At 62.7% G+C, this 57671-nt stretch carries 41 protein-coding genes and 3 rRNA genes (2 of these 44 cut by a window edge); 30 read left to right on the top strand and 14 right to left on the bottom strand.

The annotated features are described in order from the left end of the window. Positions 1-269 carry the beginning of a 23S rRNA (guanosine(2251)-2'-O)-methyltransferase RlmB gene (gene rlmB, locus BBSC_RS12470; RefSeq protein ID WP_033518335.1) on the bottom strand. 727 nt of this gene lie to the left of the window's left edge, so only the first 269 of its 996 coding nucleotides appear in the window; its start codon is at positions 267-269; its stop codon lies beyond the left edge, outside the window. A gap of 79 nt (positions 270-348) precedes the next feature. Here rlmB and BBSC_RS12465 point away from each other — a divergent pair, with 79 nt between their 5' ends. After that, positions 349-1638 carry an MDR family MFS transporter gene (locus BBSC_RS12465; RefSeq protein WP_033518334.1) on the top strand — a complete coding sequence of 430 codons (1290 nt, stop codon included), beginning with the start codon at positions 349-351 and terminating at the stop codon, positions 1636-1638. A gap of 70 nt (positions 1639-1708) precedes the next feature. Here BBSC_RS12465 and BBSC_RS12460 read toward each other — a convergent pair whose 3' ends face one another. The 4 genes from BBSC_RS12460 to BBSC_RS12445 all read right to left on the bottom strand — a co-directional run bounded on the left by BBSC_RS12460 (position 1709) and on the right by BBSC_RS12445 (position 4114). Continuing rightward, positions 1709-2032, bottom strand: coding sequence for a type II toxin-antitoxin system PemK/MazF family toxin (locus BBSC_RS12460; RefSeq protein WP_051923277.1), 324 nt, complete (start codon positions 2030-2032; stop codon positions 1709-1711). Beyond that, positions 2032-2277 carry an AbrB/MazE/SpoVT family DNA-binding domain-containing protein gene (locus BBSC_RS12455; protein ID WP_033518330.1) on the bottom strand — a complete coding sequence of 82 codons (246 nt, stop codon included), beginning with the start codon at positions 2275-2277 and terminating at the stop codon, positions 2032-2034. The genes BBSC_RS12460 and BBSC_RS12455 overlap by 1 nt, the downstream gene beginning before the upstream one ends. A 146-nt stretch (positions 2278-2423) precedes the next feature. Then, complete coding sequence (locus tag BBSC_RS13520; protein ID WP_231649257.1) at positions 2424-3377, bottom strand: nucleotidyl transferase AbiEii/AbiGii toxin family protein; 954 nt, start codon at positions 3375-3377, stop codon at positions 2424-2426. A 5-nt stretch (positions 3378-3382) separates the two neighbouring features. Beyond that, positions 3383-4114, bottom strand: a complete 732-nt coding sequence (locus BBSC_RS12445; RefSeq protein WP_144414495.1) for a type IV toxin-antitoxin system AbiEi family antitoxin domain-containing protein — start codon at positions 4112-4114, stop codon at positions 3383-3385. Between the two features lie 439 nt (positions 4115-4553). Between BBSC_RS12445 and BBSC_RS12440 the strand changes: the two genes are divergently transcribed. Beyond that, the gene (locus BBSC_RS12440) at positions 4554-7535 is read left to right on the top strand and encodes a cation-translocating P-type ATPase (protein WP_033518328.1); all 2982 of its coding nucleotides are present in this window, start codon (positions 4554-4556) and stop codon (positions 7533-7535) included. 95 nt (positions 7536-7630) lie between these two features. Here the strand turns inward: BBSC_RS12440 and dcd are convergent, their stop codons facing one another. After that, positions 7631-8212 carry a dCTP deaminase gene (dcd, locus tag BBSC_RS12435; protein ID WP_033518326.1) on the bottom strand — a complete coding sequence of 194 codons (582 nt, stop codon included), beginning with the start codon at positions 8210-8212 and terminating at the stop codon, positions 7631-7633. A gap of 616 nt (positions 8213-8828) precedes the next feature. Between dcd and BBSC_RS12430 the strand changes: the two genes are divergently transcribed. The 3 genes from BBSC_RS12430 (at position 8829) to BBSC_RS12420 (ending at position 11441) form a co-directional block, all read left to right on the top strand. After that, entirely contained in the window at positions 8829-9569 is a 741-nt protein-coding gene (locus BBSC_RS12430; RefSeq protein WP_033518324.1) for an alpha/beta hydrolase, read from the top strand. Positions 9570-9747: 178 nt separating this feature from the next. Then, complete coding sequence (locus BBSC_RS12425) at positions 9748-10800, top strand: inorganic phosphate transporter (protein WP_033518323.1); 1053 nt, start codon at positions 9748-9750, stop codon at positions 10798-10800. 17 nt (positions 10801-10817) lie between these two features. Then, complete coding sequence (locus BBSC_RS12420; RefSeq protein ID WP_033518322.1) at positions 10818-11441, top strand: DUF47 domain-containing protein; 624 nt, start codon at positions 10818-10820, stop codon at positions 11439-11441. 8 nt (positions 11442-11449) lie between these two features. Here BBSC_RS12420 and BBSC_RS12415 read toward each other — a convergent pair whose 3' ends face one another. Beyond that, positions 11450-13525 (bottom strand): cation:proton antiporter, encoded by a 2076-nt coding sequence (locus BBSC_RS12415; protein WP_033518320.1) that lies wholly within the window; start codon positions 13523-13525, stop codon positions 11450-11452. Positions 13526-13645: 120 nt separating this feature from the next. On the opposite strand from BBSC_RS12415, the gene BBSC_RS12410 reads away from it, so the two are divergent. Both BBSC_RS12410 and BBSC_RS12405 read left to right on the top strand, forming a co-directional pair. Then, positions 13646-14119, top strand: coding sequence for a nucleoside deaminase (locus BBSC_RS12410; protein ID WP_046726195.1), 474 nt, complete (start codon positions 13646-13648; stop codon positions 14117-14119). 147 nt (positions 14120-14266) lie between these two features. Further along, positions 14267-16501: an alpha-galactosidase gene (locus tag BBSC_RS12405; RefSeq protein ID WP_034535531.1), complete on the top strand. Its 2235-nt coding sequence runs from the start codon at positions 14267-14269 to the stop codon at positions 16499-16501. A gap of 228 nt (positions 16502-16729) precedes the next feature. Here BBSC_RS12405 and BBSC_RS12400 read toward each other — a convergent pair whose 3' ends face one another. Continuing rightward, on the bottom strand, positions 16730-17887 hold the full coding sequence (locus tag BBSC_RS12400; RefSeq protein WP_046726194.1) for an ROK family protein: 1158 nt from the start codon (positions 17885-17887) through the stop codon (positions 16730-16732). 247 nt (positions 17888-18134) lie between these two features. On the opposite strand from BBSC_RS12400, the gene BBSC_RS12395 reads away from it, so the two are divergent. From BBSC_RS12395 to ilvA, 5 genes are all read left to right on the top strand, one after another. Then, entirely contained in the window at positions 18135-19427 is a 1293-nt protein-coding gene (locus tag BBSC_RS12395; protein ID WP_033519980.1) for an ABC transporter substrate-binding protein, read from the top strand. Between the two features lie 16 nt (positions 19428-19443). Next, on the top strand, positions 19444-20388 hold the full coding sequence (locus BBSC_RS12390) for a carbohydrate ABC transporter permease (RefSeq protein ID WP_033519979.1): 945 nt from the start codon (positions 19444-19446) through the stop codon (positions 20386-20388). A 5-nt stretch (positions 20389-20393) separates the two neighbouring features. After that, complete coding sequence (locus tag BBSC_RS12385) at positions 20394-21329, top strand: carbohydrate ABC transporter permease (RefSeq protein WP_081893089.1); 936 nt, start codon at positions 20394-20396, stop codon at positions 21327-21329. Positions 21330-21510: 181 nt separating this feature from the next. Continuing rightward, on the top strand, positions 21511-23331 hold the full coding sequence (locus BBSC_RS12380) for a glycoside hydrolase family 13 protein (protein ID WP_033519977.1): 1821 nt from the start codon (positions 21511-21513) through the stop codon (positions 23329-23331). Positions 23332-23492: 161 nt separating this feature from the next. Further along, entirely contained in the window at positions 23493-24758 is a 1266-nt protein-coding gene (ilvA, locus tag BBSC_RS12375) for a threonine ammonia-lyase (RefSeq protein WP_033519976.1), read from the top strand. Between the two features lie 110 nt (positions 24759-24868). On the opposite strand, the gene BBSC_RS12370 is transcribed toward ilvA, so the two are convergent. Continuing rightward, positions 24869-25624, bottom strand: coding sequence for a Sir2 family NAD-dependent protein deacetylase (locus BBSC_RS12370; RefSeq protein ID WP_033519981.1), 756 nt, complete (start codon positions 25622-25624; stop codon positions 24869-24871). Between the two features lie 622 nt (positions 25625-26246). On the opposite strand from BBSC_RS12370, the gene BBSC_RS12365 reads away from it, so the two are divergent. The 4 genes from BBSC_RS12365 to BBSC_RS12350 all read left to right on the top strand — a co-directional run bounded on the left by BBSC_RS12365 (position 26247) and on the right by BBSC_RS12350 (position 31953). Beyond that, positions 26247-27771 (top strand): 16S ribosomal RNA (locus tag BBSC_RS12365). Positions 27772-28227: 456 nt separating this feature from the next. After that, positions 28228-31302: ribosomal RNA gene (locus BBSC_RS12360) — 23S ribosomal RNA — on the top strand. A 172-nt stretch (positions 31303-31474) separates the two neighbouring features. Continuing rightward, positions 31475-31591, top strand: a 5S ribosomal RNA gene (gene rrf / locus BBSC_RS12355). The 16S, 23S and 5S rRNA genes sit together here, the layout of an rRNA operon. A gap of 110 nt (positions 31592-31701) precedes the next feature. Beyond that, on the top strand, positions 31702-31953 hold the full coding sequence (locus BBSC_RS12350) for a hypothetical protein (RefSeq protein ID WP_048349663.1): 252 nt from the start codon (positions 31702-31704) through the stop codon (positions 31951-31953). A gap of 281 nt (positions 31954-32234) precedes the next feature. Here the strand turns inward: BBSC_RS12350 and BBSC_RS12345 are convergent, their stop codons facing one another. Both BBSC_RS12345 and BBSC_RS12340 read right to left on the bottom strand, forming a co-directional pair. Beyond that, positions 32235-32999, bottom strand: a complete 765-nt coding sequence (locus BBSC_RS12345) for a nitroreductase family protein (protein WP_033519717.1) — start codon at positions 32997-32999, stop codon at positions 32235-32237. A gap of 71 nt (positions 33000-33070) precedes the next feature. Beyond that, complete coding sequence (locus BBSC_RS12340; RefSeq protein ID WP_033519713.1) at positions 33071-33433, bottom strand: DUF4235 domain-containing protein; 363 nt, start codon at positions 33431-33433, stop codon at positions 33071-33073. A gap of 52 nt (positions 33434-33485) precedes the next feature. Here BBSC_RS12340 and BBSC_RS12335 point away from each other — a divergent pair, with 52 nt between their 5' ends. The 9 genes from BBSC_RS12335 to BBSC_RS12295 all read left to right on the top strand — a co-directional run bounded on the left by BBSC_RS12335 (position 33486) and on the right by BBSC_RS12295 (position 47319). Beyond that, positions 33486-34175: a histidine phosphatase family protein gene (locus BBSC_RS12335; RefSeq protein WP_033519712.1), complete on the top strand. Its 690-nt coding sequence runs from the start codon at positions 33486-33488 to the stop codon at positions 34173-34175. A 102-nt stretch (positions 34176-34277) separates the two neighbouring features. Further along, positions 34278-35309, top strand: a complete 1032-nt coding sequence (locus BBSC_RS12330; protein WP_033519711.1) for a LacI family DNA-binding transcriptional regulator — start codon at positions 34278-34280, stop codon at positions 35307-35309. A 491-nt stretch (positions 35310-35800) separates the two neighbouring features. Continuing rightward, positions 35801-36688, top strand: a complete 888-nt coding sequence (locus BBSC_RS12325; RefSeq protein ID WP_231648987.1) for an alpha/beta hydrolase — start codon at positions 35801-35803, stop codon at positions 36686-36688. A 159-nt stretch (positions 36689-36847) separates the two neighbouring features. Further along, the gene (locus BBSC_RS12320; protein WP_033519710.1) at positions 36848-38218 is read left to right on the top strand and encodes an ABC transporter substrate-binding protein; all 1371 of its coding nucleotides are present in this window, start codon (positions 36848-36850) and stop codon (positions 38216-38218) included. 150 nt (positions 38219-38368) lie between these two features. After that, positions 38369-40210: an alpha-amylase family glycosyl hydrolase gene (locus tag BBSC_RS12315; protein ID WP_033519709.1), complete on the top strand. Its 1842-nt coding sequence runs from the start codon at positions 38369-38371 to the stop codon at positions 40208-40210. Between the two features lie 95 nt (positions 40211-40305). Continuing rightward, positions 40306-42801 carry an alpha-L-arabinofuranosidase C-terminal domain-containing protein gene (locus tag BBSC_RS12310; protein ID WP_051923307.1) on the top strand — a complete coding sequence of 832 codons (2496 nt, stop codon included), beginning with the start codon at positions 40306-40308 and terminating at the stop codon, positions 42799-42801. 248 nt (positions 42802-43049) lie between these two features. Continuing rightward, the gene (locus tag BBSC_RS12305; RefSeq protein ID WP_033519708.1) at positions 43050-44396 is read left to right on the top strand and encodes an ABC transporter substrate-binding protein; all 1347 of its coding nucleotides are present in this window, start codon (positions 43050-43052) and stop codon (positions 44394-44396) included. Positions 44397-44543: 147 nt separating this feature from the next. Continuing rightward, the gene (locus tag BBSC_RS12300; protein ID WP_033519707.1) at positions 44544-45644 is read left to right on the top strand and encodes a glycoside hydrolase family 172 protein; all 1101 of its coding nucleotides are present in this window, start codon (positions 44544-44546) and stop codon (positions 45642-45644) included. A 319-nt stretch (positions 45645-45963) separates the two neighbouring features. After that, on the top strand, positions 45964-47319 hold the full coding sequence (locus BBSC_RS12295) for an ABC transporter substrate-binding protein (RefSeq protein WP_033519714.1): 1356 nt from the start codon (positions 45964-45966) through the stop codon (positions 47317-47319). 140 nt (positions 47320-47459) lie between these two features. On the opposite strand, the gene BBSC_RS12290 is transcribed toward BBSC_RS12295, so the two are convergent. Next, a complete protein-coding gene (locus BBSC_RS12290; protein WP_033519706.1) occupies positions 47460-48482 on the bottom strand; it encodes a LacI family DNA-binding transcriptional regulator in 1023 nt (340 codons plus the stop codon). 328 nt (positions 48483-48810) lie between these two features. Between BBSC_RS12290 and BBSC_RS12285 the strand changes: the two genes are divergently transcribed. Both BBSC_RS12285 and BBSC_RS12280 read left to right on the top strand, forming a co-directional pair. Then, a complete protein-coding gene (locus tag BBSC_RS12285) occupies positions 48811-49665 on the top strand; it encodes a carbohydrate ABC transporter permease (protein WP_033519705.1) in 855 nt (284 codons plus the stop codon). Next, the gene (locus BBSC_RS12280) at positions 49662-50498 is read left to right on the top strand and encodes a carbohydrate ABC transporter permease (protein ID WP_033519704.1); all 837 of its coding nucleotides are present in this window, start codon (positions 49662-49664) and stop codon (positions 50496-50498) included. Before BBSC_RS12285 ends, BBSC_RS12280 begins: the two co-directional genes overlap by 4 nt. 331 nt (positions 50499-50829) lie before the next feature. Here BBSC_RS12280 and BBSC_RS12275 read toward each other — a convergent pair whose 3' ends face one another. Together BBSC_RS12275 and BBSC_RS12270 are read right to left on the bottom strand one after the other, a co-directional pair. Then, positions 50830-52584: a glycoside hydrolase family 13 protein gene (locus BBSC_RS12275; protein ID WP_033519703.1), complete on the bottom strand. Its 1755-nt coding sequence runs from the start codon at positions 52582-52584 to the stop codon at positions 50830-50832. Positions 52585-52826: 242 nt separating this feature from the next. Continuing rightward, on the bottom strand, positions 52827-54191 hold the full coding sequence (locus BBSC_RS12270) for an ABC transporter substrate-binding protein (RefSeq protein WP_034535555.1): 1365 nt from the start codon (positions 54189-54191) through the stop codon (positions 52827-52829). Between the two features lie 344 nt (positions 54192-54535). Between BBSC_RS12270 and BBSC_RS12265 the strand changes: the two genes are divergently transcribed. From BBSC_RS12265 to BBSC_RS12255, 3 genes are all read left to right on the top strand, one after another. Beyond that, positions 54536-55249, top strand: coding sequence for a DUF624 domain-containing protein (locus tag BBSC_RS12265; RefSeq protein WP_081893128.1), 714 nt, complete (start codon positions 54536-54538; stop codon positions 55247-55249). A gap of 6 nt (positions 55250-55255) precedes the next feature. Next, positions 55256-56338, top strand: coding sequence for a LacI family DNA-binding transcriptional regulator (locus tag BBSC_RS12260; RefSeq protein ID WP_033519084.1), 1083 nt, complete (start codon positions 55256-55258; stop codon positions 56336-56338). A gap of 283 nt (positions 56339-56621) precedes the next feature. Beyond that, positions 56622-57671 carry the 5' portion of a GH32 C-terminal domain-containing protein gene (locus BBSC_RS12255; protein ID WP_033519085.1) on the top strand. 348 nt of this gene lie beyond the right edge of the window, so only the first 1050 of its 1398 coding nucleotides appear in the window; its start codon is at positions 56622-56624; the stop codon falls past the right edge of the window.

Genomic DNA, 57671 nt, shown 5'->3' with positions numbered 1-57671 from the left:
TACAGCTGCGAGCTGGGCACATTCACGCGCAGCGCCTCGAGCACCGCGTTGCGGCCGATGACCAGATCGTCCGAATCCGACGTGAACTTGGCCGCGCGGCGGCGGGCCGCCAGACGAGGATCGGCCATCTTGCGCCGATCGGCGACCTTCTTTTCCTTGTATGCCTTGTGGTACACGCGATCCTCGGCCTTGGGAGTCGCCCCCTTGCCGCGAAGCGCGTTGCGATGCTTTCCACCCGACCCCTTGGTCGGTCCTTTCTTGATAACCATAGGTTTCATTGTCCCAGCACCCCGCGCCAAATCGTCGTGCGGACCATTGCGCGGCGACTGTTTTGTTAAGGTATGTCTCGTGGAGAAGCAGCGTAGGATTTTCGGATTGCCCCTGCTGTATTGGGGGCTGTGGCTGGCCATCCTGATCCTGTGGATGGGTCGGTTCGTCATCTCGTTCATGTCGATGTACCTGGTGTCGCAGCTGCATGTCGATGCGGGCGTCGCCGGCATGGTCGTGTCGATGTACGGATTCGGCGGCATTTTCGGGTGCCTGTTCGGAGGGGCGTTGTCCGATCGGTTCGGCAGACAGCCGATGATCGTCATCGGCGAGATCGGCGCGGCGGCCATGCTGGTGATACTGTCCTTCATCGACGATCCGACCGTCATGGGCGCGACGCTGCTCGTCTACGGCGCGATCTCCTCGATCCCGACGCCGGCCGTCGCCGCCTACATCGCGGATGTCGTGCCGATCCGCGACCAGAAGCGCGCCTATACCCTGCAGACGTGGGCGATCAACTTCGGGTTCGCGACCGGGCCGATCATCGCCAACCAGCTGGTCAAGGTGTCGTATGCGCTGATGTTCTACACGGAGGCGGCCGTCCTGGTCGCCGTCACCGTCATGCTGATCGTCTTCTTCCGCACGATGCATGTACCGATCCGGATGGACGGCACGGCATCCGCGGATGCGGATGCGGTCGTTGGTACTGTTGCGGAGACCGATCCAGAGGTTGCGGGAGCTTCCCGCGTGTCCTTGGTCGATAACTATCGCCGCGCGCTTGCCGACTGGCCGCTCATGTCGATGGTGCTGCTCATGTTCGGCTACACGATCGCCTATTTCCAGTCGACGAGCGGTCTGCCGATCGCCATGACCCAGCTGGGACTCGGCACGGACGAATACTCGATGCTGCTCACCATCAACGGAGGCATTCTCTGTGTACTGCAGATTCCGGTCATCGCCGTGTTCAAACGCATGAGCAACACGCGCGTGCTGGTGCTCGGCATGCTCATGACCGCCGTGGGATACGCGTTCCAGATCGGTGCGACCTCGTGGGTCGGTTTTGCGGCCGCGACCGTGCTGTGGTCTCTTGGCGAGCTCGGCACGTTCCCGATCGCCGCCACCACGGTGGCGAACCTTGCGCCGGACGACTGCCGCGGCACCTATCAGGGCGTGTACAACCTTGTCTGGTCGATGTCGCACGGTGTGGCGCCATTGGTCGGAGGTTGGGTCATCAGCAGTTTCGGCAGCCGATTCCTGTGGGAGGCGTGCACCGCGATGTTCGTGCTGGTCGCGTTCGGCCTGTGGGCCACCCGTGGCGCCCGCGAGCGTGCCGTGGTCCGCAATCTGCGCCGGCACGCGGTGGAGCCGTGATGGTGATGATTGGGGCGTCTCCTGATTGCGGAGAGACAAGAGCGCTCCGCCATCGGCATATGCCGTTAGGCTAGAAGAACGTGCGTAAGCAATCCAAGACGCGCGTCAGCTCCGGTTCTCCGAGTCGTTCGATGAATCGGGCATTGCGAATATTGAGATCCATGGCACGAGCTTGTTCGATGACGATCCATCCACTGGTCTGGCATCGGTCAGGAAGCCGGTCATGGAGATGAAAGCCATTGTCCTGACTGGTGATCGGACATACGATGGTCATGCTCGTGGATCGGTTGAACAGGTCATTGCTGACAACTAGCGCCGGCCTGATTTTCTGTGGCTCATGGCCAAGTGTCGGGTCAAAATCGACGCGGACGATGTCTCCCTGGTTGAAATACATCACCACATCTCCTTTCCGACGGGCGGACCCCAATCGATTTCGGGGGAGTGGTAACGTCCGCCCTTCCAGTTCTTGAGCCGATTCTCCAGCGTATATGGGCTGTCCATCGGCTCGATGACGATACGATCCTCCTCAAGGGTGATCCGCACCTCATCGCTGGCATGCAGACTGAGCTGTTCGCAGAATTCCTTGGGGATGCGCACCGCGAGGGCATTCCCCCATTTGTTGATCGTCGCTTTGACCATGTCGCCTCCTTAGCGGGATATACAAAGTATATCACGCCAAGTGGGTCGCGGCGGTGCCGCTGTCGAGTCGCCCATGATGTTCCTTTCTGCGGTTTCGCTGCGGTTTTGCATACCAGTTCCGTAACTGGGATGCGTCGAGTATGCGGTCACTCCCGAACCCCGTGCAACCCGAACCGAGCGATGTGGTCGAAGGGGGCGCTGTAATTGACGCCGGAGGAGCGGATAGGGATTTCGTTATCTCGGCAGCACGCTGTGACAAGCCGATGAATGCGCGCCTCTGCTTGGTCAAAAGTCATTGGCTCTGCGGCGGTCCCTGCAGCCAGACGGCGGTAAGAGGTTTGTGCCCATTGCTTGGGAATGGCAAAGGTAAAAGGGAATGGGATCTTGCGCAGTGCGCATTCTCTCCGCAGGCCCTCGCGGAGAGAGTGCATATCGATCGGCTGTGTTTCCACAAGAATGACGAGATCCACGAGATCCTTCACCCGAGTGGAAGGCTGATTCCCGACGATCTCCATGATTGCGCATATCTTGTCCGCGCATTGCGATTCCACCGGATATAAGCGGTATGGCACTGTTTGCAGCCGGTCAATATGAAGTCGGTTTGCGGGTTCGCGGATCTCACCTTCTTGGGCAAGGCAAGGCGGCGTGGTCATATCGACGTGAATTGGTTCATATTCCTTGACGCCGAGTAGTGTTCGGAAAGATACCCGATATCCGTTCACATACGGTTGATTGTCGCCTTGCCCGATCGTTATGGCGCAACGAAAAATAAAGCGAAAATGATCGTGAAGATCAATGGCGGCCAAGTGTTTGAGTTCCTCGAGCGACTGCTCTTTGTCGAATCCCGACCGTACAAGATCTACGTCAAGCGTGCGCCGTGTGGAGGGTATTCGTGCCAGCATGGCGCTGCCGCCTTTGAGAACCCACTCGTTTGAGACATCGCCGCTGAAAACTCGGCAGAGAAATCTGTCGTAGTGGGTTTGCCGAATCAGATCATTGACGTGGCGAGATGGATTCCGCTGGTGCTCATTGATGGCGGCGGCTTTGATCGCCTGTTCTACCGCACGAGCGTCGGCGTAAGATTTGGCTGAAATGGGCATGATGATCACCGGGACGTATCTTGGGTACGGTCTGGAAGGGTGGAATGATCCGCGTCGGGAGTCTCGAATGCATTGAGCATGCCTTGCAAAGAGGAATGGCCGGTGAGGAGATTCCTCGCTTCGCGAGGGCTGATCAGCCGTTGCCCAAGGGCCGATCGTAGTGCATCGGCGATGAGGGATCGGTCGACCCCAGCGCCTAATAGGTCGGCAAAGGTTTGCTTGACGGAGGTAACGGGAATTCCCTCGCGGATGTCAACATTCCCGAGCGCATACGATTTGCGGTGTATAACGGTATCGGGGTGTTTCGTGCGCTGCCGCCAAGGAACGGCAAAGTGATAAGGTTCCGGTACGAAATCGCCGAATCCGTATAGCCATGCGGCGGTCTCCAGACATACCACGGCGTCGAATTGATTGTTTGTCAGCCGGACTTCGGCGGTCTGTTCCGGTTGCAGGGCCAGCCATGCGGCATGAATGTAATCAAAGCGGTTTGTCGGGACCGCTTCGTCGCGGTACACGCCTTGCATCATGCGGCTAAAAAGTTCGTGTTGTACAAGGCGGGTGAGGGTCATTCTGTTCACTCCGGCATGCTTCGCCTGGGCCGTGGTAACCATGCCCCATTGACTCGAGGTGATCGGTATTAGGCGACGTCGCACTTCATTCATTCGCATACCCCGTTTGTAACATTTAAATGTTACAAACTTGGATTTATTGACGGCCGGAATATCAAGGTTTGTCATGCTATCTATCCCTTAGTGATTGAAGCGTAAATATCGATGGCGCAAGTATGGGTGTGGGATTGCGATCCGCGCAACCCGAACCGGGCGATGTGGTCGAAGGCTGCATGGTTATCCACATCCGGCGTGTCTGTCCACAATATATGTGGATAGACACGGGTGCGGTGGATAACCGGGCGCGGTGGGTAGTCGAAAGCGCCGGATACCCGATTCCGCCGGTGCTCATGCGGCGCATTCACCCCAAAATCCGCAATATTCGAACAAAACGCCGTTACGCTGTACGCACACGCCGAAAAAGAGTTATGGAATAATGGCAAGGTATGTACCGGCAGCAGATGCGTCGGTGCCCATAACCGCGCAGCCTTACCGCGGCGTCCGGAGCCCCCGATGGGCCGGCCGTTGCGAGGGCTGACAACTCCGCGGCTATATCAAGGAGAGCAACATGGTTGATCGTGTTACAGATCAATCCACTGCAACGGACGCGCAGTCCGAAGAAACACGCGCCCAGATGGCGCTGTTGAACAATATGGATCCCAGCCTGACCGATGCGAACGACGTCGCCACAGCGCTTGATGTCGATCCGTCCGTCGGCCTGAGCGAATCCGAGGCCAAGCGGCGACTTGAGAAATTCGGTCCGAACCAGCTGGCCAGCGCGCCTCCGGTGCCCAAGTGGAAGAAGTTCCTGGCCCAGTTCCAAGATCCGCTGGTATACCTGCTGCTGGCGGCCACCGTCATCTCGCTGATCGCGTGGTTCATTGAAAAGGCCAACGCCGCGCCCGGCGCGGAAGGCGGCGAAGTGCTGCCGTTCGATGCGATTGTCATCATCCTGATCCTGATCGTCAACGCGGTACTGGGGTACATTCAGGAAGCCCGCGCCGAGCAGGCGGTCGAGGCGCTCGCCCAGATGACCGCGCCGCAGACTCCGGTGCTGCGCGACGGCAAGCTCATTCACATCAATACGGCCGATGTCGTGCCCGGCGACATCGTCGTGCTCGGCGAGGGCGACACCGTCTCCGCCGATGGACGACTGTTCGCCGCCGCGTCGCTGCGCATCGCCGAGGCGAGCCTGACCGGCGAATCCGTGCCGGTCGGCAAGAAGCCCGATACGCTGGAAAGCGCCAAGGCGCTCGGCGATCGTGCCAACATGATCTTCAACGGCACGTCCGTCACGCAGGGCACCGGCCGTGCGATCATCACCGGCACCGGCATGAACACGCAGGTCGGCAAGATCGCCGACATGCTTGCCCAGACCGACGACGAGGATACGCCGCTGCAGAAGGAGATGACCCATGTCTCCAAGATCCTCGGCATCGCCGTGTGCATCATCGCGGCGTTCGTGCTGGTCGCGCTGTTCTTCACGCAGGGCTTCCAGTCCGTCCACGACATCATCGATTCCCTGCTGCTGGCCGTGTCTCTGGCCGTCGCCGCCGTGCCGGAAGGCCTGGCGACGATCCTGACCGTCGTGCTTGCGCTCGGCGTGCAGCGCATGGCCAAGCACAACGCCATCGTCAAGAAGCTGAGCTCCGTCGAGACGCTGGGCTCCGCTTCCGTGATCTGCTCCGACAAGACCGGTACGCTCACCCGCAACGAGATGACCGTCGAGCGCATCGTCACCCCGAGCGGTGAAGTGCAGCTCACCGGCACCGGCTACGCCCCGAAGGGCCAGATGCTGGGCCTCGACGGCGCCGCTGTCGCCGACGGGTCCCCGGTCGCGCTCGAAGCGGCCCATACCATCGCGGTCGGCGCGTTCGCGAACGACGGCGATCTGCGTGAGGGATCGAACGGGCAGTGGGAGATCGTCGGCGATCCGACCGAGGTCTCGCTGGTCGTCGCCGCGCGCAAGATCAAGGCGGAGCGTTCGCTCGGCAAGCTCACCCGCGTGGCCGAGGTCCCCTTCACTTCCGAGCGCAAGCGCATGTCGGTCGTCGGCAAGGACAGCAGCGACAACGGCAACCTGACCGTGTTCGCGAAGGGCGCCCCCGACGTGCTGCTCGGCTACTGCACGCGCATCGCGGTCGGCGGTGCGGTCCGCCCGCTCACCGAAGGCGACCGTCAGACGATCCTCGCCACCGTCGAGAAGCTGTCCGGCGAGGCGTACCGTACGCTTGGCCAGGCGTATCGTCCGCTCGGCACCGCGTCGCTCGCCGACATCCCCGGCATCAAGACCAACGCCGCCGGCGAGGTGACCGATATCTCCGAGCAGAGCGACGTCATCGAACGCGACCTGATCTGGGACGGCATGGTCGGCATCATCGACCCGCCGCGCACCGAGGTGCGCGACTCCGTCGCCGAGGCGCACCGCGCCGGCATCCGCACGGTGATGATCACCGGCGACCACCCGCTGACCGCGGCCCGCATCGCCTCCGATCTGGGCATCATCGCCAAGGGCGGCAAGGCCCTGACCGGCGACCAGCTCGACGCCCTGCCCGACGAGGCCGCCTTCGACAAGGCCACCTCCGAAGTGTCCGTGTACGCGCGCGTGGCCCCCGAGCACAAGCTCAAGATCGTGGAGTCGCTGCAGCGCCAGGGCAACATCGCCGCCATGACCGGCGACGGCGTGAACGACGCCCCGGCGGTCAAGTCCGCCGACATCGGCGTGGCCATGGGCATCACCGGCACCGAGGTGACCAAGGAATCCGCGAAGATGATCCTCGCGGACGACAACTTCTCCACCATCGTCGCCGCCGTGCGTGAAGGCCGCGTGATCTTCGACAACATCCGCAAGTTCCTGCGCTACCTGCTCAGCTCCAACGTGGGCGAGGTGTTCACCGTGTTCGGCGGCGTCATGCTCGCCGGCGTGATGGGCATCACCCAGCCCGGCTCCGAAGGCGTCACCGTGCCGCTGCTCGCCACGCAGCTGCTGTGGATCAACCTGCTCACCGACGCGGCCCCCGCGCTCGCGATGGGCGTCGACCCGCAGACCGACGACGTGATGGCCCGTAAGCCGCGCAAGCTCACCGATCGCGTGATCGACAGGGACATGTGGATCGACATCGCCTTCATCGGCATCATCATGGCCGCCGTCACGCTGATCGGCATGGACATGCACCTGGAAGGCGGCCTGTTCACCGATCGCTCGATCGGCGGAAGCCACGAATTCCAGATGACCGAGGCCCGCACGATGGGCTTCACGATCCTCGTGTTCGCGCAGCTGTTCAACGCGATCGCCTCGCGCTCGTCCCGTCAGTCCGCATTCGTCGGCCTGTTCTCCAACAAGTGGCTGTGGGGTGCGATCGGCCTGTCCGTCGTGCTGCAGCTCGTGGTGATCTACGTGCCGTTCCTCAACTCCGCGTTCGGCACCACGCCGCTCGGCCCGTGGGCTTGGGTCGAGTGCATCTGCCTTGCCGCGGTGGTGCTCATCGCCTCGGAAATCTACAAGGCGATCATGCGCGCGATCGACAAGAAGAATGGCGTGGTCGCCTAACGGCACGCCATGCGAAATGAATCCGGCTCCCCTCCCTGAGGGGAGCCGGATTGCTATGGGTTCAGTGCTTGCTGTACTTGTTTACCCGGCGTCGATCAGTCGTTGACCTCGGCACGGTAGAAGTTCACGTATGAACGGCTCGGGGTCGGGCCGCGCTGGCCCTGATAATGCGATCCGGTCCCCTTGGACCCGTAGGGGTGCTCGGCGGGGGAGCTGAGCTGGAAGAAGCACATCTGCCCGATCTTCATGCCCGGCCACAGCTTGACCGGCAGCGTCGAGACATTCGACAGCTCCAGCGTGATGTGCCCCTCGAATCCCGGATCGATGAAGCCGGCGGTCGAGTGGGTCAGAATGCCGAGGCGCCCCAGCGAGCTCTTGCCCTCCAGACGGGCGGCCACCGTCGCGTCGAGCTTGACGTACTCCCAGGTCGATCCGAGGGCGAACTCGCCGGGATGCAGGATCCACGGCTCATTCGGGGCCACTTCGAACTGTTCGGTCAGCGCGCCCTGATTCTCGGCCGGATCGACGTACGTGTACGCATGATTGTTGAACAGGCGGAAGAACCGGTCGAGCCTCACATCGATCGAGGCCGGCTGCACCATTTCCGGGGTCCACGGGTCAAGCGAGATATGGCCGTCGCGTTTGGCGGCGAGAATGTCGCGATCAGACAGCAGCATAACGACTCCTTACGTATGCGCGATGTGCGCTTCCATGTATCTGTGCTCCAGTCTACCGATGCATGCCTATTTGCATATGCATCGCACGCGCGGTGGGGTGGCGTATACGTGTGGCGGGGGTGGGTCGTAGGGGCTGCCCCGTACGCGGCGGTGCGGGGATCGGTCGGCCCTGCCGGCCGGAATCGCGGCTCCCTCCGGCGGATGCACACAACAGCGCCATAATTCTCAGGAAGTTCTCAGAGAAAACCAGCATTGCGTCAAGGATGGGATGGTTACATAATAACTGTCAGCAAGAGCTGAACAGGAACCGCAGCAGTTCCCGACAATTGAACCCTTTCTTCTTCTCTCTCCTTTCTCTCCCCGGCGGTGACCCCGCCGGGGTTCTTTTTTGCCCGGCTTCGCTGTGCACGGCTCTGCCGCGTCGGGATTGGCATGCTCCCGCCGGCGGGAGCTGGCTCGCGCAGCGAGACCCGGGACCGAGGGCGGCATGCGGTGACGTTGGCGCCGCCGCCGGCTCCATGGCGTGCGACATGCGTTTCGCAAACCCGGGATGGTGTGACGCACATCATGGTCGATCCGATGCGCGCGGTGCCGTGGCTGACGTATATTGGGCGGTATGAGCGAAGACGCAACGAATGATCTCATCGGCCGCGAGTCCACGGTGGTACCGGGGCGATTCGGCGAGCCACTGACCGTCACCCACGCCGAGTATTCGAGGGGCGGCGGCAAGGCCAATCCCACGCGCCCGATGTTCCTGTGCCTGCACGGCTGGGGCTCCAATGAGGAGGATCTCGGCGGCATGATGCGCTACATCGCGCCGTACAACGACTATGCCGCGTTGCGTGCGCCGTTGGTGCTGCAGGAAGGCGGATTCATGCCGGGAGCCTACTCGTGGTTCCATGATGCGGTGCCCTCCGGCGATGATCTGGATCGCGACGCGTTTGCCGCGGCAAGCGCCATCGACCGCTGGGTCATGGACAATATTCCCGAGGACCGCGATGTGGTGCCGCTGGGGTTCTCCCAAGGCGGCCTGCTGGCCGTGCATCTGCTGCGCGTGCATCCCGAACGGTACCGCGCGGCGGTGTCGCTGTCCGGATTCGTGGCGTCCGGGAACGTAGCTGGGACCGCCCCCGCCGATGACCGGCTCGACGGGCAGATCCCCGTATTCTTCGGCTACGGCCAGAACGATACGGTGATTCCCAAATACGAGCTGTACGCCGCGTCCGCCTGGATGGAGGAGCACACGTGGCTGACCGCGAAGAGCTACCGTGGCCTCGACCATTCGGTGAGTATGGACGAGTTCGCCGATCTGCGCCAGTGGATGCTGGTCAACGATCTGGCGTCCGGCGTGCTCTGACCGTCCGCACCGGCGGCCCAGGCAGCCACACACCCCCGAAAAACATCGCAGGAACCTCCGAACATCCCCGAACGTCCTCGAACACGCGCTATGCCATGATGAAAGCTACGTAGCTATTCATCGGATACAATCGATGTGGCATCCTTTCGCCCCTCGAAGAAGAAGGTGATGATTTCACTTGGACGTGTCCCTAGCGCATTTTATCCAACAGGTGTTGTCGAACCCGGCCTTGGCCGTCACAACGTTATTGACGCTGGGAGTGATCTTCGTCAACGGATGGACCGACGCGCCCAACGCCATCGCCACCTGCGTGACCACGCGATGCATGCGCGTGCGTTCGGCCGTGATCATGGCCGCGATCTTCAACTTCCTGGGCGTGTTTCTCATGACCCAGTTCAACGCGTCCGTCGCGTCCACCATCAGCAACATGGTCGATTTCGGCGGTGACGCGCATGCGGCGCTCATCGCATTGTGCGCGGCGCTGTTCTCCATCGTCGTCTACAGCGTCGGCGCGTCGCTGCTGGGCATCCCGACTTCGGAAAGCCACAGCCTGATCGCCGGTCTGTCCGGCGCCGCGATCGCCATTCAGGGCGGCATCGGCGGCATCAACATGGGGGAGTGGGTCAAGGTGATCTACGGCTTGGTGGCGAGCCTGCTGCTGGGCTTCGGCATCGGCTGGCTGGTCTGCAGGATCGTGACCCTGATCTGCGCCGGCATGGATCGCCGTCGGACCAACGGGGTCTTCACGTATGCGCAGATCGTCGGCGCGGCGGCGATGAGTTTCATGCATGGCGCGCAGGACGGGCAGAAGTTCATCGGCGTGCTGTTTCTCGGCGTGGCCTTCTGCAACGGCCAGTCGAGCGTGGCCGGCGTGGTCATCCCCCTGTGGCTGATGGCGCTGTGCAGCGTCATCATGGGCGTCGGCACCAGCGTCGGCGGGGAGCGGATCATCAAATCCGTGGGGCAGGACATGGTCCGGCTGGAAAAGTACCAGGGATTCTCCGCCGACCTGTCGAGCGCGCTGTGCCTGCTGGTCATGACCGTGCTTGGCATCCCCGTTTCCACGACGCATACCAAGACCAGCGCCATCATGGGCGTCGGCGCGGTGCGGCGCCTCTCCGCGATCAACTTCGGCGTGGTCCGCGACATGATGCTCACCTGGGTGTTCACCTTCCCCGGGTGCGGCATCATCAGCTACGCCATGGCCAAGCTGTTCATGTTCGTGTTCTAGAAAGGAACCTCATTCATATGGCGAGAAAAAACGACGCGTTCTATTTCGACGGTTTCCGCGACAGCGCCGGCAAGGCCCTGGAGGCCGCGCGTCTGCTGAGCGACGTCATGCACGACTACGATCCCGCGCATCTGCGCGAGCGGATGGAGCAGATGCACCGCATCGAGCAGTCGGCCGACGAGATCCGCCACCACATGATGGACGAGCTGGTCACGGCCTTCATCACCCCTTTCGAGCGCGAGGACATCGCCAGTCTCAGCAGCACCCTCGACGACGTGACGGACCGCATCGAGGGCGTGCTGTCCCGCCTCTACTACGACAACGTGCTCGACATGCGCCCCGACGCCCTGCAGATGGTGGACATGATGGTGCATTCGTGCGAGCGGATGGGCGGCCTCATCGAGGAGCTGCCGCGCTTCAAGCGGTCCAAGACCCTGCGCGAGCATGTGTTCTCCATCAACAAGATCGAGGAGGACGCGGATCACCTGTTCGTGAAGGCGATGCGCACCCTGCATACCACCTGCGACGACCCGCTGCAGGTGTTCGCCTGGCATGAGATCTACATGCACCTGGAGCGGTGCACTGACGACTGCGAGCGGGTGGCCGACGTGGTCGACGGCATCGTCATGAAGAACAGCTGACGCCCGGCCTACAGGCTGCTGTCCGCGTCCACGCTCATCACGTACACGTTGCGGCGCAGGGCCTTCGCCTGCGCGCGCGTGATGTCGCCGGACTCGACCATGTCCTGGATCACGCCGAGCTCGATGCCGTAGCTCTCGCGCTTCACGTCCTCGGCCTGCACGATGGTCTGCGCGCTGCCGCCCATGTTCGGGCGGGCGCGCAGGGCGGCCTCGCCCCGTCGGTAGTCGAGCAGCAGCGCCGAGCAGTGCTCGGTGTTGTAGCGGCTCCGCCGCATCTCCTCATACAGCCGGTCGATCACGTGCTCGATGGCGTCCAGCTGCAGTTTCCTGGTCGAGGCGAAGATCTCGTCGTCGCTCATCAGCGGCGTGGTACGGCGGATCCTGCTGCTCAGGCGCCTGGCGAGCGTGACCGTGCGGCGCTGCAGCGCGCGGAAGCGGCCCTTGATCTGCCATGCCACATTGCCGGTCTTGCGATCGGTGTCGATGTGGCGCAGCGAGTTCATGATCTGGTCGAGCAGCCGCTCGCAGGCCTCGATCTCCAGCTCCTGCTGGGACTTGTTCGGCGCGGGATGCTGCTTCGCGTCGGCCAGCCGCTGCTTGACATAGTCCTTCTCCCAGCCGAGCGCGTCGATCTGCAGCTGCGCGTACGCCTGCGGGTCGATTTCGCCGGTGCGCTGCTTCAGCCTGGTGATGCGCTTGGTGTAGGAGTCGATCACCATCATGATGGCCCGGCGGTTCTCCGGGGTGACGCGCCCGGTCAGCTCCTCCACGGTGCGGCGCAGCACGTCGATCGTGACCTCGGTCATCTCCTCGGAGGTGTCATGGCGGCGGTTCGGCGCGATCAGGGGCAGCAGGAAGTTCGCCAGCAGCAGGGTGACGATGATCACGCCGCTCGCCACGAAGATCAGCTCGTCGCGCATGGGGAAGGGGCTTCCGCCGGACACCGTGTACGGCACGGTGAACATCAGCGACAGCGTGATGGTTCCCTTGGCCCCGCCGAAGGTCATGACCGCGGCCGAGCGCAGGCGTTCCGGCGTCATCTTGCGCCGCTTGTGCGTGGACTGGTCGCGGGCGATGCGCAGCATGCCGCACACCCACAGGAACCGCAGCGCGACGACCACGAAGGACACCAGCAGAATGACGCCGATCAGCAGCGGATTGCTCACGCCCGGATCGTCCCAGCTGGTGCGCATCGCGTCGGGCAGCAGCATGCCGAGCAGGATGAACACCGCGCCGTTGAGCGTGAACGACAGCACGCCCCACACGCTGGTGGACACGATGTTGGTCCGCGCCACGTTCGGCCCGACGCCGGTCCGGTCGAATTGGATGAACAGGCCGGACGCCACCACGGCGAGGATGCCGGAGACGTGGCCGATGTCCTCGGCTGCCAGATACAGCAGGAACGGCAGGAACAGCTCCATCAGAATGCGCGACGTGGTGGTCTCCCAGCCGAGCGACCGGATGGATTCGAACACCCAGTTGGCGATGAGGCCGATGACGATGCCGAGCACCGCGCCGCCGATGAACGAGGCGACGAAATCCCCCGCGGCCTCGCCGACCTCGAACTGGCCGGTGATGGCCGCCGCGATCGCAAACTGGAAGCCGACGATGCCGGAGGCGTCGTTGAACAGGGATTCGCCTTTGAGCACGCTCAGCTGGCGTTGGGTCAGCGACGCCTCCTTGCCCAGCGAGCTGACCGCCACCGCGTCGGTCGGGCCGAGCGCCGCGCCGAGCGCCAGCGCCGCAGCCAGCGGCACCACCGGCCATATCGCGTGCAGGATGAAGCCGACCGCGATCATGGTCGCGATGGCCAGCCCTATGGCCAGGGACAGTGACAGGTTCAGAGTTTTCAGCAGTCCGGATTTATCGATCTCATGCGCTTCAAGATAGAGCAGCGGTGCGATGAACAGCACCATGAACAGTTCAGGATCGAGGTCCGTGCTCGGGAAAAACGGCAGTTCGGCCACGATGATGCCCAGCACGATCTGCACGAGAGGCGTGGACACCTTGGGGATGAACCGGCTGATGAACGAGGAGAGCACCACCGCCGCCACCACGCATAGGATGAGCTCAAGTACCGCCACGGTTCCTCCCTTGTGGTGCGTCCTCCCTCGACATGCCCAGACTATCAGCCCCCGTCGCGCCGACATGTAACGTTTCTCGCTCAGCGACCGTTCGGTGGCCCGGCCGCTACACTGAATCGCATGACGATTGGCAGGGTGTTTGACGGTGCGGTCGGCGGCGCTATGGCACGCGCCCTCGCGCTGGCCGGCGAGGCCGCGGCCGAAGGGGAGGTGCCGGTCGGCGCGGTGGTATTCGACCGCGACGGAACGATCATCGGCACCGGGCGCAACGCCCGGGAAATCCACGCCGACCCGCTCGCTCACGCGGAGGTGCTGGCGATGCGTGACGCCGCCGAGCGGCTGGGTACGTGGAACCTCGCCGACTGCACGCTGGTCGTGACGCTGGAACCGTGCCCGATGTGCGCCGGCGCCTGCCTGCAGACCCATGTCGGGCGCATCGCGTTCGGGGCGTGGGACGCGAAACTCGGCGCCTGCGGATCGGTATGGGACATCCCGCGCGACCCGCATGTCGGCCACACGCCCGAAATCGTCGGCGGCGTGCGCGAGGAGGAGTGCGCCGCGATGCTCACGGACTTCTTCGCCTTGCGCCGCTGACGGGTCGACGGCGGGTGGGAACGGGTACCCGATCATGTTTTTTCTTTCCTTGTGCATCGAACACTCCGCACGCTGGCAAGGAAAGCCGTCTGCCGTACCATCGAAATGGAACGCAATATACTTCACCGATCTTGAAGGGATAATGCAATGACGCGTATCGAACAATTCCATGGAGCCGCTGCCGCCGACGGTGCCGAGCTGACCGCGGTATACGCCGAACAGCCCGATGCCGGCGTGGCGTTCGCCCTGCTGTTCCACGCCGACGAACTGCCGCGCTTCGTCCATTGGGGCCGCCCGCTGTCCGACGCGCGGACCGTGGTCAACGCATACGACGCCCTGCGCCCGCAGCGCGTGTCCGGCTCGCTCGATTTCACGCCGTGGCCCAGCATCCTGCCGACCCAGGCCGAATCCTGGATCGGAGCCCCCCGCCTGGCTCTGCGCCGCGACGGCGTGGAGCTGTTCTGCAAGTTCACCGTCACCGGCATTGAGACCGCGGATGCGGGAGCCACCGGAACGACCCCGACCGTCACCGTCGACGCGGCGGACCAGGAGCTGGGCGTCGCCCTGACCTGGGTGTGCGAGCTGGAGCCGTCCGGCCTCATCCGCCAGAACATGACCTTCCGCAACACCGCGGACGGCGATCTGGAGGTCGGCAAGGTCGAGCTCGGCTTCCCGGTGCCGCCCAACGCGGTGGAAGTCCTCACCACCGCCGGCCACCATCTGCGCGAACGCAGCCCCCAGCGCCAGCAGCTGGTCAACGGCCGCATCGAAAAGGACGCGATGGTCGGCCGCCCCGACTTCGACGCCTCGCTGATCGCCGCCGGCATCTCCGGATTCGGCTTCGAACGTGGCGAAGTCTACGCGGCGCACCTCGGCTGGAGCGGCAACAGCGTGCTGTCCGCCGAGCGCCTCTGCTACACGACCGGTCTGATCGGCGGCGGCGAAGCCCTGTTCGGCGGCGAGGTCACGCTGCAGCGCGGAGGGACCTATACCACCCCGTGGCTCTACGGTTCGTATGGCGACGGCCTGAACGAAGTGGCCTCACACTTCCATGCCCATCTGCGCGAGGAGCACCGCGCCTGGCGCGAGGCGCACGGCGTGGCGGCCAAGCCTCGTCCCGTGATCCTCAATACGTGGGAGGCCGTGTACTTCGAGCACGACTACGATACGCTGACCGCGCTCGCCGACAAGGCCGCGGAATCCGGCGTCGAGCGATTCGTGGTCGACGACGGCTGGTTCGGCTCCCGCCGCGACGACACCTCCGGTCTCGGCGACTGGCAGATCTCCCAGGACGTGTGGCCGGACGGCGACAAGAGCCTCAAGGCGCTCGCCGACTACGTGCACGGCAAGGGCATGGAATTCGGCCTGTGGTTCGAGCCGGAGATGATCAACCCGGATTCCGACACGTTCCGCGCCCACCCCGACTGGGTGCTCAAGCCCACGCCGAACCGTCTGCCCATGCAGGGCCGCACGCAGCAGGTGCTTGACCTGACCAATCCGGACGCCTACGCATACATTTACGGCGAGATGGACAAGCGCGTCACCGAGCTTGGCATCGACTACATCAAGTGGGATCACAACAAGCTCGTCACCGAGGCGGTGTCCCCGCGTTCCGGCCGCCCGGCCGTGCATGAGCAGGTGTTGGCCGTGTACCGCATCTTCGCCGGCCTCAAGGCCGCGCATCCCGGCCTGGAGATCGAGAGCTGCGCTTCCGGCGGCGCCCGCGTGGATCTGGGCATCCTCGGGCTTGCTGATCGCATCTGGGGTTCGGATTGCGTCGACCCGGTGGAGCGCGCCGACATTCAGCGCTATACGTCGCTGCTGGTGCCGCCCGAGATGATCGGCGAGCACGTCGGCGCAAGCCCGGCGCATTCGACCCACCGCGCCACCAGCCAGGAATTGCGCATGGCGATGGCGTTCTTCGGGCACATGGGCATCGAGTGGAACCTGCTCAAGGAGTCGCAGGCCGATATCGACAAGCTGGGCGAGTGGGTCACCGAGTTCAAGAAGCACCGTGAATGGTTCGCCGTCGACACGTGCGTGCATGCGGACTCCGCCGACCCGGCCGTGCGTCTGGACGGCATGGTCAAGCCGGACAAGTCCGCCGCGTTCTACCGCTTCACGCAGGTCACGACGTCGGCCACCTATCCGGCCGCGCCGGTGCATCTGCCCGGACTCGACCCGGATGCCACGTACCGCATCGTCCCGCTGTGGCTGGATCTCGATCTCGACGGTCTGGGCATCGGCAACGGCCAGTCGGCGCTTGGCTGGTGGAACGAGAACGGCGTTCTGATGACCGGCCGCGCGCTGCAGACTTACGGTCTGCGCCCGCCGAGCCTGCATCCCGCCCAAGCCGTTCTGTTCACCGCCGTGCGTGAGTAGGGGGTACTGTAGCGGGATGCCTTCGCGGGCGCCTGTGGCGCGCCCGCTCACTTCGCCTACGGGACTCCGCTGGAGTCCCGCTTAACGGCTCAGCCCGTCCAAGCCGTTCTGTTCACCGCCGTGCGTGAGTAAGGGACGGCTGTCATGCCCCCCGATGGCGGGGGCTGTCGACGTAGTCGACTGGGGTGGTCGGAACCGAGGTCATGTGCTTCGGTCCCGACCGTCCCCTTACCCGATATAGCGCACGATCACCCGGGAGGCGGCGGCCTTGGCCCAGAGCTGCCAGTCGTGGTTCATGACGGTGAACTGCACGGGCGAGGCCTGGTTGTGGCGGTACCGGCTGATGCCGTCGCGGATCGAGTCGATGCTCATCTTGGCGAGGAAGGCCGATTCGCCGGCGATCATCACCGTGGACGGCATGGCGATATTCGCCACGGTGGCGATCAGCGATCCCAGACGGAAGCAGGTGCTGTCCACCAGGCGCGAGGCCAGCGGCACGCCGGCCTTGGCGTCGGCCGCGAACTCGTCGAACGTGCATGCCTTGCCGACCATCAGCGAATACTGCTCCGCGATCGAATCGTCGGTCAGGCATTGCGAGCAGCCGATATGCCCGGCGACGCAGCGCGGGCCTTCGGGGTCGACCAGCACATGGCCCAGCAGGCCGTAGCTCTTATCCGGATAGCTCACCGGCTCTCCGCGCATGGCCAGCGAATACCCGATGCCGACGCCGATGGTCACCACGGCGAACGCCTCCAGCCCGACGCCCGGCCCGAACCAGCTCGCATCCACGAGCAGCGAATCGATGTCGTTGTAGATGCCGCACGGCATGTCGCACCGCTCCTCGAGCATGGCGCGCAGGTCCACGCCATGGTCCCACCGCAGGAACGGCGCGAAAGTGACGATGCCGTCCTGCTCGACATGCCCGCCGACCGCCACGCCGACCGCCACGGGGTCGGGCAGCAGGGACAGGGCGATCTCCTCCCGGCACTCGCGTACCAGCTCGGCGATCGTATCCGCCACCAGCTGCGGGGATCGGTCGGGGAAAGACCGTTCATGCCGGCCGGACACCACTTCGCCGTGCGCGTTGACCACGGCGGCGACGGCGGATGTGCCGTGCGCCTTGACGCCGATGAAGGTGCGCGCGTTGGCGCACAGCGCCAGTGCGGTCTGCGGGCGGCCCCGCCGGTCCGAACTCTCCTTGGGCACGAACCCCTGCGGCAGGGGGCCGCGCACGACCGTGTCGGCCGGCAGCTCCTCGATCACGCCGGCGTAGATCAGGTCGCTGGTGATGCGCGACAGCGCGCCCTGCGACAGGCCGAGCATCTGAGCGAGCGTGGTGCGCGCGACGGGACCGTATTTCGCGATCGCCTGCGCCACGCGGTGCATGTACTCCGACCCGCTGAACCAATGAGGAAAGTCGTTCCGCAGAGCACCAGATGATGTTTCGTTCGCCACAACAGCCCCTTTGCCTGAAATTCTTTTCCTGAACAACAAAAATACCTTACTTTTATTTTCCACTGTAGCGAGGCGCGCACACGCTTGGAATGAAAACTGCGGTTCCGTATCGTAAAAGCTACCCGATGATCGTGGTGATGACGCTACGGTCGGGCAGGAGAGGCCAAAGGAGTCGTCAATGAAAGCGGATCCCCATTCACGCCACGGATCGATGCGGCGGACGCTGCGTCGCATCGTGACCGCAGCATGCGCGCTTGCCGTCGGTTTCGGCGTCGCGGGCTGCGGATCGTCCACCGCCGGAACCGTGACCTTGGATTTCTTCCAATTCAAATCCGAAGCCGCCGACCAGTTCAAGAAAATGGCTCAGGAATTCGAGTCGCAGAATCCCAACATCAACATCAACATCAACAACTCCGCCGACGCGCAGACCGATCTGCGCACGCGCTTCGTCAAGAACCGCGTGCCGGACGTGATCACCTTCAACGGAGACATCAGCTTCGGCATGTTCGCCGCTTCCGGCGTGTTCCATGATTTCACCGACGATCCGATCGTCGACACGCTCAACGAGAGCATGGTGGAGAACGCCAAGAATCTGGTGCAGACCACCGACCCGGCGAAGAAGCGCCTGTACGGCCTGCCGTTCGCCGGCAACGCCAGCGGCTACATCTACAACAAGGACCTGTGGAAGCAGGCGGGGGTCGACCCGGACAACCCGCCGAAGACGTGGAGCGAGTTCACGGCGATGCTCGACAAGTTCAAGGCGGCCGGCATCAATCCGGTGCAGGCGACGCTCGCCGACGCGTGGACCATCCAGGCGCCGCTGGCGTCGGTCGCGGGCACGCTGGTGGACGCCAGCAAGTATGACGAGCTGAAGACCGGCGAGACCACATTCGACAAGATCTGGACCGAGGCCGGGCAGCGCGTGATCGACGTGCTCAATTACTCGACCGAGGACAAGGGCGTCACGTACCAGCAGGGCACGCAAAACTTCGCCAACGGCAAGGCGGCGATCATCCCGCTCGGCACGTATGCGATCCCGCAGATCAAACTGGTCAACGCCGACATCAACATCGGATTCGCCCAGCTGCCGGCCAACGACGACGAATCCGCGCAGAAGCTCACCTCCGGCGACGACGTGATGCTCACCATGGGCGCCGACACCAAGCACCCCAAGGAAGCGATGAAGTTCATCGAGTTCCTGATGAGTGAGGAGCAACTCAACGAATACGCCGACGCCCAGGCCGCGTTCACCCCGCTCAAGGAGACGCATGTGGGTGACGAGGCGCTCGAGGGCGTGCTGCCGTTCTTTGAGGAGAACAAGCTCGTCGACTTCTGCGACCACTACATCCCCAGCTCGATCAACATCGGCGGATACCTGCAGACGATGGTGACCAGCGGCAACATCAAGCAGTTCACCACCTCGATGCAGACCGAGTGGGACAAGGTCCAGGCCAGGAACTTCACGGAGTAAAGGAAAGGAGAGCATCATGACCACCGCAACCGCGTCTCGCGCCGCGAGCAAGCCAAGCAAGACCAGCAAGCCGAACAAGAAGAAGGTCTCCGCCTTCTCCGACCGCAAGGTCGACCGCGCCTACTACTGGATGACGGTCCCCGCCGCGCTGATCTTCGCGTTCTTCCTGTACTGGCCGTTCCTGCAGGGCATCATGTATTCGTTCACGAATTCCCAGGGCTACGGCGACTACCAGTTCATCGGGCTGAAGAACTACATCGCCCTGTTCCAGGATGGCCGCGTGGGCCACGCCTACCTGTTCACCTTCCTGATCGCCATCGCCATCACCGTCGGCATCAACCTGATCGCCATGTTCCTGGCCGTGGCCCTGAACGGCAAGATCGCCTTCAAGAACGGCTTCCGCGCCATCTACTTCATCCCCTACACCCTGTCGGTGCTGGTCATCGGCTACGTGTTCAAGTACATCTTCATGACGCCGCTGCCGGCGCTCGGTAAGGCGCTGGGCATCAAGTGGCTGTCCGAGTCGATGCTCACCAGCGACACGCTCGCCTGGTTCCCGATCGTCTTCCTGGCCATCTGGCAGGGCGTGGCCTACTCCACGCTGCTCTATCTGGCAGGCCTGCAGACCATCGACGCCGAAATCTACGAGGCGGCCGCGCTGGACGGCGTGAACGCCTGGCAGAACTTCTGGAAGATCACCTTCCCGATGATCGGCCCGTTCTTCACCATCAACCTGGTGCTGAGCATGAAGAACGCGCTGAGCACCTTCGACCAGGTGGTCGCCCTGACCGGCGGCGGTCCGAACTCGAAGACCGAGACCGTCACCTACCTGATCTTCAAGGGCGGCCTGACCGGCGGCGAATACGCCTACCAGACGGCCAACGCCGTGCTGTTCTTCATCGTCCTCGCGATTATCGCATTCGTTCAGCTGAAGTTCTTCTCCGGTAAGGAAGAGGTGTGACCGATATGACCTCCGCAATCGAAACCCCGTCGCCGCAGACCAGTTCGGTGGTCCGCCAGGCTCGCAACGTCGCCGCCTCCCAGCACGGTGCCGCCGATCGCAAAGCCCGCAAGAACGCGGCGTTCCACAAGGACCATAAGGTCAATTGGTGGCTGACCGCGGTCGTCGCGGTGTTTTCGCTGACGATCCTGATCCCGCTGTACTTCACGATCGTCACCGCGCTGAAGACCCCGGCCGAGGCCGGAACGTTCAGCCTGCCGACCACGTGGGAATGGCACAACTTCGCCGACGCCTCCGCCAAGGTCAACTACCCCAAGGCCGCGCTCAACTCCGCGATCGTCACGGTGCTCGCCGTGGCGCTCACCCTGCTGACCAACACCTTCGTGGCCTACGCCGTGGCCCGCAACATGGACAAGCGGTTCTTCCGCTTCCTGTACTACTTCTTCTTCGCCGCCATGTTCGTGCCGTTCCCGGTCGTCATGCTGCCGCTCGCCAAGCAGATGGGCTCGCTGCATCTCGACAATCAGGTCGGCCTGATCCTGCTGTACGTGATCCTGGGCCTGGGTACGAACCTGTTCATCGCCACCGCGTTCATCCGGTCGATCCCGGTGTCTCTGGAGGAGGCCGCCCGCATGGACGGCGCCGGAACGTGGCGCATCTTCTGGCAGATCATCTTCCCGCTGATGGGACCGATCAACGCCACCATCGCGATCATGACCGCGCTGTGGGCATGGAACGACTTCCTGCTGCCGTTGATCATCCTGACCGATCAGTCGAACCAGACGATCCCGCTCGCCCAGTACGTGTTCAGCTCCCAGTTCGCCACCAACTACCCGATGGCGTTCGCCAGCTACCTCATGGCCATGGCCCCGATCCTCGTCGTCTACATCTTCGCCCAGAAGTGGGTGATCAGCGGAGTGATGAGGGGCGCGGTGAAGTAGCGGGCCGTAGGCCCTGCTTCCATCTTCGCAATGACCCACCGCAGCGGCTCCCCCGATACGTCAGGGGAGCCGCTGCGATTTTCTTTCCGCCACACCCAAGCATCCCCCTGATGGGAATGAAAAAGACGGTTGCGTAAGCTTGGGCATCAAGCGATACGCAGCAAAACCAAAGGAGCCAATGATGACTGCTTTCAACCGCCCGATCATCCCCGATCTCATCCGTACGAACGGCGCCACCCCGAATCCGTGGTGGTCGAACGCGGTGGTCTACCAGATCTACCCGCGTTCCTTCCAGGACACGAACGGCGACGGCTTCGGCGATCTCAAGGGCATCACCTCCCGTCTCGACTATCTGGCCGATCTCGGCGTCGACGTGCTGTGGCTGAGCCCGGTCTATAAGTCCCCGCAGGACGACAACGGCTACGATATCTCCGATTATCAGGACATCGACCCGCTGTTCGGCACGCTCGACGACATGGACGAGCTGCTCGCCGAGGCGCATCAGCGCGGCATCAAAATCGTGATGGATCTGGTCGTCAACCACACCTCCGACGAGCACGCATGGTTCGAGGCCTCGAAGGACAAGACCTCCGACTACGCCGACTGGTACTGGTGGCGCCCGGCCAAGCCCGGCCACGAGCCCGGCACCCCGGGGGCCGAGCCGAACCAGTGGGGGTCCTACTTCGGCGGCTCCGCATGGGAGTACGTGCCGGAACGCGGCGAGTACTACTTCCACCAGTTCTCCAAGAAGCAGCCCGATCTCAACTGGGAGAACCCGGCTGTGCGCAAGGCCGTGTACGCCATGATGAACTGGTGGCTGGATCGCGGCGTCGACGGCTTCCGCATGGACGTGATCACGCTGATCTCCAAGCGCACCGACGCCAACGGCAAGCTGCCCGGCGAAGCCGGCTCCGAACTCGAGGATCTGCCAGTGGGCGAGGAAGGGTATTCCAACCCGAATCCGTTCTGCGCCGACGGTCCGCGCCAGGACGAATTCCTGGCCGAAATGCGCCGTGAAGTGTTCGCCGGCCGCGAGGGCTTCCTCACCGTGGGCGAGGCCCCGGGCATCACCGCCGAGCGCAACGAGTACATCACCGACCCCGCGAACGGCGAGCTGGACATGCTCTTCCTGTTCGAGCACGTCGACTTCGACTGCGACGGCGTCAAGTGGAAGCCGCGCGCATTGGATCTGCCGGGCCTCAAGCGCATCATGGCCAGCTATCAGAACGCGGTGGCCGAGGCCGGCTGGGCCAGCCTGTTCACCGGCAACCACGATCAGCCGCGCGTCGTGTCCCGCTGGGGCGACGACACCTCCGAGGAGAATCGCGTGCTCTCCGCGAAGGCGCTCGGCCTGATGCTGCACCTGCACCGCGGCACCCCGTATGTGTATCAGGGCGAGGAACTGGGTATGACCGACGCGCACTTCACGTCGCTCGACCAGTACCGCGATCTTGAGTCGATCAACGCGTTCCGCCAGCGCGTCGAAGAGGCCAAGGTGCAGGACGCCGAGTCGATGCTGGTCGGTCTGGCCGCCCGCAGCCGCGACAACGCCCGCACGCCGATGCAGTGGGACGCCTCCACGTACGCCGGCTTCACCGCGCCGGATGCCACCACCGAGCCGTGGATCTCGGTCAACCCGAACCATGCCGAAATCAATGCAGCCGGCGAGTTCGACGATCCGGATTCGGTGTACGCCTTCTACAAGAAGCTGATCGCGCTGCGTCACGGGAACGAGGTCGTCGCGGCCGGCGATTGGCAGCTGATCGACGCGCAGGACGAGCACGTCTACGCCTTCACCCGTACGCTGAATGACGATCGTCTGCTGGTGATGGTCAACCTGTCCGGGCGCACCGTCGACGTGCCCGCCGCCTCCGCCGCGTTGCTGCCCGACACGTTGGACGAATCCGCCATCGTGATCGGCACGTATGACGCGGCCCATGCCGTGGCATCGCTCGCCTCCCGCGAGCTCGCCGCATGGGAAGGCGTCGTCGTCAAGCTCTGATCGGGGCAAGTCGCCTGCCGGTTCATCGCAAAAGCTCCCTCCGGCGAGGGGGCTTTTGCCGTATTGCGGCGCGTTATCGTGCGTTGCGGAGCCTGGGGACGCGCTCGCGCCACGATTATCGGGGGGAGCTCTTGGCGCCCCGACGTTTTACAATACCGAGTATGGAACAGAAAGACGTCCTCAAAGCATTGCAGCGTGACCATGCGGCCGAATTGAAGAAGGCCGCCGAGCGGTTGAAGGGGACCGCCCGCCATACGGAGATCATTCCGTCTCCCGCCCTGTCGGAGATGACCGGCCATGAGATTCTGCTCAAGCCGGAGAACCTGCAGGTGACCGGTTCCTTCAAGATTCGCGGCGCCTACAACAAGATCGCATCCCTGTCCGAGGAGCAGCTCGCCCGCGGTATCGTCACCGCGTCCGCGGGCAATCACGCGCAGGGCGTGGCCTATGCGGCGCGTGAGCGCCATGCCAAGGCCACGATCTGTATGCCGCAGATCACCCCGCCGCTGAAGGTGGATGCCACCAAGGCGTACGGCGCCGATGTGGTGCTGTACGGCGATGTGTTCGACGAGGCCGCGGCCTATGCCGCCAAGCTGAGCAAGGAACAGGGCATGATCTACGTGCCGCCGTTCGACGATTACGAGGTGCTGTGCGGCCAGGGCACGATCGGCATGGAAATCCTCGAGGATGTGCCCAACGTCACCGATGTGGTCGTGCCGCTCGGCGGTGGCGGGCTGGGCGCCGGCGTGGCGCTCGCCATCAAGACCTTCAAGCCTGAGGTGCGTGTGATCGGCGCCATTCCGGAAGGAAGCCCCGCATTCAAGAATTCATTCGCCGCGGGGCATGTGGTGCCCGCCGAACAGGTGGTCACTTCGGCCGAAGGCGTTGCCGTCAAGCACCCGGGCGATCTCACTTTCGCGCTGCTCAACGAATTCCTTGACGATCTGGTCACCGTCACCGAGCGCGACATCAATGAGATGATCCTGCTGATGCTCGAAAAGCACAAGCTGGTGGTGGAGGCCGCGGGCGCGGTGTCGCTGGCCGCACTGGAGCATCTGAACCTGCGTTCGCGCAAATTCGCGTCCGCTCCCGGGCCTCATGTGGTGGTGCCGATCCTGTCCGGCGGCAATATCGATACGGTCACGATGGGCGCGGTGATCCAGAAGGGCATGATCGCCCGCGGCCGCATCCTGAACTTCGAGGTCGAACTGCCCGATACCCCGGGTCAGTTGGTCAAGGTGGCCACGCTGCTCGCCGAGCAGCGCGCCAACGTCATCCAGCTGGATCATGACCAGTTCAAGGCTTCCGGCCACTATACGAATGCGGTGTCGCTGGGCGTCACGGTGGAGACGAACGGGCCGGATCACATCGACCGTATCCTCGCGGCGCTCAAGGAAGCCGGCTTCCAGCCCAAGCGCATCTACTGAGGTACCGAAGCGGCGTGAGCCGCGATGGCATGTGTCACCTGTCTTCTATGCGATGTGCCCCGCTGAGAATCTTCTCAGCGGGGCACATCGCATAGAAAGGGCAGAGCGCATTAGTTTTCTGCGGCGATCGTCTCTTCCACGAGTCGCGGCAGCGCGACGGCGATGTCCTCATGGATCAGTCGCGTGGCGAGCCGGTCGTACTGCGTGCGTCCCATATTCATGATCGTGATCGGCACACCGGCTTGCGCGGCGACCGGCACCAGCGACGCGGCCGGAAATACCTCAAGCGTCGACCCGATCACCCAGAACTCATCGGCTTCCCGCGCGCGCTTCATCGACTTTTCCATCGCGCCGTCCGGCAGGGCCTCGCCAAAATAGACGACGTCCGTCTTGATCAGGCCGTTGCACGGCATATTGCCGCTGTACGGCAGGTTGCGGTGGCAGTGCGGGTCCGGTTCCTCGTCAAGATGGGCCATGATGTCGGCCGTATCGTATTTCGCGTGGCACTTCATGCAATGCGATGTGCCTATGGTGCCATGCAGGTTCACGATCACGTCAGGCGAATTGCCGGCCTTCTCATGCAGGGCGTCGAAGTTCTGCGTCGCCAGAAGAGTCAGCATACCGGCCCGCTCAAGCGTGACCAGGGCTTTGTGCGCGGTGCCCGGCTGCGCGTTCCATACGGGCGATTCCTTCTGCCATCGCCAGGAGTATTCGCGCTCCTCCTTATCGGCAAGGAACGCGTCGATGTCGTAGACGCTCATTTGCTCGGGGTGCTTGGTCCATACGCCATCAGGCCCACGGAAGTCGGGGATCCCGGCGGAGGTTGAAATGCCCGCACCGGTCAATACTGCGATTTTCTTCGTCATATACATAGGTATACCCGTTTTCCCGTTTCCTCGCGCCGGCCCGTGTGGGATCCGCACATGAGCCCGATGAGGTCCCGGCAAGGGGCCCTTGCGCTGAAGAATCGTCGCGGATATCGCTTGTACACGAGGTGAACGGCGATTGAACCTTGCGAGAAAGAGCTCGACACGCCGGGGTGAACGCTATTTCGTTTACATGGAGGTGCATTTTCGGGGGTTTAATATGACTGTAGATGGTCGAAAACGCTGTTTTCGACACGCCGATGGATTGCTGTTGTTGCAGTGTTTTGGCGTGTTTTTGTCGTGTGTGGTTTGCGTGTTGGTGGGGGTTGGTGTAAGTTTATCTCTTGCTGCCCGGCGCGGCGGGTTCTGGTTCCTTGGTTGGTTCGGGGTCCGGTTCGCTGGTGTGGTGGTGGTTTGAGAACTCAAGAGTGTGTTTGTACTACTTCTTTATAGTCAATGATTGCCAGTTCATTCCAAGCCTTGCCTTGTGGTGGGGTTCCCTGGGAGGGGTTGAATTGGAGTGAGGTTTTTAGTGTGAGGATCCTTCCTTATAGGATTCTTCTGTCATTTTCTTTTTTGGAAAATAGTTTGTGAGTCATCTTTCGGATGCTTTTCATGTTTTTTTGTGGAGGGTTCGATTCTGGCTCAGGATGAACGCTGGCGGCGTGCTTAACACATGCAAGTCGAACGGGATCCGGCCAGCTTGCTGGTTGGTGAGAGTGGCGAACGGGTGAGTAATGCGTGACCGACCTGCCCCATGCTCCGGAATAGCTCCTGGAAACGGGTGGTAATGCCGGATGGTCCAGCATGCTGCATGGCGTGTTGGGAAAGATTTATCGGCGTGGGATGGGGTCGCGTCCTATCAGCTTGACGGTGGGGTGATGGCCTACCGTGGCTTCGACGGGTAGCCGGCCTGAGAGGGCGACCGGCCACATTGGGACTGAGATACGGCCCAGACTCCTACGGGAGGCAGCAGTGGGGAATATTGCACAATGGGCGCAAGCCTGATGCAGCGACGCCGCGTGAGGGATGGAGGCCTTCGGGTTGTAAACCTCTTTTAGCAGGGAGCAAGGCTTCGGTTGAGTGTACCTGTTGAATAAGCACCGGCTAACTACGTGCCAGCAGCCGCGGTAATACGTAGGGTGCAAGCGTTATCCGGAATTATTGGGCGTAAAGGGCTCGTAGGCGGTTCGTCGCGTCTGGTGTGAAAGTCCATCGCTTAACGGTGGATCTGCGCCGGGTACGGGCGGGCTGGAGTGCGGTAGGGGAGACTGGAATTCCCGGTGTAACGGTGGAATGTGTAGATATCGGGAAGAACACCAATGGCGAAGGCAGGTCTCTGGGCCGTTACTGACGCTGAGGAGCGAAAGCGTGGGGAGCGAACAGGATTAGATACCCTGGTAGTCCACGCCGTAAACGGTGGACGCTGGATGTGGGGCCCATTCCACGGGTTCCGTGTCGGAGCTAACGCGTTAAGCGTCCCGCCTGGGGAGTACGGCCGCAAGGCTAAAACTCAAAGAAATTGACGGGGGCCCGCACAAGCGGCGGAGCATGCGGATTAATTCGATGCAACGCGAAGAACCTTACCTGGGCTTGACATGTTCCCGACGGCCCCAGAGATGGGGCTTCCCTTCGGGGCGGGTTCACAGGTGGTGCATGGTCGTCGTCAGCTCGTGTCGTGAGATGTTGGGTTAAGTCCCGCAACGAGCGCAACCCTCGCCCCGTGTTGCCAGCATTTTGGATGGGAACTCACGGGGGACCGCCGGGGTTAACTCGGAGGAAGGTGGGGATGACGTCAGATCATCATGCCCCTTACGTCCAGGGCTTCACGCATGCTACAATGGCCGGTACAACGGGATGCGACATGGCGACATGGAGCGGATCCCTGAAAACCGGTCTCAGTTCGGATTGGAGTCTGCAACCCGACTCCATGAAGGCGGAGTCGCTAGTAATCGCGAATCAGCAACGTCGCGGTGAATGCGTTCCCGGGCCTTGTACACACCGCCCGTCAAGTCATGAAAGTGGGCAGCACCCGAAGCCGGTGGCCTAACCCGTGAGGGGTGGAGCCGTCTAAGGTGAGGCTCGTGATTGGGACTAAGTCGTAACAAGGTAGCCGTACCGGAAGGTGCGGCTGGATCACCTCCTTTCTACGGAGAATTCGGTCGGATGTTTGTCCGACGGTGTGTGCCCCCGGGGCCGGATGGTCCGGCCGGTCGGGGGTTGCTGGTGTGGAAGATGGTCGTTGGCTTGTGGGTCCGCCCGTCGTGGGGTGGCCCGTGGGGTGGTGCGGGCATGCTTTTGGGTTCCCGGACCGCCACCCCGGGATTGGTTTCCCGGCGCGGTCTGTCGGCCCCGCGGGATCGCCGGCGCGTTGGTTCGCGTGCGGTTGGTTCGGCGGGTGCGTGGTGGTTTGAGAACTGGATAGTGGACGCGAGCGGGAGAACGCCGTTGTTGGTGTTTTCCTGTTCTGTGATTTCAATGACTCCGGCCGGCTTCTTGTTGTTGCTGGTCGTGGGTTTTTGTTTGATCGTTTTGTGATCGTTTAGTGTGATGATTTGTCGTCAGCGTTTTTCGCCGTGGGCTTGTTGCGGGTTGATCCGTGTTGGGTTGCTTGCAAGGGCGTGTGGTGGATGCCTTGGCGGACAGGACCGATGAAGGACGTAGCGGGCTGCGATAAGCCTCGGGGAGCCGTCGAGCGGGCTTTGATCCGAGGATTTCCGAATGGGGGAACCCGGCCACCGTCATGGGTGGTCACCGGCTTTGGCCGGGGGGTACGCAGGGAAGTGAAACATCTCAGTACCTGCAGGAAAGGATATTCCGTGAGTAGTGGCGAGCGAAAGCGGATCAGGCCAAACCACGCGCGTGTGATAGGCGCCGGCCGTTGCGCGCGTGGTGTTGTGGGAGAATGCGTCCGAGCCTCCGGCGGGCTTGGCGGCAGTGATAAAACCGTGTGCGAGGCGAACCGGATTGGATGCCGGGCCGCAGAGGGTGATGGCCCCGTAGCCGTACGCGCATGGTCTGCCGGTCGTTTTTCCCAAGTAGCGCGGGCCTCGTGGAATCCCGCGTGAATCCGCCCAGACCGTTGGGTAAGCCTAAATATTCCTGTCCGACCGATAGCGTACTAGTACCGTGAGGGAAAGGTGAAAAGCACCCCGGGAGGGGAGTGAAACAGTTCCTGAAACCGTGCGCCTACAAACCGTCGGAGCCTTTCGGGGTGACGGCGTGCCTATCGAAAAATGAGTCTGCGAGTCAGTGGCATGTGGCGAGCGTAACCCGTGTGGGGTACGCGTAGCGAAAGCGAGTCTTAAAAGGCGTTTTGAGTCGCGTGTCCTGGACCCGAAGCGGGATGATCTAGCCCTGAGCAGGTTGAAGCGCGGGTAAGACCGCGTGGAGGACCGGACCCACCTGGGTTGAAAACCGGGGGGATGACTTGGGGTTAGGGGTGAAAGGCCAATCAAATTCCGTGATAGCTGGTTCTCTCCGAAATGCATTTAGGTGCAGCGTCGGATTCATTACATCCGGGGGGTAGAGCTACTGGATGCTTGCGGGCCCGTACTGGGTACCAACAGCAACCAAACTCCGAATACCCGTGATGCGTATCCCGGCAGTGAGTCGGCGGGGGATAAGCTCCGTCGTCGAAAGGGAAACAGCCCAGATCGTCGTCTAAGGTCCCCAAGCGTGTGCTAAGTGGGAAAGGATGTGGAGTCGCATAGACAGCCAGGAGGTTGGCTCAGAAGCAGCCATCCTTGAAAGAGTGCGTAACAGCTCACTGGTCTAGTGGTTCCGCGCCGACAATGTAGCGGGGCTCAAGCACACCACCGAAGACGCGGCAGCATGCCTTTGGCGTGCTGGGTAGGAGAGCGTCCTGTCAGGGGCGAAGCGGCGGCGCAAGCCGGCCGTGGACTTGGCGGGAGTGAGAATGCAGACATGAGTAGCGAAAGCGGGGTGAGGATCCCCGCCGCTGGATGACCAAGGGTTCCGGGGCCACGTTCGTCGTCCCCGGGTGAGTCGGGTCCTAAGGCGAGGCCGACAGGCGTAGTCGAATGGATGAACGGGTTGATATTCCCGTACCGGCATGAGACCGGCAAAACCGAGGCTTGGAGTACTAACCTCCGCCCCCGGGCTTACCTTTCCTTCGGGAGGGGGATGCGTGGTGGTGTTGGGACCGGTCCTTGTAGTAGGTCAGCGCAGGAGTGACGCAGGAGGGTAGCCGGCCGCGGAGGTGGTTTTCCGTGGTCAAGCACGCGGCCCGTCCCCCAGGCAAATCCGGGGGGCGCGAGGGTGAGGTGCGATGATGGGCGCCGTTGGGCGCGAATCCGGTGATCCCATGCTGCCGAGAAAAGCTTCGGCGTGAGGGCTTGTGCCGCCCGTACCCCAAACCGACACTGGTGGTCAGGTAGAGAATACCAAAGCGATCGAGCGAATCCTGGTCAAGGAACTCGGCAAATTACTCCCGTGCCTTCGGTATAAGGGAGGCCCCTGATGGTGAACCGGCTTGCCCGGGGAGCTGTTGGGGGTGGCACAGACCAGGGGGTAGCGACTGTTTACCAAAAACACAGGAGCGTGCGAAGGCGCAAGCCGCTGTATACGCTCTGACGCCTGCCCGGTGCCGGAAGGTTAAGAGGATCCGTCAGCCCCTTTGTTGGGGTGAAGCGGTGAATTCAAGCCCCGGTAAACGGCGGTGGTAACTATAACCATCCTAAGGTAGCGAAATTCCTTGTCGGGTAAGTTCCGACCTGCACGAATGGCGTAACGACTTCCCCACTGTCTCGACCAGGAGCTCGGCGAAATTGCAGTACGAGTAAAGATGCTCGTTAAGCGCAGAAGGACGAAAAGACCCCGGGACCTTTACTATACCTTGGTATTGGCATTAGGCGCGGATTGTGTAGCATAGGCGGGAGGCTTCGAAGCGGGTGCGCCAGCATCCGTGGAGCCGCAAGGTGAAATACCGCTCTGTTCTCGTTTGATGTCTCACCTCGACCAGTCATCCTGGTCAGGGACAGTGCCTGGCGGGTAGTTTAACTGGGGCGGTTGCCTCCCAAAGAGTAACGGAGGCGCTCAAAGGTTCCCTCAGCCCGGTTGGCAATCGGGTGTTGAGTGTAATCGCACAAGGGAGCTTGACTGCGAGACCGACGGGTCGAGCAGGGACGAAAGTCGGAGATAGTGATCCGGTGCCGGCGCACGGGCGCGGCATCGCTCAACGGATAAAAGGTACCCCGGGGATAACAGGCTGATCATTCCCAAGAGTCCATATCGACGGGATGGTTTGGCACCTCGATGTCGGCTCGTCGCATCCTGGGGCTGGAGCAGGTCCCAAGGGTTCGGCTGTTCGCCGATTAAAGCGGCACGCGAGCTGGGTTCAGAACGTCGTGAGACAGTTTGGTCTCTATCCTCTGCGCTCGTTGGAATCTTGAGGAGACCTGCCCATAGTACGAGAGGACCTGGGTGGACGAACCTCTGGTATGCCGGTCGTCACGCCAGTGGCGCGGCCGGTTGGCTACGTTCGGAAGGGATAACCGCTGAAAGCATCTAAGCGGGAAGCCTCCTCCAAGATCAGGATTCCGTGGCACCCTCGAGTGCCTGTAGTCCCCATGCAGAACACGTGGTTGATAGGCCGGACGTGGAAGCCCCGCGAGGGGTGGAGCTGACCGGTACTAACGGACGAAAGGCAATCACGCAAACCCCCCTTGCGGGGGTTCGATGAGTCTTTATTGCGGGAAACGATTGATGGCAAGGAACACTACGTCACTTGCGGTCAAACACAAGTCATGGAACTCGCGTCCACTATCCGGTTCCCGAACCACCACAAGACCGGCATCCCTTACAGGATGGCCGTGAGAATTGAAGATTTGCGGCGGTCATGGCCCAGGTGAGACGCCCGGTCCCATTCCGAACCCGGAAGCTAAGGCCTGGCACGGCGATGGTACTGCACTCGACAGGGTGTGGGAGAGTAGCACACCGCCGCATCACACGTACACAAGGACCCCCGGTCGAGCAACACGCCACCGGGGGTCTTTTGCATATCAACAACAAAAGCCACACGACCACCCACAACAGCTTTATAATCGTTTACCATCATGTACTACTTCACGCCAAAGCGTTGCGCCGCAACCAACAAGATCATGTATCACGACAAGATGCAGGCGCAGCATGCCGCCGATCAGAGTCTGATCGAGCGCGGCGCGGAGTTATGGGTATACCGTTGCGAGCATTGCGGCACCTGGCATTTGACGCATCGGGATCCGCGTGCCAGCTATCGGTCGGTTCCTTTGAACCAGCAGCTTAAGCCGCATTCGCGCAAAAAAGGCTATAAGCCAAGACGACGCTAATATCCCGCATCGTTAATTCCTTTAGTAATTCCGGCTCCCCTCTTGGAGGGGAGCCGGCCGCGAAGCGGCCTGAGGGAGCATTATCGCGAACGCCTGAGTCAAGCCGATTCACATGCGTTCCCCCCAGTCGGCTGCGCCGCCAGCCCCCGACATTACATGCGACGTGCGCTTCGCGCACTGCCATGGGCAATCCTGCGGATTGCCCATCCAGCGGGGTACGAGCCGCTTCTTCGTCCATTTCGGCAGGTCAATGAGGACACGACGAAAGGTGGGGAAGCCGGTCAGCGGTCCAGACGGAATCCCTGCTTGGCGGCCTTCTGGGCGACGGCGCGATTCAGCACGCCCTGATCGGTGGCGACGGCGCGAATCTGATCGCTGAAGGCATCAACGGGGCGGTCGGTGTTGCGCAGATCGTAGTATTGGTGTACTTCGGCGTCGAACTGCGGCAGCGCGGCGAGCGTGGCCTCATCATCGGACGGATAGGTGTTCTCGAAGAACTGCATCGAACGGGGCATGCGCGGCTTCAACGCCGGCTGCTGGTCGGGTTTGCCGATCGCCAGACCCAAGACGGGATACGTGTATTCCGGCAGGTTCATCATGCCGATCAACGCGTCCACATCGTTCAGCAGCGAACCGAGAATCACGCAGCCCAATCCCAACGAATACGCCGCCGTCTCCATGGCATGCAGGTCCAGTACGGCATCGTTCTGCGCCTGCGTGAACCGGTAGCTCGCGTCCAGCGTGATTTCGCCTGCAGGAGCCCCTTTGGCCTTCGCGATGGCGGCGTTGCGGTGCTCGTCAAGGATGAACACATACAGCAGCGGGGCCTCGGCGATGTACGGCTGCTTGGCGATAGCCGCAAGCCGGGCCTTGGGATCGGGATCGGTGATGCGTACGGCGGACCAGTCATTGAGATACTGGCTGGATGCGGCATGCTGAGCAACCGTTTCCAGTGTGGCGATGGTGTCATCGTCGATCGGTTCGTCGGCGAACTTGCGGATCGACCTGCGATTGAGCAGGGTTTCAATAGTGCTATTGGTAACCATGCGGCCATTGTCGCAGGAAATCACGCCGATGCCAATGTTTCCGCTCACAGTAAACGGATTCCGCGAAGAGGTTAGCGCGCGGCGCGCTTGCGGTGGCGGCGCGCGACGAAGGCCTTCGACCCCCGGTCGGACAGCATCGACACCGATGCGGTGAACGCCGCCGACAGCGCGGCGAACAGCACGCTCATCAACAGCCCCTGCTGAGCTTCATCCTCCTCCGACAGCTTGGCTCCGGTACCCTTGTTCCACAGCAGTTGGAATACCTTCCCGGCCACGAAGCCGGCGATCGACGGCAAAGCGAACTTCAGCAGCTTGTCCCCCATGGAATCAGGATCATTGAGGCGTTCGTTGCGCATGTCATCCACCTTTGCATTTACCCGGTCGAGCTGCGCGATGATGCGGTCGGCTGTCGACTCATCCTGAAATTCGGTCATACACACCATTATTTGGCATGGTCGCGACGCGGAAGTGAGTAGAGTTGGGTACATGAGCGAAACGAACAGCGGCAGTGCCGCCGCACTGGGGCGGCTGGTCCTGCTCCGGCATGGGCAAACGGCATGGAGCGAGTCGGGGCAGCATACCGGCCGGACCAACATTCCGCTGACGGAGGTTGGCGAGCAACAGGCGCGCGACGCCGGGGACCGCATCCGCAGCTTGTTCCCGCAGCCGTTCGACGCGGAATGCGTATTCGCCAGCCCGTTGAAGCGCGCACAGCAGACGGCGTCCCTGGCGGGGTTCGGGCCACGGACCATGCCGGCGCTGGCGGAATGGGATTATGGCCGCGCTGAAGGGCGCACCCGACAGACGGTCGCGCAGATGAACGGCGGCAGCTGGGATGTGTGGCGCGACGGCCCTGGAGTGCTCAGCTCGGCGATGGAAGGCGAGTGGGTCGATACCTTGCCGTCCGGCGAGCGGGTGACCGTGCACAACGGCCCGGGAGAGTCCCTCGCTGACGTGTACGAGCGCGTTCAGCAGGCCATCGACCAGGCGGTGCCGCTGCTTGAGGACGGCCGCAACGTGCTGTTCGTGGCCCATGCGCATGTGCTGCGTATCCTGACGACCCGCTGGCTCGGCGTCGATCCGCATATGGCGAAGCTGCTGCGGCTCGACACCGCGCATTATTCGGTACTGTCCGTGTACAAGGGCGATCGCGTGATCGAACGCTGGAACTGCTGACGGCGGTGCGGGAGGGCCTGCGGCGCCAGGGCCATCCGTTTTTCGCCAGCATCGCTATTGTGGTGATCAGTTGGTTCGATTGCACACAAGAACGGAGAGCGTATGACCGGCAACTCATCGGAGCGGAGCGGTGCGCGCCGATTGAAGGTCGCGGAGATCGCGCAATTGGCCGGGACCTCGCCTGCCACCGTATCGAAGGTCATCAATGGGTACGGCAGCGTATCGGATGCGACGCGGCAGCGCATCGAACAGGTGCTGTCGTCGGTCAACTATTCGAAAAAACCGGTCAAGCATGTCACCTCGCGCAATATCGCACTGCTTATCGACCGGATGGACCACCCTTGGGTCACACCGATGCTCAGCGGTGCCATGCGGTATGCGGACCGCAATGGGCTGAACCTGATCATCGTTTCGCGAACCGATGACGACGGGGCGTTGTCGCCGTATTACCTGCAGTCCCTGCGGCGCGCGAAACCGTTGGCCGTGGTGGTGAACACGGCGGACCTTCTCGATAAGGAGCGGGAGTTGTTCGCCAGCATCCATGCGGGATACGCGATTATCGACCTGCGTGGCAACGTTGCATCCGAAGGCTTGGAAGTGCGGCTCGATAATTGGGCCGGCGGGCTTGAGGTCGGCAGGCATCTTATTGGCCTGGGGCACCGCAGGATCGCCATTATCACCGGACCGGACGATATGATGTGCTTTCGGGCGCGGCTCGACGGCTGCAAGGCCGCGATGAGCGAGGCCTCCATTCCATTGGACCCGTCGTTGATATGTCCCGGCGACGAATGGAGCGAGCTGGCCCGGCGCCAGACCCTGCGCCTGTTGGCGATGGAGAATCCGCCGACCGCGATTTTCGCCACATGCGACACCCAGGTGGTCGGGGTCTATGATGCCGCCCACCAGATGGGGGTCGATATTCCCGGAGAGGTATCCGTGGTGGGTTTCGACGACAACGAGTATCTGTGGCATGCGGCCACGCCGTTGACGACGGTTCGGCAGCCTTATGCCGATATGACGGAGCGGGCGTTCCGGCTTGTCCTTGAATCGGAGGATGACGATCCCGATCGGAAAGTGCTCATTCCTCCGAAATTGATCGTGCGCGACAGTACCGGCCCTGTGCGCGTGCGCTGATATTCCGCACGGTCCGTAGAAGTTGAGTTGTCGGTGCGCGCATACGCGGCAACGGGCTGATGTAACGATATATCACGGTATTCGGAGCGTCTGAAACCGGTTGTTATATGAGAGCCGACACCGACAACTCGAGTATTCCGCGCAGCGGCGGCGGCGGACGCCGAGCGGCGCCGTGCCGAGCCCGGCGAGAAGCCGGTGCGCCAGACATACCAATGGCACCGTTTTGTGTCGAAACGGTTTGACATCAGAATGAAAAAGGAATATTCTATGTAATTAAGAAAATTCTTTAATCAGCGCAGTGTGGCGAGGTGATGTGATGGCGCATCGCCGTCGGTTCGCCGCATCGTAGCGGGAAGGAATGCGCCATGCGGACATCCGATTGGTTTTGGGGAGGCACGGAGGCCGATCCCGGCTCTCCGACGCCACTGGGTGCGGTGGAGGTGCCGATTCGCCGGGAATTCCCTCGTTCCCCGGAAGTCCCCGAAGGATGCATGGTGATCGACGACCTCAATGAGGACGATTTTCTCTACCCGGTCATGATCCACCGGGAAACCTACGTGACCAGAACCGTTGACGAGGCATATGGCGGCGGTGCCGTGGACCTTCCCATGTGGATATTCAGCCCGAGAACCGATGACATGCCGGTCCGCAGGCGGGTTTCGGCATGGCCGGTCGTGGTGTTCGTCCGTGGTTCCGGATTCGGCCCGCAGACCGTGTTGGACTACCTGAACTACTATGTGCGCATCGCGGAGCGTGGATACGTGGTGGCGGCATTGCAGTACCGCTCCAGCGACATCGCCCCGTTTCCCGCGCAGATGCAGGATTGCAAGACGGCGATACGGTATGTGCGCAAGCACGCGGAACGCTTGCGGGTAGACGCCGACCGGGTGGCGCTGTGGGGTGATTCCTCAGGCGGGACCACGGTGCTGCAGGCCGGATTCACCGCGGATTCCGGTCCGGATACCGACGACTATCGCGAGTACAGCGCCGCGGTATCCTGCATCATCGACTGGTACGGCGTCACCGACATGACCGCGATGAACTACTATCCGACCATCATGGACAACAACAGCCCCGACGGCGCCATCGGCAGGGAACTGGGAGGCGTGCGATCGCTTGAGCACCCCGACCTGGCTGCGGCGGCGTCGCCGATCACCATGCTGTCCGTGCAGTCCGATGTTCCGCCGACGCTGATCATGCACGGCGGGAGGGATTCGGATGTGCCGTTCAATCAGAGCTGCCGGCTGTACCGGCGCATGAAGGAGCTCGGCAAGGAGGTCTCGTTCATCAAACTCAATGATGGCACGCACGGGTACTACGGGTTCCGTACCAACCGCGCGATGGACATCGTCGACATGTATCTGCAGTCGCATCTATGAGCCCGTCAAGGGCATCGCTGATGCGGTTGCGGCACGCACACCGCACGGATGACGCGGATGGGCCGGCAAAACGGCGCTTCCGCGTCGGGGAAGACGGCGAAGTCGCCGGCATTCCCGTAAACGCCTCCTATGAGGCGCCCCAAGGATAAGGAGATCACCATGAACAAGAGGGCAATCATCGCTGCCGGCACCGCGGCCGCCATGATCGTCGGGCTGGGGGCCTGCGGCTCCTCCAACGGCGATTCGAGCGGCGACACCGCTCAGGGCAAGGTGTATTACCTGAATTCGAAGCCCGAAGTCGTCGACCAGTTCGACGAGCTCGCCAAGGCATTCACCGACGAGACGGGAATCAAGGTGGACGTGGTCACCGCCACGATGGCCGATTATGAGACCACGCTGACTTCGGAACTGGCCAAGAGCGAGCCCCCGACCACATGGACGATGAGCCCGAACGATCTGGCCAAGTACAAGAAGTACCTGACCCCGATGCAGGATACCGATGTCTACAAGAATCTGACCGATGCCGGCAAGGCCAGTGCGGTGCAGGATTCCGAGAACGTGTACGCGATCCCGTACGTGCAGGAATGGTACGGCATCATCTATAACAAGAAGATCGTCAAGGACTACTGCTCCAAGGACTATGCGGTCATCAAGTCCGCGGACGACATCAAGGATTGGCCCACGCTCAAGGCCGTGGCCGAAAGCATGATGGAACACAAGGACGATCTGGGCCTTGAAGGCGCGTTCACCACGCCAAGTGTGGAGAATTCCGACTACTACCGCTTCACCGCGCACATGATTCGCCCGGCCGAGTATTTCGAGTACAAGGACAACAACACCACGTTCATGCCGGAGATCACCTGGAAGTATCTCGACAACTACAAGGACCTCTATGATCTGCAGGTCAACACGTCGCCGGGCGACGCCAAGACCGACGCGACCTCGATGTCCTACGAGGACGTGACCGCGCAGTTCTCCCTTGGCGAGGTGGCGTTCTACCCGAACGGCGTGTGGGCGTATTCCCAGATCAAGGACAACAACGTGGCCGACGAGGATCTCGGCATGCTGCCGTACTACATGGGCATCCCCGGTGAAGAGGACTATGGCCCCGGCGTCATCATGGACAACCAATGGGTGGTGAACAAGAACGCCAGCAAGGCCGACCAGGAGGCGACGCTCAAATTCATCGAATGGGTGCAGACGAGCGACGAGGCCAAGCGCATCGTGGCCAAGGAGATGGGCTTCGCCATGCCGGCCACCACCTATGGCGACGATGCCCAGCCGGATAATCCGCTGGTCGACCAGGCGCTCGCCTACCAGAAGGAAGGCAAGAAGTACATTCGCAGCTTCGAGCTTCCCAGCCTCGCCTGGCAGAAGGATTTCGGCGGGGCGCTGCTGGAATACGTGCAGGGCACGAAGGACTGGGACAACGTCAGGAAGGTCATCACCGACGAGTGGAAATCCACTTGGGAGGCCAATGAGAAGGCGGCGCCCGGGTCGTTGCCCGCGCAGAAGGAATTCACGGAGTAGGCGCATCCGCGTATCCGCTCCATGATGACGATTCTTCGGACGACGGCCGGCTGACCGGCAAATCGTGCGGGCCTCCTCTTGCGTCCCTCTTTTCGGGGCCGCCGGAGGGGCCCGCCGTGCCGCATCCGCCGCACGAGAAAGGATGAACCGATGATCCCACGCGGAGGCAATGGCGACTGGTGGCGCCAGGCGGTGATGTACCAGCTGTATCCGCGCAGCTTTCGGGACGGTGACGGCGACGGGATCGGGGATTTCTCCGGTGCGATCCGCAGCCTGCCGTATCTCAGGCGTCTCGGCGTGGACGGCGTGTGGCTGAATCCCATCTTCCGCTCCGGGTTTGCGGACGGCGGCTACGACGTCATCGACTATCGTGATGTGGCCGAACAGTTCGGCACGCTCGGCCAGTTCCGCGAACTGGTCGACGCCGTGCACGATCAGGGCATGCGCATCATCATCGACATCGTGCCCAACCATACGTCCACCGAGCATCCGTGGTTCCGCAAGGCGCTCGCCGCCGGTCCGGGCTCGCCAGAACGCGCGTACTACATCTTCCGTGACGGGCGTGGCGACCACGGTGAACTGCCGCCGACCGGCTGGCTGTCCAAGATGGGCGGATCGGCATGGCAGCGCGTGGATGACGGGCAATGGTATCTGCATATCTACGCCAGGGAACAGGCCGATCTGAACTGGGACAACCCCGGGGTACGCGCCGAATTCGAAGACGTGCTGCGTTTCTGGGGCGACTTGGGCGTCGACGGCTTCCGCGTCGACGTGGCCAACGGATTGGCCAAGCAGATCGACGGACGGTCCGATCTCGACGAGTGGACCGTGGACGATGACCGGTGCCCGGACGGCCGGCACCCCCTGTGGGACCGTGACGAGGTGCATGAGATCTACCGTGGCTGGCGGCGGGTGTTCGACTCGTATGACCCTCCGCTGTGCGCGGTGGCGGAGATCTCCATCGTGCCCGAGCATGAGCATCGGTATGCGTCGGATGATGAGCTCGGGCAGGTGTTCAACTTCGATCTGCAGCAGTCGTTGTGGGGCTATCGGGAGTACCGCGCCGCGATCGACGCCGAGCTGGCCTCGGCTCGGCGCTCGCGTTCGAGCGCCACATGGGTGCTCGGCAACCACGATACGCCTCGTGTGGCGTCGCGGTATGGTCTGGCGCAGGTGAAGTCGAGGGGGCTGTTCCAACTGGCGACGGACTGGCTGCTGAGGGACGGAACCTCGTATGCCGAGGACCGCGCGCTCGGTGCCCGGCGTGCGCGGGCCGCCGCATTGGTGGAGCTGGCTTTGCCGGGAACCGCCTACATTTACCAGGGCGATGAGCTTGGGCTGCCGGAAGTGGCCGATATTCCATGGGACCGGCTTGAGGACCCCACGGCGTTCGACACGGTGCGCCAGCAGAGCAAGAAGGGTCGCGACGGCTGCCGCGTGCCCCTGCCCTGGAATTCGGCCGATATGCCGGCTCCAGCCCCTTGGTCGGATCGATTCGGGGAAGGAGCCTCCTTCGGATTCTCGCCTGGCATGGCCGATGGCGGTCGGCCAGCCGCCGAGCCTCACCTGCCGCAGCCGCTATGGTTCGCCGACTACGCTGTGGACCGCCAGGCCGGGGACCCGCTGTCCATGCTGAACCTGTATCGTGACGCCATTCGTCTGCGCTCGCGGCTGTTCAACGCAGACTGTGCGGCAGCCGATCCGGTCGAGATCGAGTGGATGGACATTGACGGGCCAAGCGGCCACCCCGACGGCGCCGACGGGAATGAAGGGGGCGTTTTGGCGTTTTCCCGTCGAATCCCCGATAATGATATGAAAGCAGACGGGTGTCCGGAGAACGGCCGGCGCGTGGGCGGGCGCATCGCGTGCGTCACCAACTTTTGCGGGTCTCCGGTGCCGTTGCCGGCCGGTGACGTGCTGATCGCCTCCGGGCCGTTGCATGAGGGGGCTCTGCCGCCGGATACGACTGCATGGGTGGCATTGGCGCGCTGATGGGAAGATCGGCATGCCGGCCGTGGCATGTGCGGGCTCACGACGACGAAAGGGCTGGCAAGGTGGACCGGGATCAAGAGATTGAGCGGAACGGCATGGTCAAGGTCGGTCCGGTTGGTGCGAAATATCCGATCAGCGACAGGCTGTGGGGCGTGTTTTTCGAAGATCTGAATTATGCGGCGGATGGTGGTCTGGCCGGCGATCTGGTGCAGAACGGTGCCTTTGAGTACTCTCATCGGGATAATCCGCGGTGGAGCGCGTTCACGGCGTGGCGCAAGGATGTGCCGAAAGGATCGCATGGATCGTTCTGGATCGAGACCGAAGACTGCGTGGCGGAGGAGAATCCCCATCATGCCGTAGTGCAGGTCGAGCTCGGGCCGGTGTCGCTGGTCAATCGGGGGTTCGAGGGCATGCGGCTGCGGCCGGGGGAGCAGTATGAACTGTCGATGTGGATACGCTCATGCGATGGCGCGCCGCATCCGGTGGACATATCGCTGCTGGGCGATCCCCGCGACGACGATGCCGCGCCGTCCGGACCGGGCGCACGCTGCGAAGCCCTGCCGGGCGAATGGCGGCGGATCGAACTGCGCCTTACGGTCGATTCCGATGCGTCCAACGGTTCGCTGGCGCTGACCTTCACCAAGCCGGGCGTGGTCGCTGTGGACTTCGTCTCGCTCGAGCCCTGCCGCACGTGGCGCGGACTCACACATTTCCGGGCCGATCTGGCCGAGGCGATCGCCGAGCTCAGACCGCGGTTCGTCCGTTTCCCGGGCGGTTGCTTGGTGCATGGGCTCGGATTGGACAACATGTATCGCTGGAAAGACACCATCGGTCCGGTCGAGCACCGGCGCCACGACTTCAACCTGTGGGGGTACCACCAGTCGATGCGGCTGGGGTTCTACGAGTACCTCTGCTGGTGCGAGGCACTGGGCGCCGAACCGATCCCGGTACTGCCGGCCGGCGTCAGCTGTTCGGGCACGGACGGCGGCTCGATGGCGATGTCCCCGCGCCAGATGGGCGAGTACGTCCGGGACGTGCTGGATTTCGTCGATTTCTGCAATGGCGACGCTTCCACGGTTTGGGGCGCCAAGCGCATCGCGTGCGGGCACCCTGAGCCATTCGGGTTGGCATACCTGGGGCTGGGCAACGAGGACGACATCACCGACGATTTCCGGGAACGGTTCAGCCAGCTGTTCCATGCGCTCGCCTATGCCCACCCGGAGATCACGGTCATCGGCACCGCGGGGCCGACGCTGGTCGGAGCCACCTTCGACGAAGCGTGGGATCTGGCCCGCGCCGAAGGCGTGGCGCTGCTTGACGAGCACTCCTATCTGGCGCCGGCCTGGTGGTTCCAGCATCTGGATTACTACGACGGTCTGGACCGGAACGGCCCGCACGCGTATCTCGGCGAATACGCCTCGCATGGCGTCACCATGCTCAACGCGCTGTCCGAGGCGGCGTTCATGGCCCATATGGAGGCCAACGGCGACGTGGTGGACATGGCATCCTACGCGCCGTTGCTGTGCCGCAACGGGCATGCCGGGTGGGATCCCGATCTGATCTATTTCGACGATGACCGTGCGTACCGCACCTACAGCTACTGGGTGCAGTGGATGTATGCGCATTCCGCCGCGGAGTCAGCTCGCCGGGTCGAGGTCGAGGGCCCTTGCGGGTACACGCGCGAACTGCCGGAATACACCGGTCTGTCGTTCGGGGGCGACCCTGCGGTACGCCTGTCCGGCATCGCCGTGGAGCTGCCGGACGGATCGGCGTGCACCGTGCCGGATCTGTTCAAGGAATCCGGATCTCGCGCCGACACCGGACTGCATGTGACCGCCGATCGTTATACGATCCGGCTGCACGCGAGATATGAGAGCGAATCCGGCATGTTCTCCATCGACTTCGGCGCGCTCGACCAGCCCGATCGATACCGGCTGTGGATCGGCATGGCCGGCTTGGACTGCGCGCTCGGCGCGTTGCGCGACGGGTTCCCCTATGACTATGACCGCGTCAGTCTGGACCGCCGCGTGTCGTACGGCGATGAATGGGATATCTCCATCGAAGTGCATGACCGGGGGCGTTCCATTCGGGCAAGCGTGAACGGCACCGTGCTGGCCGGCTCCGATCCGGGCGAGGAAACGCGGCGGACGGTGACCGTGGCCGAAGGCAATGGCGTTGGGGGATTCGGGATGCGTTATGTGCGTGTGGTGAACGCCACGCCGGAAACGATGCATGCCGATCTGTCCAAGGTGCTGCCGCCCCATGGCCGCGCGTGGACGAACGGGTATGACGATCCGCATGCCCCCATGGGCACCGCTCTCGTGACAATGCTGCGCGCCGAACGGCCCGATGCCGGCCGTCCCGGCGAGGAGGCCCCGAGCCGCCCGGTGGAGCGGGAGATCGTGCTGCCGGCCGATGGTCTGCTCCGCTTCCCGGCGTGGTCCTTTACCATCCTCGGCGTGCCGATGGATATGTATGGGCCGGAAGGGGGCGAACATCGGCAATCGGCCCCTGCAGGGGATGATGCCGAGTGGGATCGGATCAAACGGATCGCCGGCGATGATCCGGGCATAACCTTCGACGACGTCTGATTCTGGCCGCTGCTGTCCGATCGCGACACGCTGTCCGCACTCCGCTTTGACGGCATCAAACCGGTTCGATATACTGATATCGAACCGGTTCGGCGCGTGACTCGCCGCCGAGGCCGGTGGCTCCAACCTCGGCGCATAGTGCGATGCGCCGCTGCGCGGCTGCGGCTGCGGTTCCCCGATGAACCGCCTGCGGGGCTGGCGAGAAGAAGCAAGGGGCGGCTGTTGCGGCCGCGAAGGAAAGGTCATTCATGAATACGTTCTCCAAGGGCATAGCCGCCTTCGGCGCCGCGGCGCTGGTGATGGGACTCGCCGCATGCGGCTCCACCAACAGCGACGCCGGCCATGTCTACTTTCTGAACAACAAGCCCGAGGTCGTGGACCAGTGGAACGAGCTGGCCGACATGTACACCAAGGAGACCGGCGTCAAGGTCGACATCCAGTCCGCCACCTCCGGCAGCTACGAGTCCACGCTGTCCTCCGAGCTGGCGAAGAACAACGCGCCGACCATGTTCGGCATCGGCGGCTTCGACCAGTACGCCAAGTACAAGGACTATCTGGAGCCGCTGCAGGACTCCGAAGCGTACAAGCTGCTTAACGAGCAGGGCAAGCAGATGGCCCACAAGGACGGCGACGACGTGTACGGCCTGCCGTACGCCGCCGAGTGGTTCGGCATCATCGCCAACAAGAAGATCATCAACGACTATGCCAAGAAGGACTACGCGGTCATCGATTCCTTCGACGACATCAAGGATTTCGCCACGCTGAAGAAGGTCGCGGACAGTATCCAGCAGCACAAGGACGACCTCGATCTCGACGGCGCGTTCTCCACCCCGGGCCTCGACTCCTCCAACTACTACCGCTACGCCTCGCACATGACCCAGGTGCCGGTGGCCTACGAGTACATCGACGAGGGCGTGGACTTCGAGAAGGAGCTCAAGGGCACCTATCTTGACAACTACAAGGCCCTGTGGGATCTGGAGATGAAGGACAATCCGACCGAGAACACCATGCTCGGCTCGGTCAACTACGAGGATTCCACCGCCGAATTCGCCACCGGCCGCGTGGCGTTCTACCCGAACGGCGTGTGGGCCTACTCCCAGATCAAGGACAACGACGTGGCCGACGACGACCTGGCGATGCTGCCGTACTACATGGGCTTCCCGAACGAGAGCGAATACGCCGCGAACTCCATCTACGACATCTCCTGGTCCGTGAACAAGAACGCCTCCGACAAGGACAAGCAGGCCACGCTCGACTTCATCAAGTGGATGGTGAGCAACGACGACGCCAAGAAGATCCTCGCCAAGGACATGGGCTTCTCCGTGCCGTTCACCACCTTCGAGGACGAGTCCTTCCAGCCCGACAACCCGTTGACCAAGTCCGCGCTCAAGCTCGAGTCCGACGGCCTGACCCCGATCCACGGCGCCTACATCCCCGGACAGGCGTGGGCCGATGGCGTGGCCAACGCGCTGCTTGAGTACGCGCAGGGCACCGGCGACTGGAACGGTGTCAAGAAGGCCTATCTTGACGACTGGACCAGCGCGTGGGACGATTACGAGTCGAACTTCGGCATGCTGCCGCCGGTGCACAAGTAAACCCGGCTGAGGGCTTCGACCGGAAATTCCGGGTCGGGAAAATGCCGGGCCGAAGTGCCGGGTCGAAGGCGCGGCGGGCTTGATGCCCGTCGCGCCTTCGACCGATTGCGTCACGAATGAAACCGCGTGGAGAAGGGAACAGGAATCATGATTGCGGATCTGGGAACGCTGGCCACGGTCAGGCGGGAACGCAGCCGGGCGATCAACGCCGAAAATCCCACCGGCGCGCCCGGCAGGGGAGGCATGGCGGCGAGCGAACTGGGCCCCTCCCGCAAGGGCAGCCCGTGCCTGCGCGACATCGCCAGCGGGCGGACCGTGACGTTGGCCGATGTGGCCGGGCCGGGATGCATCCGTCACATCTGGATCACCGTGGACGAGAAGACCACGGACGCCGACTGCTTCGTGCTGCGCGATCTGGTGCTGCGCTTCTACTGGGACGATGAGCCCGAGCCGAGCGTGGAATGCCCGCTCGGGGATTTCTTCTGCTGCGGATTCGGGCGTGCCTGCCTGGTCAACTCCGAACCGGTCGCCGTGGTGCCCAACCGCGGATTCAACATGTTCTTCCCGATGCCGTTCGCCCGCCGCGCGCGCATCACGCTGGAGAACCAGCACGCCAACGCGATCGGCGCGTTCTTCTACCAGATCGACTACAGCCTGTACGACGAGCCGCTCGCCGGGGACACTGCGTACTTCCACGCGCAGTGGCGGCGGCAGCGCCTCACCGAAAAGGGGCGCGACTATGTCGTGCTCGACGGCGTGCAGGGCGAGGGCCACTATGTCGGCACCTATCTGGCCCTGACCACGCTGGAGCGATACTGGTGGGGCGAGGGCGAATTCAAGTTCTACATCGACGGCGACGGCGAATACCCGACCATCTGCGGGACCGGCACCGAGGACTATTTCGGCGGGTCGTGGAGCTTCGCCAAGCAGGTGAACGGCAAAACCGTTGAACAGACCTACTGCACGCCGTATATGGGCTATCCGTATTACTCCTCCCATGACGAGCTAATCCACAACGACTACCACAACGACGACTGCCCGCCGATGCGCGGCTTCTACCGCTGGCACATCCCCGATCCGATCCGGTTCCGCTCCGGCCTGCGCGTCACCGTGCAGCAGATCGGCGTGGGGCATCGCGGGTTCTTCGAACGGCGGGACGACGTGGCGTCCGTGGCGTACTGGTACCAGCGCGAGCCGCACGCCGCGTTCCCTGCGCTCGCCGACCGCGAGTACCGCTGGCCGCGATAGGGCGGCGTGCGGAAAGGCCCCCGCGGAGCGCTCCTCGGGGGTCCTTTTTGCGTTCGGCGAACAGGGACACGCCGATTTCGGTGAGAAAAATGATAGTCGTTGCAACAAATTATTGCAACCGCTTGCAGTTAGGAAATGGCGGAAAATACCCATAATATTACTTACTTTTCTCAGTTGATGTGATCAAAAATTGGTCGTTTTGCACCCAGAATGATTGCCATCGTTTGCATTCTTGCAAAAAGCGGCGCATAATAAAGGTGTTGTCGGAAGCGAAGGCGCCTGACAGGTGCCATATCCCTCGGCGCAGTGCCGAGGCCGGCTGAAAGAGAAAGGTTCGAAGATGAATCGCACAGTAAAGACCGCAACGGCTTTGATCGCCGCAACCGCGATGTCGATCGGCGCGCTCGCCGCGTGCGGCAGCTCGTCCAACTCGTCGGGCGACGATAAGGGCAAGGTCTATTATCTGAACTTCAAGCCCGAAGCGGCCGACCAGTGGAAGGATCTGGCTCAGGCGTACACTGATGAGACCGGCGTGCAGGTGACCGTCGAAACCGCGGCTTCCGGCACCTATGAGCAGCAGCTCAAGAGCGAGATGGCCAAGTCCGAGGCCCCGACGCTGTTCCAGGTCAACGGCCCGGTCGGCTATGCCAACTGGAAGGAATACACCGCCGACCTCAAGGACACCGAGATCTACAAGCAGCTGCAGAACCCGGATGTGGCGCTCAAGGACGGCGACAAGGTCGTCGGCGTGCCGTACGTGATGGAAACCTACGGCCTGATCTACAACAAGGACATCCTGAACAAGTACTTCGGCCTGTCCGGCGCGAAGGCCAAGTCGGTGGAGGACATCAACTCCTTCGACAAGCTCAAGGCCGTGGCCGACGACATGCAGGCCCGCAAGGACGAGCTCGGCATCAAGGGCGCGTTCACCTCCGCCGGCTTCGACTCCAGCTCCGACTGGCGCTTCAAGACCCACCTGGCGAACCTGCCGCTCTACTACGAGTTCAAGGATGACAACGTCACCGAGCAGCCCGCCACGATCAAGGGCACGTACCTGCCGCAGTACAAGAACATCTTCGACCTGTACATCACCGATTCCACCACCGATCCGGGCCAGCTGAGCTCCAAGACCGGCGACGACGCGAACTCCGAGTTCGCGCTGGGCGAGGCCGCGTTCTACCAGAACGGCACCTGGGCGTGGACCGACCTGCAGAAGGCCGGCATGAGCGCCGACCAGGTGGGCATGATGCCGATCTACATCGGCGCTCCCGGCGAGGAGAACCAGGGCCTGGCCACCGGTTCCGAGAACTACTGGTGCGTCAACTCCAAGGCCTCCGAGGCCGATCAGAAGGCCACCGAGGAGTTCCTCAAGTGGGTCATCACCTCCGATACCGGCAAGAAGGCGCTGAGCACCGAGATGGGCTTCACCACGCCGTTCAAGACCTTCGATGACGTCAAGACCGACAACCCGCTGGTGGCCGACGCCGTCGCCGACCAGAAGTCCGGCAAGACCCAGGTCAGCTGGAACTTCACGATGATGCCGTCCGAGCAGTGGAAGAACGATTTGGGCTCCGCCCTACTGGAGTACGCTCAGGGCACCGGCAGCTGGGATAAGGTCAAGTCCGCGTTCGTCGACGGCTGGGCCAAGGAGTACAAGGCCGCGCACGCCGAGTAACCGATCTTCCGATATCCCGCGGATGGCGCGGGCAACGTGAGGGGGATGGCGGAAGGGGGTTTCGAGCGTATCCGTTCGAAACCCCCTTCGTCGTATGTCGGGTCGTGTGCCGGTCGTGTGCCGGCCGGCCGAGGCTTCGGCTACCTGCGGTCCGCGTCCGTGCGCGGTTCCGTGGTGCTGGACCGTACGAGCAGCTGGGCCGGGAACATCTCGAAGGGATTGTCCGTGGCGCCGTTGCCGATCAGATCCAGCGTTTTGGCCGCGGCCGCCTTGGCCATGGCGATCGGGTCCTGCCGCACGGTGGTCAATCCCACGTCGTGCGCGTAGAAGCTGTCGTCGTAGCCGACGACCGACACGTCGTACGGCACGCGCAGTCCGTTGCGCGAGAGCTGGAACATCAGCGGGATGGCGATGCCGTCCTCCTGGCAAGCGATGGCCGTGGGCATCTGCGGCAGCGTAAGCAGCTCGGTCATCGCCCGGCCGATGCGGTCCTCGCCCTCCGCAATGACGATGGTGGTCAGTTCGACCCCGGCCTGCGCACAGGCCTGCGCGAACGATTCATATCGCTGCTGGACGCTGAAATGCAGTGTCACCGCCCGGTCGGTGCGGATGTAGGCGATATGGCGGTGGCCGATTCCGATCAGATGCCGGGCCAGCAGCTTGGACCCCTGGTCGTCGTCGATGTTCACCGCGGCGGTGAATCCGCTGGTCGGCAGCACGCAGTTGATGCCGATGATCGGCACGTCGGTCTTGGCCAGCTGGCTGATCTCCTCGGTGTCCACGTCGAACGAGGCGACGATCACGGCGTCGGCGTTGCGGCGGATGGGCAGCATGTCGAAGAACTCCCGTCGTTCCTCGATGCTGGAGATCTGGAAGATCGACAGATCGTAGCCGTTCGCGTGGAAGACCTGGTTGAGCCCTTCGATGATGGAGGCGCTGAACCACAGCCGGATGTGGTCGCTCATCAGCAGCGCGACGCGCAGGGCGCGCCCGGATTTGAGCACCATGGCGGAACGGGAGATGGAGAAGTTCATGTCATCGGCTATGCGCAGGACCTTGGTCCGTGTGGCTTTTGACACCAGTTCCGGGCGCGTGAACGCGCGGGACACCGTGGAAACGGATACGCCGGCCTGTTCCGCCACGTCCTTGATGCTGAATCCCATGAGGGCTCCTTCATGTCACAGGTGATTGCGATTTGAGAATAACACGAGACAACGTTTTCATCGGTGATACTATATCGAGGAAAACTAGTTTTCTTATCGTTTCTGCCGATTATTCATAGATGAAGAGCGGCGGATGATCTTAAGAAAGGGGGAGTCGACGCGCATAAAATGACAACGTTTGACTCCAAGTCAAACGAGTAGTATGGTAATCTTAAACCGGTTCGACTTGATACCTTCGGGTGTTAAGGAGGGCGGAGACATCCGAAACTCGAATCCACTCTCACGCAGTAGTGCAGGGTGAACTCAAGGAGGAGAAAGTAGGCATGGCATGATTTCTATGGCTGGGAAGGCGGTTCGTAGGTGGTGGGCGTTGTTTGCGTTGCCTACGTTTGCTGCTTTTGTGATTGGTTTTGTGGTGCCGTTCGTGATGGGCGTGTATCTGAGTTTTTGTCGTTTTAGTACGGTGACGGATGCGCGTTTCGTGGGTGTGTCGAATTATGCGGATGCGGTGTCGGATCCGGAGTTCTGGCATGCGTTGGTGTATACGGTGTTGTTCACGGTGGTGACGACGGTGGTGGTGAACGTGTTGGCGTTCGCTGTGGCGTATATGCTCACGAAGCGGTTTAGGAGCACGAACGTGTTTCGTTCGGTGTTCTTCATGCCGAATCTGATCGGTGGCATCATTCTGGGTTATATCTGGTTGTTGCTGCTCAATGGCGTGCTGGCGCATTGGGGTCGTTCGATCACGTATTCGGGCGTGTATGGTTTCTGGGGCATGGTGTTGTTGTATTGCTGGCAGCAGATCGGCTATATGATGATCATCTATATTTCGGGGTTGCAGGCGTTGCCGGGTGATGTGCTGGAGGCGGCGGCGGTCGATGGCGCGTCGAGCCGTCAGACGTTGTTTAGGGTGACGATCCCGTTGATGATGCCCTCGATCACGGTGTGCTCGTTCTTGACGGTGACGGGCGGGTTCAAGATGTTCGATCAGAACCTGGCGTTGACGAACGGCGCGCCGTCGAACAGTTCGGAGTTGCTGGCGTTGAATATCTACCGCACGTTCTACGGGCGCGCGGGTTTCGAGGGAGTGGGCCAGGCGAAGGCCGTGGTGTTCTTCCTGATCGTCGCGGTGATCGCGGTGATCCAGAATCGTCTGACGACTAGCAGGGAGGTGTCGGCATGAGCGAGAAGGTCAAGCGTCCGGGGTTGTGGACGGCGTTGTTCGCGGTGGTGTCGCTGGCTTGGGTGTTCCCCATCGTGTTGGTGGTGGTCAATTCGTTCAAGCAGAAGGCGTATATCAGCCGTGACGCGTTCTCGATCCCGACGGGCAAGGCGTTCGTGGGGTTGGAGAACTACACGCGTGGCGTCAAGCGGACGAATCTGGTGGAGTCGTTCGGTTGGACGGTCGTGGTGACGGTCGGCGCGGTGGGGTTGATCCTGTTGTGCACGTCGATGTGCGCGTGGTGGATCGTGCGCGTGAACAATCGTTGGGCGAAGGCGTTGTACCTGCTGTTCCTGTTCAACATGATCGTGCCGTTCCAGATGGTGATGTTCACGCTTTCGAAGATCGCGGACATGCTGGGGTTGAACACGCCGTGGGGTTTGTGGATCGTGTACCTTGGTTTCGGCGCGGGTTTGGCGGTGTTCATCTTCACGGGCGTGGTCAAGGGCATTCCCCAGGAGTTGGAGGAGTCGGCGATGATCGACGGGGCGAGCGTGCCGCGCATCTTCTTCCAGATCGTGTTGCCGATCATGCGTCCCTCGGTGATTTCGGTGGCGATCCTGCAGGCGATGTGGATCTGGAACGACTTCCTGCTGCCGTATCTGACCCTGGACATGCGCCGGTTCAAGACCATGTCGATCGCGATCCAGTATCTCAAGGGCGGGTATGGTTCGGTGGACATGGGCGCGATGATGGGCTGCCTGGTGCTGGCCATCATCCCGATCATCGTGTTCTACCTGGCGTGCCAGAAGTACATCATCAAGGGCGTCATGGCAGGAGCCGTCAAAGGCTGATGTTGCTCTGAACCTGATTCCAAGGGCTCTCGTCGATTCCGGCGAGAGCCCTTTTGTTATGTCTCGGTCCATGCCGGCATGCTACGCGACTATGTCAGCATTTGCGAGACGTGTATCCGTGGTGGTTTTGCTGGCATGTGGTCTGTTGAGTATGAGCTGCAGGCCATATGCCAGCTGTGTGATGCGTGTAGGTTTTGCTGGCTACAGTCTGGCTCGGGGCGAACGGAGGCTGTATGTCAGTAAAGATGGGCGGGTGTGTGGGATGCGGACACGACAAAGGGGCTGTCTCCGGATGGAGACAGCCCCTGTTGATATGGCTCAAGCCGGGCGATTACTCGCTCAGGAGGATCCAGGCGGTGGTGTCCTGCGGCAGCTGGCCGTCAGAAAGATCGCCGGAGGCCAGCACGACCTCGCCGGCCGGCAGATCCACGGGATCGTCGCCGAAGTTGGTGTAGCTGGCGAAAGTGCGTCCATCCGTGCTCGGGCGCGTGTACGCGATCACCTCGTGCCCGGCGTTCGCCGGAGCGCACGCGGTGTCGCCGGTCGGGGTGAGCAGCGCGGCGCGCGCGGCGAGGCACTCACGGTACAGGCTGAGCATCGAGCCGGCGTCGGCTTCCTCGACGTCCACGGCGAAATCCTTGTACCACAGCGGCTGAGGCAGGTGCGGGTCGTCGCTGGCCGTTCCGTCGGCCTTGGATGCGGGGGAGAAGCCGAACGAGGCGCCGGTGCCGAACCCGCCGTTCCAATCGGCCGGCGCCGGCGTATCGGACGAATCCCACGGCAGCGGCACACGGCAGCCGTCGCGGCCCTTTTCGATGAAGCGTTCGCGGGTGAAGAAGGGCGTCGGGTCCTCGAGGCGGTCCCACGGGATGTCGGCCACCTCGAACAGGCCCAATTCCTCGCCCTGGTAGATGTACGCCGAGCCGGGCAGGCCGAGCTCCATCAGGATCGCGGCGCGGGCGCGCTTGGCGCCGAGCTCGCGGTCCTCATAGTAGCTTTGCCCGTCGCGCAGCAGCCAATCCTTGGCGAGCTGATGGTGATCGTGCGAGGGGACCTGGGGCAGGCCGTAGCGGGAGGCGTGGCGGGGCACGTCGTGGTTGCTCATCACCCATGTGGTGGTGGATCCGTTGGTCTCGGCCGCGGACTCGAGGCCCTCGGTGATCGCGGCGCGCATCGCGTCCACATCCCAGTTGGCCTTGGCGAACTCGAAGTTGAACACCTGCCCGAGCTCGTCCTCCGAGGCGTACAGGTGCTGGTGCTCGGGAACGACCCAGGCCTCGCCGACGGCGAAGCGCGGCGGATCGTACTCGTTGAACACCTCGCGCCACTCGCGGTAGATGTCGTGCACCTCCTGGCGGTCCCACAGCGGGCTCGTGAAGTCGTGGCACAGGCCGTGCTGCACGGCCAGCGGATCCATGTCGGCCAGCGGCGCGCTTTCCAGATCCTTGGCCAGACCGTGCGCCACGTCGATGCGGAATCCATCGGTGCCGTGATCGGACCAGAATCGCAGCGTCTTCTTGAACTCCTCGTGGATGTCCGGGTTGTTCCAGTTGACGTCGGGCTGTTCCTTGGTGAAGATATGCAGGTACCACTGGCCGTCGTCCACGCGCTGCCAGGCGGGGCCTCCGAACAGGGAGATCCAGTCGTTGGGCGGCAGCTCGCCGTGCTCGCCGCGGCCCTCGCGGAAGATGTAGCGGTCGCGTTCGGCCGAGCCGCGGCCGGCGGCCAGCGCCTCGAGGAACAGCTCGTGCTTGTCGGCGGTGTGGTTCGGCACGATGTCGACGATGACCTTGATGCCGGCTCCGTGCGCGGCCTTCACCATCGCGTCGAAGTCGTCCATGGTGCCCAGCCGCGGGTCGACGTTGCGGTAGTCGATCACGTCGTAGCCGCCGTCGGCCAGATCGGAGGGGTAGAACGGGCTTAGCCAGATGGCGTCGATGCCCAGGTCCTTCAGATACGGCATCTTTTCGGTGACGCCGGCGATGTCTCCCAATCCGTCGCCGTTGGCGTCCTTGAAGCTGCGCGGGTAGATCTGGTAAACGACCGCCTGCTTCCACCAGTCGTCATGTTCGTTGTTTGCGGTCATGATTCCCTTCCTTGTTCGAGTTGTCTCCGGGGCGGCCGCGGTATGGGACGGCCGCCCCGGCAGCGATATGTACGTTCGTACATATCATAAATCGCCGTCCGGCGTCTCGCATCCCCGACACCCAAAAAAAGGAGGATGCAAGATATCCGGGCGGCGTCGATGGGTTCCGATGATACCGAAACCCATCAAGCTATCGTCGGGGCTCGCCCGTACGGGGCGAGCCGATTGCGGTCATGCGGCCGTCACTTGGCGTCGAAGGCGGTGGCTTCCGGCAGCATGCCGAGCACCTTCTCGTTGTTGGCCCAGTCGGTCTTCCAGCCCTCGGTGAAGGCCTTCTCGAAGCCGGACCAATCGGCGCCACCCTGCGCGTAGCTGATCAGCGCGCTGGTCAGGTCGTCCTGCCACTGGGCGCTCGGCAGCGGGAAGCTGGTGACGGACTGCTTGCCGTCCTCGGAGTAGGAGCGCGCGATCTTGGTGAGCGGGTTCTCGGGCTGGTCGTCGTCGCCGAAGGTGGTGAACGGCACGGAGAAGCCCATCTCCTTGGACAGCGCCTGCTTGCCCTCGTCGGAGGAGACCATCCACTTGATGAAGTCGAGCGTGGCCTGCTTGTCCTTCTCGGAGGCGTTCTTGTTCACTGCCCACGAGGCGTCGTACACGCCGGCCGGGCCGTAGTCCTCCTCGCCGTCGATGCCCATCCAGTAGGGCAGCATGCCCAGGTCCTCGTCGGCCACGTTGTTGTCCTTGATCTGGGTGTAGGCCCACACGCCGTTCGGGTAGAACGCCACGTCGCCCAGCGCAAACTCGGAGGTGACGTCGTCGTAGGTCTTCGAGCTGACCATCGACTTCTCGCTCGGGCTGTTGCTCAGCTCGAGGTCGAACAGGTCCTTGTAGTTGGAGAGATAGGTGCCCTTGAGATCGGTGGTGAACGTGGTGTTCAGGTCGCGGTACTCGTAGAACAGCGGCATGCGCGTCATGTGCGCGGCGAAGCGGTAGGAGTCGGAGGAGTCGAGCCCCGGCGTGGCGAACGCGGCCTGGATGCCGAGGTCGTCCTTATGCTTCTGGATGTCCTCGGCGACCTTCTTCAGGGTGGCGTAGTCCGTGATGTCGGCGTCGGAGCCGATGACGGCGTAGTCCTTGGAGCAGTAATCCTTGATGATCTTCTTGTTGTAGATGATGCCGTACCATTCGGCCGCGTACGGCAGCGTGTAGGAGTCGTCGCCGACCTTGTGCGAGTTGGATTTGCCCTCGTCGTTGAGCAGGCCGTAGACCTCGGTGTCCTGCAGCGGCTCGAGGTACTGCTGGTACTTGGCGAATTCGTCGTATCCGGCGATCGTGAACATGGTCGGGGCTTCGGACTTGGCCAGCTCGGAGGTCAGCGTGGATTCGTAGCTGCCGGATGACGCGGTCTGGACGTCGACCTGCACGCCGGTCTCGGCGGTGTAGTCGTCGGCGAGCTGCTGGAGCTGATCGACGACCTCGGCCTTGCTGTTGAGGAAGTACACGTGACCCTTGTCCGGGTCGGCGCTCGTGCTGCCGCAGCCGGCAGCCAGCCCGACGCCCATCGTGATGGCGATGCCGGCGGCGAGAACCTTGGTGATGTGCTTCATTGGTGGATTGTTCCTTCCGCGATATCCGGGACTTCGACGTCCCCTGTGAGTTGGGGGTGGAGGGGGCGGCAGAGGGTGTTCTGTCGTCGTATCGCTTGTTGTTGATGACAACGATATCATCATTGGGGCGCCGAGGGGCGCCGGCGTGTCGCGAAACGGCGCCCGAAAGGAGGTTTTGCCGACATTCGGGTGGTCGGCGCCGTGTGTGGAAACAATACAGATATGAGAAAAGTGATGAATTGTCGTCGGTGTCTGATGTCGGCGACATGACTACGTTATCACGTTGTGGCATACCGGCATTAGTATGGATCTATAACCTATGACCTGTGGCCTCGAGGAGTGATATGGGCTTTCTATCCCCGGATTCCGCGTTCATGCGCGGACTGAGCAATGTCGCCGATGCCGTCTGGATCAACATCCTGATGCTGGTGACCAGCATCCCGTTGGTCACGATCGGGGCCGCCTTGGCGGCCGGGCACGATGCCGGAAGGAGGGCGGCCATCGGCGAGGGGCACGTCACCGCCAATTACTTCAAGGCGTTCCTGCAGAACTTTCCGAAGGCGACCGCCTTGTGGGTGGTGTTCGGCGGCGTCGGCGCGGGGCTGGCGTACTCGTGGATCGCGCTGCAGATCGCGCCCCTGCTGATCCCCAAGTTCGGCCTGACGATCCTGTGGATCATCGGGTTCGAATGGGTGTGGGCGCTGCAGGCCCGGTTCGAGAATTCCGTCGGCGTCACCTTGGTCAATTCCTTCATCTTCGGCGTATCCCATATCGGGGCGACCGCGGTGCTGGCCGTGCTTGACGCGGTGTACATCGCGCTGCTGGTGGCCTCGTGGTTCTACATGCCGCAGGGCCTGTTCCTGCTGCTGGTGCTGGGCTACGGCACCATGGTGATGCTTCACACGCCGATCCTCGAACGCGTATTCGCCAAATACATCGATCCCGCCGAGGAAGCGGGGGAGGGCGATGCCGCGGTCGGCGCCGCCGGTGCCGGCGATGCGGCGGCCGGTGCGGGGGTGGGTGCCGTGAGCGCCGGCGGCGGGCCGCGGCGGAACTGATGCGGCATGGGCAAGGTCACACTGCAGGATGTCGCCAAAGCGGCGGGCGTCTCGATAGCCACCGCCTCATGGGCGGTGAATGACAACAAGAACGTCAGGATCCCCGAAGCCACGCGGCGTAAGGTCCGCAAGGTCGCCGACCGGCTCGGGTATCATTCCAACGCGCTGGCGCGCGGGCTGGCGCGCGGGAGATCCGACCTGATTGGATTCGTCAGCGACGGCGTGGCGACCTCGCCGTTTGCCGGCCAGGTGATCCAAGGGGCGCAGGACGAGGCGTGGCGCAACGGCAAGATACTGCTCGTCGTGGATACCGACGGCAATCCGACGATCGAACGCAAGGCGTTCGCGTTCATGCTGGAGCACCAGGTGGAAGGGGTGATCTACTCCAGCTGGGTGCATCGGTCCATCGTCCCGCCCGCCGAGCTCGATCGGATAACCTCGGTGCTGGTCAACTGCTTCGATGAGCAGGGCCGGTTCCCCGCCGTGGTGCCCAATGAGCTGCAGGGTGGGCGCACCGCCACGCAGCTGCTGATCGATGCCGGTCACCGCCGTATCGCGTTCGTGAACGATCCCCCCATCTCCCCGGCGTCGGTCGGCCGACTGGCCGGATATCGGCAGGCGCTCGAGGAATCCGGGATCGAGTATGATCCCCGGCTGGTGATCGCTGCCGGGGCCGACCAAGAGGGCGGGTACGGCGCTGCCGGGGCGGTGCTCGCCTCCGGTGCGACGGCGGTGTTCTGCTACAACGACCGTGCGTCGATGGGCCTGTACGACGCGCTGCGGGAGCGTGGCCTGCGCGTTCCCGACGACCTGTCGGTGGTCGGGTTCGACAACCAGGAGGTCATCTCCGCGCATCTGCACCCTGCGCTGACGACCGTTGGCCTGCCGCAGTACGATCTGGGCGTGCTCGGCGTGCGTGCGCTGCTCGCGCTGCAGGAACCGGGCGCGGACCGCGTGGGCGACGATGCGGATGCCGGGATGCCCGACGCCGTCGGGATGCCCGATGTGGCCGAGCCGGCCGGTCCTCCATACGCGCCTCTGCTGGTGGCCTGCCCGACCGTGATGCGCGACTCCATCAAGCCCCGCTGAGCGGGGGCGGATTTCGGCGTCGGTGGCCCGCCCTGTGACGGGTCGCCGTTTGCGCCCCTTGTGCCGGGTGCGGGTCGGATCGGGGGTGTCCAACCGCGACACGCACTCTCCCGCAAGGGTTTCCGCATGTGCCTTGACAGGGTGGCGAGACATGCTATCATATTGCTTAATCGCTTAAATGCTTAAGCGTTTAAACGTAACAAGAACAATGGTAAGCCATGCAATGTGTGGCCAGTCGAAGTAGACTGCTTGGCCATGGCGTGGCATGCGATGAAAGGTCATCATGCACAAGCTGTACTATCAATTTCCCGGCACCTGGTTTGGCGACTGCATGCCGTTCGGCAAGGGCGATGAGTTCTTCCTGTACCACCAGCGCGACAACCGCAATCCCGAGCCGTTCGGCGAGCCGTTCGGGTGGGATCTGGCGACCACCACGGACTTCGTGCATTACAAGGACTGCGGCGTGGCGGTGCCTCGCGGCGGCGATGGCGAGCAGGACCAGTTCATCTTCGCGGGGTCCGTCTTCGAGGGAGAAGGCCAGTACCACATCTTCTACACCGGCTACAACCGCGACTATCCGGAGCAGGGCAAGCCCGCGCAGGTGCTCATGCACGCGGTGAGCGACGACCTGTACCACTGGGAGAAAACCCAGGACGCCATCACCTTCACTCCCCAGGAGGGATACGATCCCGACGATTGGCGCGACCCGTGGGTGATCCGCGACGAGGAGCGCGGCCAGTACCTGCTGATCCTCGGCGCCCGCAAGATCGGCCCGAAGACCTGCCAGACCGGGCGCACCGTCAAATTCACCTCCACCGATCTGAAGAACTGGACGTTCGAGGGCGACTTCTGGGCTCCGGACCTCTACACGATGCACGAGATGCCCGACCTGTTCAAGATGGGCGACTGGTGGTACCACATCGTCACCGAGTACAGCGACAAGCACAAGATGGTCTATCGCATGGCCAAGAGCCTCGAGGGCCCTTGGATCGCGCCGGACGACGACGCCTTCGACGGCAGCGCCTACTATGCCGGCCGCACCTTCGAGCTGAACGGCAAGCGCATCCTCTTCGGATGGGTCGCCACCAAGGAGGACTGCGACGACGAGAAGAACTTCGAATGGGCCGGCACGTTCGTGCCGCACGAGGTCTACCAGCGCGAGGACGGCACGCTGGGCGTGCGCATCCCCGACACCGTATGGAGCGCGTTCAACGAGCGCGAGGCCGTGGCGTCCGACGCCATCATCGACGGGGTCGGCGCCCGGCGCAACGTGGTACTGGCCGATCATTGCGGTGACCTGTATTCCTTCGAGGCGGATGTGACCTTCAGCGAA

This window comes from Bifidobacterium scardovii JCM 12489 = DSM 13734 (assembly GCF_001042635.1).
Classification (GTDB): Bacteria; Actinomycetota; Actinomycetes; order Actinomycetales; family Bifidobacteriaceae; genus Bifidobacterium; species Bifidobacterium scardovii.
The sequence above is the reverse complement of the archived record's forward strand: the minus strand, read 5'-3'. Positions and strand labels throughout refer to the sequence as shown.

Excerpts from the sequence above, each read along its gene's own strand:
- BBSC_RS12460 (WP_051923277.1), bottom strand. The coding sequence starts at position 2,032 with ATGTATTTCAACCAGGGAGACATCGTCCGCGTCGATTTTGACCCGACA.
- BBSC_RS12455 (WP_033518330.1), bottom strand. The coding sequence starts at position 2,277 with ATGGTCAAAGCGACGATCAACAAATGGGGGAATGCCCTCGCGGTGCGC.
- BBSC_RS13520 (WP_231649257.1), bottom strand. The coding sequence starts at position 3,377 with ATGCCCATTTCAGCCAAATCTTACGCCGACGCTCGTGCGGTAGAACAG.
- BBSC_RS12445 (WP_144414495.1), bottom strand. The coding sequence starts at position 4,114 with ATGACAAACCTTGATATTCCGGCCGTCAATAAATCCAAGTTTGTAACA.
- BBSC_RS12440 (WP_033518328.1), top strand. The coding sequence starts at position 4,554 with ATGGTTGATCGTGTTACAGATCAATCCACTGCAACGGACGCGCAGTCC.
- dcd (WP_033518326.1), bottom strand. The coding sequence starts at position 8,212 with ATGCTGCTGTCTGATCGCGACATTCTCGCCGCCAAACGCGACGGCCAT.
- BBSC_RS12430 (WP_033518324.1), top strand. The coding sequence starts at position 8,829 with ATGAGCGAAGACGCAACGAATGATCTCATCGGCCGCGAGTCCACGGTG.
- BBSC_RS12420 (WP_033518322.1), top strand. The coding sequence starts at position 10,818 with ATGGCGAGAAAAAACGACGCGTTCTATTTCGACGGTTTCCGCGACAGC.
- BBSC_RS12410 (WP_046726195.1), top strand. The coding sequence starts at position 13,646 with ATGACGATTGGCAGGGTGTTTGACGGTGCGGTCGGCGGCGCTATGGCA.
- BBSC_RS12405 (WP_034535531.1), top strand. The coding sequence starts at position 14,267 with ATGACGCGTATCGAACAATTCCATGGAGCCGCTGCCGCCGACGGTGCC.
- BBSC_RS12400 (WP_046726194.1), bottom strand. The coding sequence starts at position 17,887 with ATGCACCGCGTGGCGCAGGCGATCGCGAAATACGGTCCCGTCGCGCGC.
- BBSC_RS12395 (WP_033519980.1), top strand. The coding sequence starts at position 18,135 with ATGAAAGCGGATCCCCATTCACGCCACGGATCGATGCGGCGGACGCTG.
- BBSC_RS12390 (WP_033519979.1), top strand. The coding sequence starts at position 19,444 with ATGACCACCGCAACCGCGTCTCGCGCCGCGAGCAAGCCAAGCAAGACC.
- BBSC_RS12385 (WP_081893089.1), top strand. The coding sequence starts at position 20,394 with ATGACCTCCGCAATCGAAACCCCGTCGCCGCAGACCAGTTCGGTGGTC.
- BBSC_RS12380 (WP_033519977.1), top strand. The coding sequence starts at position 21,511 with ATGACTGCTTTCAACCGCCCGATCATCCCCGATCTCATCCGTACGAAC.
- ilvA (WP_033519976.1), top strand. The coding sequence starts at position 23,493 with ATGGAACAGAAAGACGTCCTCAAAGCATTGCAGCGTGACCATGCGGCC.
- BBSC_RS12370 (WP_033519981.1), bottom strand. The coding sequence starts at position 25,624 with ATGACGAAGAAAATCGCAGTATTGACCGGTGCGGGCATTTCAACCTCC.
- BBSC_RS12350 (WP_048349663.1), top strand. The coding sequence starts at position 31,702 with ATGTACTACTTCACGCCAAAGCGTTGCGCCGCAACCAACAAGATCATG.
- BBSC_RS12345 (WP_033519717.1), bottom strand. The coding sequence starts at position 32,999 with ATGGTTACCAATAGCACTATTGAAACCCTGCTCAATCGCAGGTCGATC.
- BBSC_RS12340 (WP_033519713.1), bottom strand. The coding sequence starts at position 33,433 with ATGACCGAATTTCAGGATGAGTCGACAGCCGACCGCATCATCGCGCAG.
- BBSC_RS12335 (WP_033519712.1), top strand. The coding sequence starts at position 33,486 with ATGAGCGAAACGAACAGCGGCAGTGCCGCCGCACTGGGGCGGCTGGTC.
- BBSC_RS12330 (WP_033519711.1), top strand. The coding sequence starts at position 34,278 with ATGACCGGCAACTCATCGGAGCGGAGCGGTGCGCGCCGATTGAAGGTC.
- BBSC_RS12325 (WP_231648987.1), top strand. The coding sequence starts at position 35,801 with ATGGTGATCGACGACCTCAATGAGGACGATTTTCTCTACCCGGTCATG.
- BBSC_RS12320 (WP_033519710.1), top strand. The coding sequence starts at position 36,848 with ATGAACAAGAGGGCAATCATCGCTGCCGGCACCGCGGCCGCCATGATC.
- BBSC_RS12315 (WP_033519709.1), top strand. The coding sequence starts at position 38,369 with ATGATCCCACGCGGAGGCAATGGCGACTGGTGGCGCCAGGCGGTGATG.
- BBSC_RS12310 (WP_051923307.1), top strand. The coding sequence starts at position 40,306 with ATGGTCAAGGTCGGTCCGGTTGGTGCGAAATATCCGATCAGCGACAGG.
- BBSC_RS12305 (WP_033519708.1), top strand. The coding sequence starts at position 43,050 with ATGAATACGTTCTCCAAGGGCATAGCCGCCTTCGGCGCCGCGGCGCTG.
- BBSC_RS12300 (WP_033519707.1), top strand. The coding sequence starts at position 44,544 with ATGATTGCGGATCTGGGAACGCTGGCCACGGTCAGGCGGGAACGCAGC.
- BBSC_RS12290 (WP_033519706.1), bottom strand. The coding sequence starts at position 48,482 with ATGGGATTCAGCATCAAGGACGTGGCGGAACAGGCCGGCGTATCCGTT.
- BBSC_RS12285 (WP_033519705.1), top strand. The coding sequence starts at position 48,811 with ATGATTTCTATGGCTGGGAAGGCGGTTCGTAGGTGGTGGGCGTTGTTT.
- BBSC_RS12280 (WP_033519704.1), top strand. The coding sequence starts at position 49,662 with ATGAGCGAGAAGGTCAAGCGTCCGGGGTTGTGGACGGCGTTGTTCGCG.
- BBSC_RS12275 (WP_033519703.1), bottom strand. The coding sequence starts at position 52,584 with ATGACCGCAAACAACGAACATGACGACTGGTGGAAGCAGGCGGTCGTT.
- BBSC_RS12270 (WP_034535555.1), bottom strand. The coding sequence starts at position 54,191 with ATGAAGCACATCACCAAGGTTCTCGCCGCCGGCATCGCCATCACGATG.
- BBSC_RS12265 (WP_081893128.1), top strand. The coding sequence starts at position 54,536 with ATGGGCTTTCTATCCCCGGATTCCGCGTTCATGCGCGGACTGAGCAAT.
- BBSC_RS12260 (WP_033519084.1), top strand. The coding sequence starts at position 55,256 with ATGGGCAAGGTCACACTGCAGGATGTCGCCAAAGCGGCGGGCGTCTCG.